The sequence below is a fragment of the Desulfosoma caldarium genome, from assembly GCF_003751385.1.
GTDB lineage: Bacteria > Desulfobacterota > Syntrophobacteria > Syntrophobacterales > DSM-9756 > Desulfosoma > Desulfosoma caldarium.
Genome location: NZ_RJVA01000016.1, coordinates 112,885 through 170,555, shown reverse-complemented (window position 1 = coordinate 170,555; position 57,671 = coordinate 112,885). Strand labels below are relative to the sequence as shown.

Annotated in this window: 37 protein-coding genes, 2 tRNA genes, 1 pseudogene and 1 CRISPR repeat array (1 of these 41 running past the window's edge); of the genes and pseudogenes, 17 read left to right on the top strand and 23 right to left on the bottom strand. The window is 56.4% G+C overall.

Translation table 11 applies throughout. The features are described 5' to 3' along the window. Positions 1-97: 97 nt before the first annotated feature. Both EDC27_RS15180 and EDC27_RS15175 read right to left on the bottom strand, forming a co-directional pair. Positions 98-541, bottom strand: coding sequence for a PaaI family thioesterase (locus EDC27_RS15180; protein ID WP_123291476.1), 444 nt, complete (start codon positions 539-541; stop codon positions 98-100). Positions 542-812: 271 nt separating this feature from the next. Then, a complete protein-coding gene (locus EDC27_RS15175; protein ID WP_456318753.1) occupies positions 813-1,571 on the bottom strand; it encodes an IS1634 family transposase in 759 nt (252 codons plus the stop codon). 910 nt (positions 1,572-2,481) lie between these two features. Here EDC27_RS15175 and EDC27_RS15165 point away from each other — a divergent pair. Beyond that, positions 2,482-2,775, top strand: a complete 294-nt coding sequence (locus EDC27_RS15165; protein WP_123291473.1) for a hypothetical protein — start codon at positions 2,482-2,484, stop codon at positions 2,773-2,775. A 662-nt stretch (positions 2,776-3,437) separates the two neighbouring features. On the opposite strand, the gene EDC27_RS15155 is transcribed toward EDC27_RS15165, so the two are convergent. The 7 genes from EDC27_RS15155 to EDC27_RS15125 form a co-directional block, all read right to left on the bottom strand. Further along, positions 3,438-3,782, bottom strand: a complete 345-nt coding sequence (locus tag EDC27_RS15155) for a DUF4405 domain-containing protein (protein ID WP_123291471.1) — start codon at positions 3,780-3,782, stop codon at positions 3,438-3,440. 79 nt (positions 3,783-3,861) lie between these two features. Beyond that, positions 3,862-4,980 carry a metallophosphoesterase gene (locus tag EDC27_RS15150; RefSeq protein WP_123291470.1) on the bottom strand — a complete coding sequence of 373 codons (1,119 nt, stop codon included), beginning with the start codon at positions 4,978-4,980 and terminating at the stop codon, positions 3,862-3,864. Positions 4,981-4,984: 4 nt separating this feature from the next. Continuing rightward, positions 4,985-5,485 (bottom strand): hypothetical protein, encoded by a 501-nt coding sequence (locus EDC27_RS15145; RefSeq protein ID WP_170161861.1) that lies wholly within the window; start codon positions 5,483-5,485, stop codon positions 4,985-4,987. A gap of 8 nt (positions 5,486-5,493) precedes the next feature. Further along, on the bottom strand, positions 5,494-7,341 hold the full coding sequence (locus EDC27_RS15140) for an ABC transporter ATP-binding protein (RefSeq protein ID WP_123291468.1): 1,848 nt from the start codon (positions 7,339-7,341) through the stop codon (positions 5,494-5,496). 6 nt (positions 7,342-7,347) lie between these two features. After that, positions 7,348-9,123, bottom strand: coding sequence for an ABC transporter ATP-binding protein (locus tag EDC27_RS15135; RefSeq protein ID WP_123291467.1), 1,776 nt, complete (start codon positions 9,121-9,123; stop codon positions 7,348-7,350). Between the two features lie 10 nt (positions 9,124-9,133). Continuing rightward, positions 9,134-9,790 carry a queuosine precursor transporter gene (locus tag EDC27_RS15130; protein WP_123291466.1) on the bottom strand — a complete coding sequence of 219 codons (657 nt, stop codon included), beginning with the start codon at positions 9,788-9,790 and terminating at the stop codon, positions 9,134-9,136. 148 nt (positions 9,791-9,938) lie between these two features. Beyond that, positions 9,939-10,535: a flavodoxin family protein gene (locus tag EDC27_RS15125; RefSeq protein WP_123291465.1), complete on the bottom strand. Its 597-nt coding sequence runs from the start codon at positions 10,533-10,535 to the stop codon at positions 9,939-9,941. A 92-nt stretch (positions 10,536-10,627) separates the two neighbouring features. Between EDC27_RS15125 and EDC27_RS15120 the strand changes: the two genes are divergently transcribed. The 10 genes from EDC27_RS15120 (at position 10,628) to EDC27_RS15075 (ending at position 30,469) form a co-directional block, all read left to right on the top strand. After that, entirely contained in the window at positions 10,628-11,404 is a 777-nt protein-coding gene (locus EDC27_RS15120; protein ID WP_123291464.1) for an ATP-grasp domain-containing protein, read from the top strand. Further along, positions 11,401-12,159: an SIR2 family NAD-dependent protein deacylase gene (locus EDC27_RS15115; protein WP_245994633.1), complete on the top strand. Its 759-nt coding sequence runs from the start codon at positions 11,401-11,403 to the stop codon at positions 12,157-12,159. The genes EDC27_RS15120 and EDC27_RS15115 overlap by 4 nt, the downstream gene beginning before the upstream one ends. A gap of 209 nt (positions 12,160-12,368) precedes the next feature. Beyond that, positions 12,369-13,313, top strand: a complete 945-nt coding sequence (locus EDC27_RS15110; protein ID WP_123291463.1) for a helix-turn-helix transcriptional regulator — start codon at positions 12,369-12,371, stop codon at positions 13,311-13,313. 180 nt (positions 13,314-13,493) lie between these two features. Beyond that, entirely contained in the window at positions 13,494-15,884 is a 2,391-nt protein-coding gene (cas3g, locus tag EDC27_RS15105; protein WP_123291462.1) for a type I-G CRISPR-associated helicase/endonuclease Cas3g, read from the top strand. Then, on the top strand, positions 15,877-18,021 hold the full coding sequence (gene cas8g1 / locus EDC27_RS15100; protein ID WP_123291461.1) for a type I-G CRISPR-associated protein Cas8g1/Csx17: 2,145 nt from the start codon (positions 15,877-15,879) through the stop codon (positions 18,019-18,021). Before cas3g ends, cas8g1 begins: the two co-directional genes overlap by 8 nt. A 29-nt stretch (positions 18,022-18,050) precedes the next feature. After that, the gene (cas7g, locus tag EDC27_RS15095) at positions 18,051-18,992 is read left to right on the top strand and encodes a type I-G CRISPR-associated RAMP protein Csb1/Cas7g (protein WP_123291460.1); all 942 of its coding nucleotides are present in this window, start codon (positions 18,051-18,053) and stop codon (positions 18,990-18,992) included. 3 nt (positions 18,993-18,995) lie between these two features. Further along, complete coding sequence (gene csb2 / locus EDC27_RS15090) at positions 18,996-20,480, top strand: type I-G CRISPR-associated protein Csb2 (protein ID WP_123291459.1); 1,485 nt, start codon at positions 18,996-18,998, stop codon at positions 20,478-20,480. A gap of 106 nt (positions 20,481-20,586) precedes the next feature. Then, positions 20,587-22,308, top strand: a complete 1,722-nt coding sequence (gene cas4g/cas1g, locus EDC27_RS15085) for a CRISPR-associated endonuclease Cas4g/Cas1g (protein ID WP_123291458.1) — start codon at positions 20,587-20,589, stop codon at positions 22,306-22,308. A gap of 42 nt (positions 22,309-22,350) precedes the next feature. Further along, positions 22,351-22,638, top strand: a complete 288-nt coding sequence (cas2, locus tag EDC27_RS15080) for a CRISPR-associated endonuclease Cas2 (RefSeq protein ID WP_123291457.1) — start codon at positions 22,351-22,353, stop codon at positions 22,636-22,638. Positions 22,639-22,847: 209 nt separating this feature from the next. Next, positions 22,848-29,101: direct repeats of the CRISPR family, unit length 37 nt; unit sequence GATTTCCGAGGCTTTACCGCCTCGGCCCCATTGAAGC. A 465-nt stretch (positions 29,102-29,566) separates the two neighbouring features. After that, on the top strand, positions 29,567-30,469 hold the full coding sequence (locus tag EDC27_RS15075; protein WP_123291456.1) for a hypothetical protein: 903 nt from the start codon (positions 29,567-29,569) through the stop codon (positions 30,467-30,469). Positions 30,470-31,711: 1,242 nt separating this feature from the next. On the opposite strand, the gene EDC27_RS16130 is transcribed toward EDC27_RS15075, so the two are convergent. The 7 genes from EDC27_RS16130 to recN all read right to left on the bottom strand — a co-directional run bounded on the left by EDC27_RS16130 (position 31,712) and on the right by recN (position 42,870). Further along, a complete protein-coding gene (locus EDC27_RS16130; protein ID WP_170161860.1) occupies positions 31,712-31,861 on the bottom strand; it encodes a hypothetical protein in 150 nt (49 codons plus the stop codon). 297 nt (positions 31,862-32,158) lie between these two features. Then, the gene (locus EDC27_RS15070; RefSeq protein ID WP_123291455.1) at positions 32,159-34,726 is read right to left on the bottom strand and encodes a cellulose synthase subunit BcsC-related outer membrane protein; all 2,568 of its coding nucleotides are present in this window, start codon (positions 34,724-34,726) and stop codon (positions 32,159-32,161) included. 25 nt (positions 34,727-34,751) lie between these two features. Continuing rightward, on the bottom strand, positions 34,752-35,372 hold the full coding sequence (locus tag EDC27_RS15065; RefSeq protein ID WP_170161859.1) for a tetratricopeptide repeat protein: 621 nt from the start codon (positions 35,370-35,372) through the stop codon (positions 34,752-34,754). Positions 35,373-35,397: 25 nt separating this feature from the next. Continuing rightward, on the bottom strand, positions 35,398-36,447 hold the full coding sequence (locus EDC27_RS15060) for a glycosyl hydrolase family 8 (protein ID WP_148045791.1): 1,050 nt from the start codon (positions 36,445-36,447) through the stop codon (positions 35,398-35,400). After that, the gene (locus tag EDC27_RS15055; protein ID WP_123291452.1) at positions 36,437-38,725 is read right to left on the bottom strand and encodes a cellulose biosynthesis cyclic di-GMP-binding regulatory protein BcsB; all 2,289 of its coding nucleotides are present in this window, start codon (positions 38,723-38,725) and stop codon (positions 36,437-36,439) included. The genes EDC27_RS15060 and EDC27_RS15055 overlap by 11 nt, the downstream gene beginning before the upstream one ends. Next, positions 38,686-41,031 (bottom strand): glycosyltransferase family 2 protein, encoded by a 2,346-nt coding sequence (locus tag EDC27_RS15050; RefSeq protein WP_123291451.1) that lies wholly within the window; start codon positions 41,029-41,031, stop codon positions 38,686-38,688. The genes EDC27_RS15055 and EDC27_RS15050 overlap by 40 nt, the downstream gene beginning before the upstream one ends. A 138-nt stretch (positions 41,032-41,169) precedes the next feature. Next, on the bottom strand, positions 41,170-42,870 hold the full coding sequence (gene recN, locus EDC27_RS15045; RefSeq protein WP_123291496.1) for a DNA repair protein RecN: 1,701 nt from the start codon (positions 42,868-42,870) through the stop codon (positions 41,170-41,172). Positions 42,871-42,987: 117 nt separating this feature from the next. Between recN and EDC27_RS15040 the strand changes: the two genes are divergently transcribed. Beyond that, positions 42,988-45,681, top strand: coding sequence for a 1-acyl-sn-glycerol-3-phosphate acyltransferase (locus EDC27_RS15040; RefSeq protein ID WP_170161858.1), 2,694 nt, complete (start codon positions 42,988-42,990; stop codon positions 45,679-45,681). Between the two features lie 17 nt (positions 45,682-45,698). Here the strand turns inward: EDC27_RS15040 and EDC27_RS15035 are convergent, their stop codons facing one another. Further along, complete coding sequence (locus tag EDC27_RS15035) at positions 45,699-46,895, bottom strand: M24 family metallopeptidase (protein ID WP_170161857.1); 1,197 nt, start codon at positions 46,893-46,895, stop codon at positions 45,699-45,701. Positions 46,896-46,931: 36 nt separating this feature from the next. Further along, complete coding sequence (locus EDC27_RS15030) at positions 46,932-47,678, bottom strand: HAD family hydrolase (protein WP_170161856.1); 747 nt, start codon at positions 47,676-47,678, stop codon at positions 46,932-46,934. A gap of 304 nt (positions 47,679-47,982) precedes the next feature. Between EDC27_RS15030 and EDC27_RS15025 the strand changes: the two genes are divergently transcribed. After that, entirely contained in the window at positions 47,983-48,360 is a 378-nt protein-coding gene (locus tag EDC27_RS15025; protein WP_123291447.1) for a hypothetical protein, read from the top strand. A gap of 309 nt (positions 48,361-48,669) precedes the next feature. Here the strand turns inward: EDC27_RS15025 and EDC27_RS15020 are convergent. Beyond that, positions 48,670-48,746 (bottom strand) — tRNA-Arg (locus tag EDC27_RS15020). Between the two features lie 50 nt (positions 48,747-48,796). Between EDC27_RS15020 and EDC27_RS15015 the strand changes: the two genes are divergently transcribed. Next, positions 48,797-49,330: a DUF721 domain-containing protein gene (locus EDC27_RS15015; protein ID WP_123291446.1), complete on the top strand. Its 534-nt coding sequence runs from the start codon at positions 48,797-48,799 to the stop codon at positions 49,328-49,330. A 696-nt stretch (positions 49,331-50,026) separates the two neighbouring features. Here EDC27_RS15015 and uvrC read toward each other — a convergent pair. After that, positions 50,027-52,051, bottom strand: a complete 2,025-nt coding sequence (gene uvrC, locus EDC27_RS15005; RefSeq protein ID WP_123291444.1) for an excinuclease ABC subunit UvrC — start codon at positions 52,049-52,051, stop codon at positions 50,027-50,029. 297 nt (positions 52,052-52,348) lie between these two features. On the opposite strand from uvrC, the gene EDC27_RS15000 reads away from it, so the two are divergent. Then, positions 52,349-52,425, top strand: a tRNA-Pro gene (locus EDC27_RS15000). A gap of 15 nt (positions 52,426-52,440) precedes the next feature. On the opposite strand, the gene EDC27_RS17135 is transcribed toward EDC27_RS15000, so the two are convergent. After that, entirely contained in the window at positions 52,441-55,137 is a 2,697-nt protein-coding gene (locus EDC27_RS17135) for a PAS domain S-box protein (RefSeq protein ID WP_148045790.1), read from the bottom strand. Positions 55,138-55,511: 374 nt separating this feature from the next. Between EDC27_RS17135 and EDC27_RS14990 the strand changes: the two genes are divergently transcribed. After that, positions 55,512-56,144 carry an Ntn hydrolase family protein gene (locus EDC27_RS14990; RefSeq protein WP_123291442.1) on the top strand — a complete coding sequence of 211 codons (633 nt, stop codon included), beginning with the start codon at positions 55,512-55,514 and terminating at the stop codon, positions 56,142-56,144. Between the two features lie 79 nt (positions 56,145-56,223). Here the strand turns inward: EDC27_RS14990 and cutA are convergent, their stop codons facing one another. After that, a complete protein-coding gene (gene cutA / locus EDC27_RS14985; RefSeq protein WP_123291441.1) occupies positions 56,224-56,556 on the bottom strand; it encodes a divalent-cation tolerance protein CutA in 333 nt (110 codons plus the stop codon). A 72-nt stretch (positions 56,557-56,628) separates the two neighbouring features. On the opposite strand from cutA, the gene EDC27_RS14980 reads away from it, so the two are divergent. Beyond that, entirely contained in the window at positions 56,629-57,270 is a 642-nt protein-coding gene (locus tag EDC27_RS14980; protein ID WP_148045789.1) for a hypothetical protein, read from the top strand. Between the two features lie 224 nt (positions 57,271-57,494). Here the strand turns inward: EDC27_RS14980 and EDC27_RS16820 are convergent. After that, a pseudogene (locus EDC27_RS16820) lies at positions 57,495-57,671 on the bottom strand (sugar transferase); its annotated part runs 502 nt beyond the window's last position; the annotation flags it as partial.

Genomic DNA, 57,671 nt, shown 5'->3' with positions numbered 1-57,671 from the left:
CTTTTCATTTTGCCCGTTTCCAAGCGAACCTTTTATGACTATGCCCCTTCAAGGCCCCTCGTGCCCCTCTTCTGCCAGCTTCTGGTCCACTGGGAATTTACAAGGTCACAGCCCGGATTTGATAAAGGCCGGAAATAGAGGCAACGGCATCGCCCTCGGCATCCCGAACATCCGCGTGCACCGTAAAGTCGGCCTTGCCGTGGGTGTCCAGATCCCGCTGAATACGCTGAATCTCATTCTGAGAAAGCCCCACTTCAATGAACGCGTCGGTTCGGACAGGTTTTCGATACCGAATGGTCATTTCCTTGGCCAAGGGAAAATATTTTTGAGGATCGAAGGTGCCGTAGCACAAGGCTCCGCCGGGAATTTCCGCCAGGGTAAAGAGCGCTCCCGCATACATGGTGCCCACATGGTTTTGGTTGCCGTCAAAGGGCATGCGCAGCTTCACGTAGCCGGGAGACAGTTCCAGAACCTTCAAACCGGATCGCTCCACAAAAGGAATCGCCGTTTCAATCATTCGCCGAATGTCATCCATGACCATGGTCAAACCTCCTCAAGCGTGAATCAAGAGTTAGGCGTCGTGTAGACGGTCAAAGGAGAAAGGGCTGGGAGTGCCCGGGGATGTGGTGTCCTTGGGTTCCATCTTGCTCTCCTGTGGTGATGTCCTGAACGCCGATAGCCATGTTCTTCGTCAACTCCTTTGCGTACTTTAGCCTGAAGTTTCAGAATGTGGAAATTGCAAGTCCTTATTGTTGCGGATACTTTCTAAAAGTCCCAGAGCCCTTACTGGACACATCAGATTTTCAACCCGATCAGTTTAAAAGCCTTCTGCTGCAGGACGGTGGCAATGTTGTTTTCTCGAAACTTGGAGCGTTTTTCAACCTTGGCTTGACCAGGTTTTTAGAAATCGTTGCCAGGTCCTTGAGCAAAGTTCTGAAACTGTGGGCCGGCAGATGCTCCTTTGTGCGCTTCGACAGGGCTTTTTGTTGCGCAGAGGGAGACCCTTGAGCTAGCTCGACCACGGAGTCCCGTTGCGCCTCTGCGGCAACAGGGTCATCGTCATCAAAGAGAATCGGGCTCAACGCCCGGCACGTATGCCACTCCAGGTCATAGGCCAGCATACACAGGAAGACATGAGCCCGATCCCTGTGCTCCAGGCGATGATGGATCGGACGGACCTTTAAATCGACCGCCTTGGAGCATCGAAACGCACGCTCCACCGCAGAAAGCCCTTTGTAGGACTTCACCGCCCCCTCAGCATCAAGTTTTTCTGGAGGCAAGCTGGTCCGAATGACATAGATGCCATCCAATGCCGCCTCCTTGGCAATATGGTCTTTTTTGAGTTGGTAAGAAAAGCCGGTTTCGCCGATGCTAAGATGAAAATGTTTCGCCATTTTGAATTTGTTCATGACTTTTCCCACCTTGAGAGCAATTCTGGCCTTGCCTTTAAGGGCGCGTTTCTCTCTTTGGGTGGCCGGTAGAATCTTGTCGAGTTCCTTCTGCGTCGCTACGAGCAGCTCTTGGCGTTTGCGGAAACGTTCAGCTGCCAAAAGCGGGTTTCTGCATACAATCAGCCTTTCGCTCGGGAAAGCAGGGTCCGTAATCTCCGCGAGATTGCGCTCACTAAAGAGAGAGGGCTGAAGCGAGCCACAGTCAACCAGTTTTCGGATTTAACTCGCGGGCAACGCTGTAATTCGATCAAGACCCTCAACAGGTTTAATGTCCTTGCGTAGACGAGCCTTGGTTAGAAGTCCTCGCTCCCCCAAAAAAACGACCGGCTCCGGTCCAAACCGGCCTCTGATTTTTGTCCTTTGGGATTGGAGCGTGGAAGGATATCTCCCGTATTGCCTGCAAACACCTCTACTGCCATAGGACAACCACTAGATGCGGTCTTTCGTCGCGGAGATGCCCATAACAACAACGGCAATACGGTGGAGCGAATGCTACGCCATGTGGTGGCCAGAATCCGCACGCCCAATCGAGCCGACGTGGCTATCATTGTTCGCATGGACAGCGAACTTTTTGACCAAAAGCTTTTCGAGGCTTTTAAAAATTTGCTCATTGGCGACATCTGTGGCGGCAAGCTGTATAAGAAGGAATTTTGGCCCAAAGCCAGAGGAACCAGGCCGCCTGGGGCCGCTACAAGCAAGGGAGCCAGGTCTGGCAATACCTGGAGCTTGGCACAAGGTGCGGTCGGTGGAAGTCGTTTCGTCGAGCCCTGCTTTGCCGTCCGCTGTATCAAGATGCCCATATGGTGCTGCCTTTTGCCCGGCCTGACACGGTGGTGGTCACCAACCTGGGTATGGGACAGGCCATCCATACGGCGCTCACCAAGGCTGGACATGGTCATTGGCTTCAAGGGCAAGGGATCCTCGCCGGTTACCACGGCCGAGGCACTGAGGAGCTGGTGCATCGAGCGCTGAAGGATTTCGGCCTCTGCCTTTCAAGCGCTTTGCCCCCAATGCCGCCTTCTACGACACGATGCTGGTGGCCTTTCTTCTCGACGCGAGCTTCAAGCAAGACGTCTGCGCGCCGGTGGTCGAGCCCGTTAGCTATGCCACCACGCTGCGCCGTAGGGTGATGGACATGGCCGCCAAGATCGTGCATCACGGCCGCCCTGTGGTGCTGAAAGTGACGACGGCAACCTTTGAGGCCCTCCATTTCGACAGGCTTTGGTACAAAAGCGGGGCGCCGCCCAGATATTGCTGGGGGGAAGGGAAGTCCAGCACCGAAGAAATTACTTACAAGTGGAGAGGTGTCCCCAAAATCGCGTAAATTTGACGACATACTAAACATCAGGGCTCATTCACAAAAAAAATTGCCCAGTCAGTAGCTCAAAGATGGCCATCGGAGTGCCAAAATCGACACTTCGATGGTCAGGGAAACGATCGTGGCCTCTATCTTGCTCCAAAATCGCTCAAATTAGGTATGAGAAAAAATCTTTTGCACAATACCCTATACGTCCTGCATTGAATGGTCAAGGAACGTATTCCGGGGATGCTCCCTGGGGGGACGAAACAGAGCGAGGTCTGTGCGGCGAGACCGTTACGACCTTGTCACTTCACGATGAAAGCCGCTGAAGGCTTTTTTGAATCAGCGGGCATGCCTTCTTGAGGGGGCGGTTCTCCGGCCTGCGAACGCAGCCGACACACGTGCGCTGTCGCAAAAGTGTCCAGTCCTGTCAAACGATAAACCGATGGAACAAAAGTTGTCGTCTTTTTTGCTGCCGGTTTTTCAGACCTGCACGGGGTTTTATGGGCGATATTTTTCTGGGGGATCTTGATTGTCAAAAAGAAAAGAGTCCGGCCAATCATGCGGCGCCCTGGTTGGCCCGTGCCACAATCACCGAGGCCACATCCTGTCCTTGTTGTTTCGAGCCTGCTGTCTGAATGACAACGTCACCGTGTCGCAGCGAGTGGCATGCCGGACTTCATAACTTAGCGGGAAACAATCCAACCCACAAAAATTATCGGTACCCACACGGCACTCAGCACCAACAAGGCTTTGACCCATTTGTCCTGAAAGTAACGTTTGGAAGACTGGACCACCCAATTCCAGTTCAGGAGAAGATGCGCCACGGTCAGCACGATGAAAAGGATGCCCAGTGTGCCGTGAAGGTCGGCCCAACCGTGGCGAGAAAGTCCTAGAAAACTGGGAGGGGATCCTATGGCTCGAGCTCCGGTGGGAATGACAAATTTAAGCAGCAAGCCGAGGATGACCAGAGCCGTCAGGTTCACATAAAGCAAGGCGCCCACAAAATACATGTATCGGTTCTTGTCCACGGTCTCATCCTCCTTTTTTTCAGGCTTTGCAGTGAGGGGGCGGCCGCTTTCTCATTCAAGCAGGGCCTTGCAGCCCCCATCATTCCCTTCGAACGAACTCCAGCACGGTGATTTCCGGTGGCGCCAGTAACCGCATGGGAGGACCCCAGGTCCCCGTGCCTCGACTGGTGTGCAGCGCGGATCCCTTTTCCAGTTCGTAAGTCCCGTTGAAGAAAGGATACATCAGGGCCACGAACAGAGTGAACGGAAAAATTTGGCCCCGATGCGTGTGCCCGGACAATTGTAGGTCAAAGAGGCCGAGGGTCTCTGGGCAGATTTGAGGCCTGTGCTTGAGGTAGAGGGTCAAAAGGCCGTTGGCGGCGGATTGAAGGAGGCGGGATTCGGTTTCGGGGCGGTCTTTCCAAGAGTCGTCCACGCCCACCACATTGACGAGGCCCGCCAGAGTGGTGGCCTCGTCCCTGAGCAGCACAAAGCCGGCACGCCGTGTCCAGTCCATGGCATCTTGCAAGCCCACGTAGTATTCATGGTTTCCCACGATGGCCACTTTTCCCAGGGGCGGCTGAAGGTCTTGCCACAAGGGAAGCAGTGGTTCCAGGGCATGGGTTCGGCCATCCACCAAATCCCCTGTGGACACCACGAGATCCGGCGCAATGTGACGCAACGTTCGAACAATCCGTTCCGAGAGGGCCTGACGACCGTTGAGGCCCAAGTGCACGTCGGAAATCTGCGCCACCACCAGCCGAGGCACATGGGGTGGAAGCTTGTCCGTGTGCAGCCGCACGCGTTCGATGCGCACGTCATGGGCTTCCCACGCGGCGTACAAGCTGACCACGGCTGCGACCAGAATCACGCCCAGAGCCGTTGGTTTGCCTGAAAGCCCGGCCGTTCCCAGTCCCGAAAAGCGGTGAAGTAGCCACAAAAGACCATTGACGGCGCCCACAAGAAGTGAGAGCCAAAAAGCCAGGAACAGAAAGCCCATCCAGGGATAGCCCACATAGGCCACAAGGCGCGCAGGAACTTCCCACCCCGTCCGCTCCAGGACGCGGCACAGGATGGGGGCAAGCACCATGAAAGCGCAAAAAACCAGAAAGGCCGCCCACCAGCCTTGGCGGCCCTCAAAAAGGCCATGCACGCGGTAAAGAAACACCGCATGCATGGTGCTGTAGACGGTGAGAAAGACGAGTAGAAAGGTCTTCATGACATCAGTCGCCCGCTCGCTTCTTGGCCAATTCTTCCGGGCTCATGGTCCAAAACGGCGTGCCGTCCTTCGTGAGCCGCACCTTGAATTCAAAGTGGTCCCCTTTTTTGACCTTGGAGGCGATGAAGACTTCCTGATCGTTGATGTCGGCCCAGCAGCCCGTCACCTTGACCTTGTCGCCAACTCGAATGCCCATGGTCTGGGGATCGATGAACCAGCGCGGCCCCAGATGCACCAAAACATTATCGCCGTCCTTCTCCTTGACCATCAGGGCCACACCGGGACTCATGCCCTTCAAAGGGGTCACTTCCTGAATCTTCGTCACCGTGCCCTTGAACTTGTCCAGTTCCTGAGCATTGTAGAAACGATCATATGTCCCCCCTTTTTCCCAGCCTCCCATCGGCCCCGCAGCGGGTTGAGCTGAAGAAAGACAGGCCGTGGCGAAGATCATGCCCGACATAACGCCAATCCAGGTCAAGATATGCGGCTTTTTAGCAGCCATCATACGCTCCTTTACTCTGAGGGTGAAAACTCGTGAAAAGGCCCAGAGGCATCGTCTTTCATGGGCCTTGCGCAGGCCGAATCGCCTTGAATCAGCCTGGCGTAATGCCCATGACGTTGAAGCAGATCCTCGGGCTGCCCCCATTCCACCACGCGGCCTTCTTCCAGCACAAGGATTCGCGTAGCTTTTTGCACCGTGGACAGCCGGTGGGCAATCACAATGGCGGTCCTGCCCGCCAGCACGGTTTCCATGGCCGCTTCCATGTCCCGTTCTGTGGAGGAATCCACATTGGATGTGGCTTCGTCAAGGATAAGAATCTTGGGGTCTCGTGCCAAGACGCGGGCAAAGGCGAGCAGCTGCTTCTGGCCTGCGGAAAGATCCATGCCCCCGGGGCCGATGCGCGTGTTCAACCCTTCGGGAAGACGGCTAATCAAGGCCGCCAACTGAGCATGGTGCACGATGCGATCCAGCGTCTCGGAGTCCAGCGAAAGATCCAGGCAGATGTTTTCTCGAAGTGTTCCCGGCACAAGGAACACGTCCTGCAACACCAGTCCGATCTGACGGCGCAGCCACGTAAGGTCCAAGACCTTGAGATCGTGGCCGTCCAAGAGAATTCGACCGGCCGTCGGTTCATAGAATCGTTCCAGCAAATGGATCAGCGTGGTCTTGCCGGCACCCGTGGGGCCGAGGACGGCTAAGGTTTCGCCGGCATTGACATGAAAGGAGACGTCCTTGAGCACGAGGCGGTCGGGATCATAGCCGAAGGAGATGCGATCAAAAGTGAGGGCGCCGCTCACGCGGGGCAGGGTTTTGGCGCCGGTAGGATTCGGGATGGACCGTGGCGTGTCCAGCAGTTCAAAGATTCTTTCGGCGGAAGCCAAAGCGGACTGCACAATGGAATATTTTTGCGACAGTTCTCTAAGCGGCTGAAAGCACAGGCGCACATAGGACAAAAAGGCAATTAGAGTTCCCAAAGACATGGAACCTTCCACGATGCCTCGACCGCCGAACCAGATCATGAGCGCCACCGCGCTGGAATGGACCACTTCTATGAAGGGCATGAAGAGGCCGAAAAGATGAATTTGGCGAAAGGCGGCCCATCGATGCGCTTCATTGAGGCTTTCAAAACGGGCGGCCGTGTCCTGTTCCCTTTGAAATACCTGAATGATGTACAGGCCGCTCAGAACTTCCTGCAAGAAGGCGTTGAGGCTGGCCAGGCGCGTTCGCAGATTCCGAAAGGATTCACGGGCCAGCCGGCTGAACCACAGGGTGACCACCAGGACGACGGGAATTATCGTGCATAGCCATGTTGTCAAGCGCCAGTCCATCCAAAACAGAATGGCCAGGATACCGAAGAGTTGAAGGAAGTCGTTGAACACCGTCACCACGACCGATGTCATGGCCTCATGCATGTTTTGTATATCGTTCGTCAGGCGCGTCACCAGTTTGCCCACGGGGTTTCGGTTGAAAAAAGCCACATCCAGATGGACCACATGGTGAAAGAGGCGTTGTCGGAGTCCGTGCATGACCTGTTGGCCGGTCCATTCCAGGAGGACCACTTGGAAAAAGTTGCCCACGAACCCTGCGGCCATAAGACCCACAAAAATCCAGGCAAGATGACGCAATCCTTCCACGCGCGACGCCAAGGGCAAAGCGTCCTGCGTGATGAAGCGGTCCACTCCCACGCGCACCACATAGGGAATGGCCAAACCTGCAGCGGAAATGCTCATGGAAAGCAGGGCCGCTCCGAAAATGGGTTTCCAAAAGGGCCGAAGAATTCCCCAAAGGCGTTTCCAGAGTTTCAGATCCCGAACACGTCCCAGTTGAGCTTCTTCAAAGTATCCGTAACCGTAATGCATGGCGCTTCACCGCGCACACGACATGCGGGTCTGGTGTTGGTGAATCGTTCGATAAAATGGGTTGCGTTGCAGCAGGTCGTGATGGGAGCCGGAATCCACGATACGGCCGTTGTCCATAACCAGGAGTCTGTGGGCGTCCGCAAGCTGGGCGATTCGGTGGGAGATGATCAAGCAGGTCTTACCCTGGCAGCGCTTTGCCAATTCCTTGAGGATTCTTTGTTCCGTTTCGGTGTCCACCGCGGAAAGGGCATCGTCGATGATCAGGATGGGCCGATCCAGCAAAAGGGCTCGGGCCAACGCAATCCGCTGGCGCTGGCCTCCGGATAGGCGCACACCCTTTTCTCCCAAGCGTGTTTCATAGCCCGAGGCCATCGCGACAATTTCATCGTGAATGACCGCCGCTCGCGCCACCGCCTGAATCTCTTCCAGGGTCGCGTCGGGCTTCCCAAAGGCGATATTAGCAGCCACCGTATCGGAAAAAAGCACCCCTTCCTGCGGCACGTAGGCCATGAGCGACCTTAGGTCGGCGATGCCCAGGTCGTTCACGTCGCAGCCGTTCACGGTGTAAGCGCCTCGAGGCACGGGGTAAAGACGCGTCAGAATGGCGCACAGAGTGGACTTGCCCGCGCCCGTCGGTCCCACAAGGCCCGTGATGCCAGGGGTAAGGGTAACGGAACAATCCTGAAGCGCCGGAGTTTCCATGGCGGGGTACGCAAAGGTGCAGCCGTGAAGCTGAAGGGTAAAAGGCGCTGTCGGAAGGCGAACGGGGCGCGGCGGATCTTCCAAAGCCGCCCGGTCCGCAAGAAGCTCCTGAATGCGTTGCAGGCTCGTCAGACCCCGTTGGAACAGATTGGCCACCCATCCGAAAGCCATCATGGGCCATGTAAGCAGGTGCAGGTAAGCCATGAACGCCACGAAATCACCCGCAGTCAGGGCCTGGTGCATGGTCAGAAGGCCGCCGAAATAGAGGACGAGGAGCACGCTGGCGTTGCTGACCAGGCCGGCGAAGGGGAAAAGGGTCCCTTCCACTATGGCCGCCCGCAGGTTGTGGTGCACATAGGCACGACCCAGCGCATCAAATCGCGCCGTTTGCGACTCTTCTTGATTATACGCCTTGAACAAGCGAATGGATGTGAGCGTGGTGCGCGCGCATTCGGTGAGTTCGGAAAACTTTTCCTGAACCTTCACAAAGCGCGCATGCAGCCGGCCCGATAAGGATCGCGTGGCCAGGGCCAGAAAGGGGAGGGGAGCAACGGCGACGGCCGTCAATGTTCCATGGAGGGCGGCCATAAAGGCCAATGCGGCCAGGCTCATAAAGATCGCATCCACGAAAGCCACCAGCCCCATGCCCGCGGCAAGCTGCACCGAAGCGAGGTCGTTTCCGGAAAGGGCCAAAATATCGCCGGGGCTTCGCCCGTGCAGGGCCGTGCGGTCCAGGGTGAGCACATGGGCCAGCATGGTTCGGCGAATATCCTTTTCCAGAAGCCGCGAAAAACCCAAAAGGAAATACCGCCAGAAATACCTCAGGACGGCAATGATCAGGGCCAAGACGACGATCTGAGCCACCCGCACGGCCAGCCAGCCGGAATCTTCGCCGGTGGAAACCCCGTCCACGGCGTGTTTCATGACGCGAGGAATCCACAGTTGCAACAGGTCCACCACAGCCAGGCACAAAAAGCCGAATACCAAGCGCCACGCATAGCGGCCCACCAAGGGTTTGAGGAATACCCAGGCCCTCTTGAGCTGGTGTTCCCCAGGCTTTTGGGGCCCCTGGCCCATCATGGAAAAAGCCTCATCGGGTGGAGGGTGTGGGAAGAACCGAGCCCGCCGGAGCCCATCGGCGCGTCTTGAGCACCCAGACGACGGCGTAGATGACCGGCGTGTCCAGAAACGCGATGCCGAGCTTGATAATCCATTGGCCAAGAATCAAGGGAGCGATGGGCATGACCCCATAAAAGGCGATGGTAATGAAGACCACGGTGTCAATGAGCTGGGAGACGGCTGTGGAGGCATTGTTTCGCAGCCACAGATGTTTTCCTCCCGAGAGCCGACGCAGCAGGTGAAAGACCCACACGTCGTGGTATTGGCTGAGAAGATAGGCGCCGAAGGAGGCCACGATGATGCGGGACGTACTGTCCAAAACAGTTCGAAAGGCCGGCTCATGTGGCCAAAACGGCGCTGAAGGCCACATCAAGGCGAGGCGCACCAAAAGCAGGGAAAAGACAAGTGCGACAAACCCTCCCAAAACCACCGTTTTTGCCTTTTCCCGGCCCCAAAGTTCACCGATCACGTCGGTGACCACAAAGGTCACGCAGTAGGCCAGCACGCCCGCGGGCACCACTAACCCAAAAACCGTGATGATCTTGCTTGCCAAAACCGAGGCGATGACCAGACTGCCCACAAAGAGGCTGTTCAGTATGAGAAAGGCCTTTTGGCTTTTATCCTCCACCGTCTTCCTCCCCGTGTTCCAAAGGGCCGGGCATCCTGCCCGCCCTTTCTCTCTGCAACCTATGTAAATACAGCGAAAGCCGCGACACCTTATCGCGCCGTGCGGCGCCACACCCGTGTCACGCTCTCAGAGCATTTTCGCTCAAGCTTCAACAGGGGCCTTCCATGAGAACCCGGGCGAAGTCTTTACCCTTTTCCCGTGCGGCGATCAAGTCCTGGGGCCGTTGAAGAATGTCGCCTTCCGCATCGACGCCGCGCACCAACAAACTGTCCCAGAGGTCGGCACCCAGGGCGTCAAAGAAGTAGCGGACAGTCAGCAACACGCCGTCAAAAAGTTTTTTGCCCTGCGTGGCCCCGGCGGCGATAAAAAAACCGCGACGATCGTAGTTTTTCGATCCGAACGGGACGCCATCAATCCAATAGCGTTTGACCCACAGTGACTGGCATCGATCCATGAAGATCTTCGTGTGCGCCGATACCGTGTAAAAGAAAACGGGTGAAGCCAGCATGATGCCGCGGGATTGCTGAATGGCCTCGGCGATTTTTTGAAAGTCGTCTTCGATGATGCATCGCCCCGAGGTTTTGCACCCGTAGAGTTCCAAACACGGAGAAATCTTAAAGTCGCGCAGATGAAAACAGTCCACGACCGCACCGACGTCGCGGGCCCCCTCAACGGCGTGAGAAAGCAGGGTGGAGGTGTTTCCGGATCTTCTCGGACTTCCAAACAGGGCAACAATCCGCACCATGACCTCGCTCCTATGTTTGAATGGGACCATCATGAAAATTTTGACATGCTCCCTTTTGCTGTGTCACATAAAAACGGTGAGAGGGGAAGACGATGGTGAATAAACGTGTGTCTTTGGGAAAGCGCCTGCGACACTGCCCTTCCGTGGACTGTGTGGGCGTACAGCCCAACTGGATGGATTATCCCAAAGAGGTCCGCGAACGAATCGCAGAAAGCTCCATCGTCTATTACCCCAGTCGGCTCTACGAAGACCTCTTTCGCTCCTTGGGCAAGAGAGTTTTTCCTCAGAACTATTACGGCTTTATGGGCCATAAGATTCGCCAGACCGCCCTGTTTCAGCTCCTGGATGTACCGCACCCTCGAACCAAGCTCTATTACGGCTCCAACCGCGCCAAACGCATAGAACGGGATTTTCCCTATCCCTTTGTCGCCAAGAAGCCCGTGGGATCCTCACAGGGTGAAGGGGTTTGGCTGGTGCGCACGCCAAAGGATCTGGAATCCTACCTGTCGGCGCATCATCCGGCCTACATTCAAGAATACCTTCCCATCGACAGGGATCTTCGCGTGGTGCTCATTGCCCAGCAGGTGGTGCATGCCTACTGGCGAAAGGCTCCGGCCGGAGAGTTCCGGAACAATGTATCCCGAGGTGGTTCCATCGATTTCGAAAACATTCCGCAAGAAGCTCTGGATTTTGCCCGATGGACGGCCACCGTGTGCCGTTTTGATGAAGTGGGTCTGGACATCTGTTTTGCCCACGGTCGCTGGTGGGTTTTGGAAGCCAATATGGTCTACGGGCTGGAAGGATTTCGACGCCGAGGGCTTGATATTTACGCCATTTTTCGATCCTTGGACGAAGGAGGGGCCCTGTGAGTCGGCCGGAGCAGGTGGCGAAAAACATGGAGATGGTTCGAGATAAATTGCGGCAGGCCCGCCGCATCGTGGTGCTCACGGGGGCAGGCATCTCGGCGGAATCCGGCGTGCCCACCTTTCGAGGCGCTGGCGGTTTATGGCGCACCTATCGGGCCACGGACCTGGCTACCCCGGAAGCCTTTGCCAAAGATCCTCAGCTGGTGTGGGAATTCTACAATTATCGCCGAGAAGTGTTGCACCCCCTGAAGCCCAACGACGCGCACAAAGCTTTGGTGACCTTGGAACAGCGCTGCGAACATTTCGTCCTTTTGACGCAAAACATTGATGGGCTGCATCAGGCCGCCGGATCTCGTTCCGTCCTTGAACTGCATGGCAACATCTGGTGGGTCCGTTGCACACGATGCGGCCTCAAAACCGAAGACCGGCGCGTGCCTATTCCGTTTCCACCCCACTGCGAGGCCTGCGGCGGCATGCTTCGCCCGGACGTGGTCTGGTTCGGCGAGTCTTTGGATGCCGACGTTCTGCAGCGCGCCTACACCAGTCTGGAACACTGCGATCTCATGCTGGTTATCGGAACCTCGGGCGTTGTGCAGCCCGCCGCCTCCATGGGCGTCTATGCCCAGCAGCACGGTGCCTTCGTCGTGGAAATCAACCTAGAACCCACGCCTTATAGCCGCGCCTTTGCCGTAAGCTTGCGAGGTAAAGCCGGCGAGCTGGTGCCCCGTCTGGTCCAGGATTCCGGCGAACTCGCCTGAAGGCCCAAACTTTTCCCCCCGCTGGTCCGCCGAAAGCTTTTCAGGCTTCGTAGGCGATGGTTGTTTTCCTTGACCCATCGCATGGCAACTGATAATCCCCAAGATACTTATGGTTTTCTTTCCATGCCCGTGGCTTGTGTGGCTTAACTTCCGTTTCAAGGTTTCGTTATTCAAATGTGGCGCCACGATCTTGGACCGGTGTTCTTGGCATGCTGGACCGAATCTTCTGGTTTTTTACGCAGCTGAAACAGCACGCTTTCCCCACGGCGGCGAGCTACCAAGAACGCTTTGAAGTGTCTTCCAGCACTTTCAAGCGCGATGTGGCCTTCCTTCGCGACCGTCTGGGGGCTCCCGTGGCCTACGACCGGCAACGTCGGGGATATTTTTTAACCGACGCCTCGTTTGAACTTCCCCCCTACTGGTTCGACGCTCATCAATTGCTGCTCATGCATGGCCTTTGCCGCCAAATGACCCAAAACCTCAACTCACTTCCCCAGGAGATTCGAAGCTTTCACGAAAGAGTCAAGGAGCTCCTGACCATGCACTTCGGTCCGCGTATTCTTGAGGCCGTCTCTTTTGAAAACGTGGAATGGGCCGACTGTGACATGCGACTACTGAAAACGGTGGCGGACGCCATCCTTCAAAGGCGGATTCTTCGAATCGTGTATCATACGGGCTATTCAGGTCAAACCGCGCGGCGTGTCGTGGAACCCTATCGACTCCACAACTACCGCGGAACGTGGCATCTCGTCGCCTATTGCCACTACCGCGATGAACCGCGCATTTTCATGCTCAGCCGCATGGGGGAGGTGGAGGTCCTTTCGCGTCGCTATGAAGGGCAACAATTCGACGTGAGCCGGTTTCTCGACACGGCCTTTGGCATCTATCGCGGAGGGGTGGTGCAAAAGGCGGTGCTTCGTTTTTCTCCAAACATTGCCCGCATCATTCGGGACCAAATTTGGCACAAGGATCAGAAAATGCGCATGGAGGAGGACGGATCCCTCACGCTTTCGGTACCCATTGCGGATTTGACGGAGATTCGGCGGCATGTGTTGAAGTACGGCGCCGAGGTGGAAGTGATTGAGCCACAGGCCCTGCGTCACCAAGTTCGCGAAGAAGCCAAGCGCATTTTGTTTCTCTACGATAAAGCCTAAAAAATTTTTTTACAGGCTCATCATATGAGCTCGTCAGCTTTGTAAAATTCCATCACAGCGTACCGTTGGACATGGTCGAAGAGGGCACGACCCGAAACGCTTTACATTTTCGGCGCGACGGTCGGCGCGTCCTGAACAGCGAAAGGCCCACGGAGCAGGCAAAAAAGGAGACGCACAGGTATGGACTATCGATCCTTTTTTCAACGAGCGACCGGCTTTGAGAAGCCTTACCCCTATCAAGAGCGGCTGGCCGTGGATGCCTGGCCTCACGTGCTTCATGTGCCCACCGGGATGGGAAAGACCGCGGCGGTCACGCTTGCTTGGCTCTACAAGCGAGGTTGGCGACCAGGAGGGGACAAAGGCGTCCCGGAAGGTGGAACCCCCCGTCGGCTGATTTGGTGCCTGCCCATGCGGGTCCTTGTGGAGCAAACCGTGAACAGCATTCGCAAGTGGCTGGAGCATCTCGGCGTCTTTGATCAGGCGGGAAGAGGCAAAGTTTCCGTCCATCAACTGATGGGTGGCGAGTCCGATCTAAAAAGCTGGGCGGAATATCCTGAAGAGGACATGATCCTTGTCGGAACGCAGGATATGCTCCTGTCCCGGGCGCTCATGCGGGGTTACGGCATGAGCCGCTATCTGTGGCCTGTCCATTTTGCTTTGCTTCATAACGATGGCCTTTGGGCTTTTGACGAAGTGCAATTGATGGGGGCCGCCCTCGCCACGTCCGCTCAACTGGAGGCCTTTCACCGCAGCTTTCCGTTGGCAAAAGGCAGCCGATCTTTGTGGATTTCTGCCACCATGAACATGGCCTGGCTGGACACGGTTGATATGCACCCTCATCTGAGCGATTTGCGGTCCCTGACTCTTGACGACGAAGACCGGAAAAAGGCGCAAAACAGGTTGTGCGCCCCCAAGCGTCTTGCCCAGGCACAGGTTTCTCTAAGCGCAGCAGCCAAAAATCGCCAAGGCCTCAATGCGTATCTTCACGATTTGCTTGATTTCGTTTTGGAAGAACATGACGCGAAAAGTCAAACTCTCGTGATTGTCAATCGCGTGGAACGGGCTCAAGGTCTCTATCGTCTACTCCGCGAGCGACGGCCCGAAAGCCAAGACCTTTTGATTCACGCCCGATTCCGTGCTGCTGAGCGAGAGGAGCAGGCGCGACGCTTGCGGGATGAAGACGAACGGGATCGCATCATTGTGGCCACCCAGGCCATCGAAGCGGGCGTGGATATTTCATCCGCGTGCTTGATCACCGAGTTGGCCCCTTGGGCCTCGATGGTCCAGCGCTTTGGACGATGTAACCGTTACGGCGAACACTCGGGCGACGGGGCACGGGTTTTTTGGGTGAACATCGAAGACGATGCGGACCCGCTTCCCTACACGCAAGAAACCCTGCAGTCTGCGCGGGCAAAGCTCACCGGGCTTGAAAGCGCCAGTCCCAGAGATCTCCCTTCAATTGATGAACCTCGCCCATTGTCCGCCGTGCTTCGGCGCAAAGACCTGCTCGACCTTTTCAACACCGACCCCGATCTCTCCGGCTTCGATGTGGATATCTCCGATTACATTCGGGACACGGGCCCCCCAGGGGTTCAGGTCTTCTGGCGAGACTTCAAGGAGGACCCCAATGATCCCATACCCCAAGCAAGGCCGGTGCGCGCCGAATTGTGCCCCGTATCCATGGGGCAGATCCGCGATTTTTTCAGACGCAAGGACACGCGAATCTGGTTCTGGGACAGCCTGGACAGTCAGTGGAGACCATGCGATCGTGACCCCCGGCCGGGCATGACCCTGCTTGTGCGTGCCGCGGATGGAGGCTACCTAAAGGACATGGGGTTCGATGCCCAAGAAAAATCCTCGGTCCCCGTGATTTCGCCGACCTTGCAGACGGCTGAAAACGCTTACGTCAACGACCCAAGATCACTCCAGAAAAAATCCGTTGGACTGCCCGAACATCTGGGCCATGTTGCGGCTCAGGCTAAAATGCTCTGCGATGCCGTGGATGAAACGGACTTTAAAGAGATTGTCGTCAGAGCGGCACGCTGGCACGATGTGGGCAAAACGCACCCCGTTTTCGATGCGACCATGCATGCCTGCGAGGCGGCACCCCCTGGTTTTTTAGCCAAATCCCCATGCCAAGCCAGACATAGTCGCCCCTATTTTCGCCATGAATTGGCCAGCATGCTCGCTTGGTTGGCCAACCACGACGGTGAACCCAACGCCGAGCTCATCGCCTACTTGATTGCCGCCCATCACGGCAAGGTCCGCATGAGTCTTCGCGCCATGCCCGGGGAAGAAGCCTTGCCGGAAATTAGGCGTTTCGCCCGAGGCGTTTGGGAAGGCGATCGTTTGCCCGCGCTGGATTTCGATGGAGAGCACAGCCCGGAGATGACTTTGCAACTGGCCATCATGGAAATAGGCGAGGGTGAACAAGGCGCATCGTGGATCGAGCGCACCGTGAGGCTACTGGAGCAGCATGGCCCTTTTCGCCTGGCCTGGCTCGAGGCCCTCGTGCGCATCGCGGATTGGCGCGCTTCGGCCATAGAACAGGAGGTGAACGGCCATGAATGATGTGGTTTTGCAGGGTTGCACATCCACGCCTCTTGCCAGTTACTTAAAGGCGGTGGGTGTCCTACGGCTTTTGTCTCGAAAAGATTCCACGATTCGTGGCTACTGGGATGCCGATCGGTTTGTGTTGCGCACCACTTTTCAACGTGATGATGTGGTGAAATTTTTTCTTGAGGAATACGCACCAACACCCGTTCTGGCACCTTGGAACGGTGGCAGCGGCTTTTACGAGAAGGATAACAAAAAGGCTCTGGAAACAATTCGCGGCAGCACCGACCCACGTTTTCACTTGTACCAGCAGTGCCTGAACATCGCCGAAGGGGCGATGCAGGGAATGGACCGCTCAGCCAGCCCTAAGGGACAGGAAAAGACAAACCTCCAAATGCTCCTGCGATCCCAAATGCCGGAGGAGGTCCTGCATTGGTTCGACGCGGTTGTGTTGTTAACCGCCGGCACGGCAAAGTACCCACCCCTTTTGGGGACCGGCGGCAACGACGGTCATCTGGACTTCTCCAATAATTACATGCAACGCCTGCTCGACGTACTCGTTGACAACCCCTACGCCCCTAAATCGAAGACAAAACAATGGCTGGTCATGGCGCTGTTTGCCGAACCGGCACCGGGAATGAAAAAGTCGGCCATAGGCCAGTTTTCTCCTGGGCATGTGGGAGGGCCCAATGCCACCACCGGCTTTAAGTCCCATTCCCTGATGAACCCGTGGGACTTCGTTCTAATGATCGAAGGAGCTATGGCGTTCGCCGCCGCTGCTGTGCGTCGCCATGCCAATGAGCCCTCCGGAGTGCTGAGTTACCCTTTTACGGTGGAAGCCGTCGGTGCAGGCTCCGGGGCTGTGGGCCCGGAGGATAGTAAAAATGCGCGCGGTGAGCTGTGGATGCCCCTGTGGTCTCAACCGGCCATCTACGCGGAGGTTCAAGCACTGATGGCGGAGGGCCGTGTTGTGCTGGGTCGCCAACCGGCGCGCGATGCTCTGGATTTCGTGCGGGCGGTTCACCGCTTGGGGGCCTATCGAGGCGTTCACACTTTTCAGCGCTTCGGACTCCTTAAGCGCTCGGGCGATAACTGCCTAGCCGTCCCTTTAGGGCGTGTGGAGGTGAACGAAAAACCTCAAGAACCCTTGCTGGACGAATTGGACCGCGAACTGTGGTTGGTCGAGTTTCGGCGTTTTGCTTCTAAAAACAACGTTCCCATTCGCATTCAAAGCCTTCGAAAACGCCTTGAAGACCGTTTGTTCGAATTTTCGGGAAAGCAACTGCGACCTTTGGAAGCTCAGGAGATGCTGATCTTGCTGCGGGAAATCCAAGCCACGCTCGCCCTGAGTTCTAAAGGCCGAAAGGACGTGCCTCCGGTGCCGAAGCTGTCCCATCGCTGGGTGGCGGCGGCCGATGATGGCACGCCGGCCTTTCGCATCGCGAAGGCCCTTGCCGGGCTTCGGGGCCTGGAAGGCGAACCCATGCCCTTGCGCGCCCACCTGTATCCCGTATCTCCTCGGTCGAACGAATGGTTGACGTCGGATGCACAGCAGCAGGGGCGATGGTACTGCGGTCAGAAAAAACGTCTGCAAGACCAGTTGGTCGACATTCTACAAAGACGTCTGCGTCTAACCAAGGATCTAAACCTATCCGACAAGCCTCTTATCAGCTCCGCCGGTGCCGGTTTGGACGATGTAGGGGCCTTTTTGCGCTCGAGCCACATGGACGAGCGCATTCAAGCCTTGATGGGTGGTCTCAGCCTGTGTGACATCCCGCGCGAGGAAAGCCCGTCGACCGATGGCGGTGCCTTACCGGCCGCCTTTGTTCTGCTCAAATTCGCCGTCACGCCGGACCGCATTTTGCGGCGTTTGGGCTGGCTTCATGACCACGAGCATGTGGCGTTGCCGACCGGCATGATTGAACAGCTTCTCGGAGGAAACCACGGGAACCGGGCCGTTCTAACAGCATGGCGACGTTTGCATGCTTCAGGCTTAACCCCGGTCGTCCCCTTAAGGGATCTTCCGCTCTTGGCCGGCATTGATCCACGCCGCGCGGCCGCTGCGCTAATCATTCCATTGCGCTACGATGCCCTGGCGCGGTGTGCTTGGCAGACTTTTCAACCACGGGAACCCCATGGCCCGGTATCGTGATCCGTACCAACATAAAGAGGAGGATTCCCATGCATCTAGATTTTTCGAAACTTGACGACACGCCTCGGTTACTGCTGAAAGCCCGATTAAAGCCATTGCAGGGCACTCGATTCCAGCCAACCGGTTTTCCCGAAATCGGACCCGCGCTTTACGAGGGGCCCAACGGCACGCTCATGCTTTTGGTGGAATCGGCGCAGAGCATGGCCAATCGCTTAGAAGCCGTCTGCTGGGACACCGTTCAGGACGACTGGGTGGCTCCGTTGAGAGGCTTATCCGTTGTGCGCGTCAAGGACGCAAACGGCAAAGTGCTGACAAATTCGGTGTTGGAAGCGCATCGCATCAACTCGTCCTACATCTTGGAAGGCCAGGACAAGAGCATTCATGATCGTCTGAAAGCGGAACTGGCCGACATGGAAAAGGGTGTGGTGGATTTGCGAAAACTCGCCGCATTGCTCCTGACTTTGGACGTCAATGCTTTGCTTCATGGCGTGTTTTTGCCGAAGATTTTGGCGGGAGGACGTCTGCGGCTGCCGCGTGCTCTTTCGGCATTCATTGAGGCAAAGGATGTCAAAATCGCGGCCAGCGGCGGTGTAAAAAACGACATCGTCAATCCCTCCGGTGACACGTCCAAAGGTTTCGGCATGGTTCCCTTTGCCCGCGATGAATTCGTCGCGTCTGAAATCAACGCTTACTTCAATCTAGACTTGGCCCAATTACGCGGTTACGGCTTTTCTCCTCCCGTTGAGCATCTTCTGATCGCCATTGCTTTGTACAAGATAAGGGCCTTTTTGGACCAGGGCTTGCGCCTTCGTACCGCCTGCGACCTTGAGTGTGAAAGCGTGGAAGTGCAGAGGCCGCAGGGGTTTGAGCTTCCGAATCTCAAAGAATTGTCCGAGGCACTGCCTCAGCTCATCGAAGCCGCCAAGCCCCACGCCAAGTTTGAGCAAAACACCGTGACGTATAGGAAATAAGCCATGGTTGCTGTTGAATTCAGATTTTTGGCCGGACGCTATCATGCCACGCCGTGGGACCGGCATGTCAATGAAGGCGCCGTAGCTTGGCCTCCGGAACCCTGGCGTATTCTTCGCGCGCTCATTAGCACCTGGCACCACAAGGTTAAATGGAGTGAAAAGCACTCCAAAGCCACCATGCAGGGACTCACCGAGTCTTTGGCGCAAGAGCTCCCCGAGTATCGTTTACCGCCGGCCAGCCACAGCCATGCCCGTCACTACATGCCGCCGGCGTCGCCAAAAGAGAGCAAGCCCTTGGTGCTGGATGCTTTTGCCGCCGTGGATTGCCGTGAGCCTTTGGTGGTGGTCTGGCCCACGGTGGAACTGTCAGCTCAGCAACGGACACTTTTGGGTGATTTACTCCAAGTGATGGGTTATCTGGGCCGCGCCGAATCGTGGATTGACGCGCGGCCGTTGGACCATGCTCCCGAAACCAACTGTCGGCCAATGGATTTCGAAGGGCGAGGAAAACGTTCGGCCTTGGGCGGTGAGCCGGTGACTTTGCTTGCCGCCTTGCCCCCCGAGGAATATGCTCGGCGCCGCTCGCAATTCCTGCAGGACAAAGGGTCTGCCAAAAGGCTTGCCCCAACGCTTCCAGAAGATTTTCTCGACGCGCTGTGCGTGGACACCGGAACACTTCGCCAACTCGGGTGGAGTCAACCGCCTGCGGCTCGCAAGGTACAGTACCTGCGTCCCGTCGATGCCCTGACGCCTCGACGCCATGTCAAGAGGCATCCGGTTCGTCGGAACACAACCGCCGTGTTCGTGCTCACCGGCAAGCCTTTGCCTCGGGTGGAAGAGACGGTGCGCATCGGCGAGTTGCTTCGAATCGCCGTGTTGAGTCGAGCAAAACACCGATACGGAGAGCACAACATTCCGGCGGTTTTCTCGGGCCATGGCTTGGTGCAAAACAGACCTCACCGCCATGCTTTTTACGTGCCATGGGACAGTAACGGGGACGGCTACATCGATCGCCTTCTTGTGCACGTACCCGATGGTATGGATGCCGAGCAGCAAAGGGTCCTTGAAGCCTTGAATCGCCTATGGAGCCGAGACGGCTACGAGTGGCGGGTGCTTCTGGAGGGCATCAGCGATTCGGAGCTGGCGCCCGAGCTGACCGGACCGAGTGCGGTTTGGGTGTCCTGTACGCCTTACCTGCATCCGTGGCATGTCAAGAAGCGCTTTACGGTTCAAGATCAGATCCGCCGAGAGTGTCGCGCACGGGGCCTGCCGGAGCCCTCTGCGTTGGAGTCTTTGGCGGAAGTAAATGTGGGCAAGGGCCGGATGCGACGGCCCATTCACTTTCGCCGTTTTCGATCGCGAAGAGGTTTAAACCAACCAGATCGCCTTGGCAGCTTCTGGCGCCTTCGATTCCCGGAACCCATTCGAGGGCCTCTGGCCCTGGGTTTTAGTTGCCACTTTGGACTGGGCCTCTTCAAACCCTTGTGACGCTCGGCGCACATACATGGTTAGAGCCCTCGGGAAGCTGTTTTTGGGGCGCCCCACCGGCCGAACGACCTGTTATGGGGCCCGCAGGAAAGGAGGTTTTGCACGGATGCCAGAACCAAAGCCCGCGGATCACCCAAGACCCTTGTTTGAGCGCTCAGGTGGGGCACCCCTGGTGCCGGCCCGCATGGTCAACGAATACGTCTATTGTCCACGGTTGGCGTATTTGGAGTGGGTTCAGGGGGAGTTTGCCCATAATGAATATACGGTGGATGGGCAGATGAAACACCGAAACGTGGACCAAAAGAAAGGTCGGCTTCCAGAACCTGAAGAGCAGCCAGAGCACATACACGCGCGTTCGGTGGACTTGGCGTCGGCACAGTTGGGGGTCATCGCGCGCATCGATTTGGTGGAAGGCGCCGAAGACCACGTGCACCCGGTGGACTACAAGCGAGGCAAGCGGCCGCATGTGGCCCAAGGCGCTTATCTTCCCGAACGGGTACAACTATGTGTGCAAGGGCTGCTTCTTCGGGAACACGGTTACCGTTGCGACTCGGGAGTCCTTTACTTTATGGCTTCTAGAGAGCGCGTTCGGGTGCCCTTTGACCAAGACCTGGTGGAGACCACGCTCCAAGCCATTCAAGGACTTCGGGAAACAGCCGAAAGTGGAAAGATACCGCCCCCTTTGGAAAGCAGTCCCAAGTGCACCAAATGTTCTTTGGTCGGCATCTGTCTTCCCGATGAATTACGCTTTCTGCGCGGAAATCAACCGGACTTTGAGCCCCGCCCCATCTATCCCGCCATGGATTCGGCCTTGCCCTTGTATGTGCAGTCTCAGGCGTCCTACATTCGCAAAAAGGGAGAGCGGCTGGTTGTTCAGGAAAACAATGAAACAGTAGCCGAGGTCCGTTTGGGCGACATCTCGCAGGTGGTGCTATATGGGGCCGTGGGCATAAGCACACCGGCTTTGCACGAATGCTTTCGTCGAGAAATCCCCGTGACCTATTTGAGCTATGGCGGTTGGTTCCTGGGTCATAGCGTCGGGACCGGACACCGCAATGTGGAAACGCGCACCTATCAGTATCGCACCAGTTTTGACCCCGCTAAGTGTCTCCAGCTGGCTCGAGGCTGGGTTGCCGCCAAGATTGCCAACTGTCGCACGTTGCTTCGCCGCAATTGGCGAGGGGATCAGAACGACGACAAGTCGCTTAAAAGACTGATGGCCCTTATGAAAGCCGACATCCGCGCTGCGGCACGTGCAACATCGCTGGACAGCCTGCTTGGCGTCGAAGGTGCGGCAGCAAACCGCTATTTTCAACATTTTGCGCGGATGCTCAGAACCGATGAAGACGGCTGCATGGCGTTTGATTTCGAAAAGCGCAACCGACGACCTCCTCGGGATCCCGTCAATGCGATGCTTTCGTTTGCCTATGCCATGCTGGTACGCGAGTGGCATGTGGTGCTTTCCGCCGTGGGGCTTGACCCCTACCGTGGATTTTATCACCAGCCTAGGTATGGCCGGCCAGCTCTGGCTCTGGATATGATGGAGCCGTTTCGTCCATTGCTTGCAGATTCCGCGGTGATTACGGCCATCAACAACGGCGAGTTGCATTCGAAGGATTTTGTCTATGCGGCCGGTTCTTGCGCGCTGGCTCCGGCTGGACGCAAGAAGTTCATCGCAGCTTTTGAAAGACGACTCGGGCAAGAGATCACGCATCCCATCTTCAAGTACAAGGTGAACTATCGACGGATTCTTGAGGTGCAAGCTCGTTTGCTGGTGCGCTATCTTGCGGGGGAAATTTCCCACTATCCCAATTTCATCACGCGCTGAGTGCTTTCCTGAAAAGGGACGTGCCCTATGTAAGGAAAAGCCATGGAACATCTCTATCTTGTCTGTTACGATATTCGCGATGACAAAAGATGGCGGCGTCTCTACACAGCCATGAAGGCTTATGGCGAATGGGTGCAACTTTCCGTGTTTCAATGCCGGTTGAATCGAATGCGGCGGCTACGCATGGAAGAAACCGTTCGCAAGATTATTCATCATCAAGATGACCATGTGCTGATCTTGGATCTGGGACCAGCAGACGCCGTGCAGCCCAAGGTCTTAAGCTTGGGAAAGCCGTACCGGCCCATTCCTAAGGAGCCGATCATAGTATGAGGTGGAGCTGCCCATGGGCCGCGAGCGCTCCAGTGCGCTGGCGAAGCCCGGCAGCGCTCGCAAAGCCGACGGTCTTTGAAAACTGAAAATGGTAAGGGGGGGAGGTCCTGGTCATGGAATACGGTGTTGTGGATACATTGTGGGCGACGATCATCACCGCTCGAATCCAAACCCGCAAAACCGTGCGAACACGCCAACGACAAAGGCGGGATTTCCGAGGCTTTACCGCCTCGGCCCCATTGAAGCAAATTTCACTGTCCCGACAAGGGCCTTGCCCAATCATTTCCGAGGCTTTACCGCCTCGGCCCCATTGAAGCCGAGGCATTGTTGGGACGACGATGCCGGCATTCATGATTTCCGAGGCTTTACCGCCTCGGCCCCATTGAAGCTTGCCATTGCCCATATCGCGCATCACATGGATGCGACATTTCCGAGGCTTTACCGCCTCGGCCCCATTGAAGCCAGTAACTTCATGGGTTGACCGACTCGGTCACCCTCATTTCCGAGGCTTTACCGCCTCGGCCCCATTGAAGCATGTGTCGGAAAGAGGCAAGGTCGAGAGCAGGCTTATTTCCGAGGCTTTACCGCCTCGGCCCCATTGAAGCGAGGGGATTGTGTGAACGCCCTAGGCTCAAGCCAAGATTTCCGAGGCTTTACCGCCTCGGCCCCATTGAAGCGTATTCTGGGGTGGAATGATACCACCCCAGTTGCTGGATTTCCGAGGCTTTACCGCCTCGGCCCCATTGAAGCCGAAGTATCAGCCACCGGAAAGAGTGGATTACAAAGATTTCCGAGGCTTTACCGCCTCGGCCCCATTGAAGCATTGGTCAGCTCAACGGCCATGCAAGCGGTAGCCGCGATTTCCGAGGCTTTACCGCCTCGGCCCCATTGAAGCTTTTGGGCTTCGTCAAGCCAAAGCGTGAACATATCATGATTTCCGAGGCTTTACCGCCTCGGCCCCATTGAAGCCACCTGGTGCTGCTAGGGCCTCGCGTTCTCTGGCGGATTTCCGAGGCTTTACCGCCTCGGCCCCATTGAAGCGCAATATATGCTGCTTGACGTCAAGGACAAAACAAGATTTCCGAGGCTTTACCGCCTCGGCCCCATTGAAGCATGGCCGGCCTGCTCGTGGATGCGCCGGATGGGACGGCGATTTCCGAGGCTTTACCGCCTCGGCCCCATTGAAGCGGAGGTGTCATATTCCATCCGGGGTGCGCGTTGTACGATTTCCGAGGCTTTACCGCCTCGGCCCCATTGAAGCAGGTCCATAACAAACTCCATTGTTATTGAATAAGCGATTTCCGAGGCTTTACCGCCTCGGCCCCATTGAAGCGTGAAAAAGGTCTGAATGCGATTCAATCTCCTTGCCAAGATTTCCGAGGCTTTACCGCCTCGGCCCCATTGAAGCGGTAAAGAAAATCCCAGATACTGCCGAACAAACAAGGATTTCCGAGGCTTTACCGCCTCGGCCCCATTGAAGCCGGATAAAGAGAGCTTCCAGGAGATTGTGCGAAGGGATTTCCGAGGCTTTACCGCCTCGGCCCCATTGAAGCTTCGTCAGCCATTACGTTTGGTATAGGGGCGGATAAGGGATTTCCGAGGCTTTACCGCCTCGGCCCCATTGAAGCTAGCCAGGGGCAACCCTGCTAACGAATACGACATCGATTTCCGAGGCTTTACCGCCTCGGCCCCATTGAAGCTCGGGAGAATGGAGTCGTTGCACCACCCAATCGGCAGATTTCCGAGGCTTTACCGCCTCGGCCCCATTGAAGCATGATGATTAATTTCGTGGTCATGACTTACTCCATGATTTCCGAGGCTTTACCGCCTCGGCCCCATTGAAGCTCCACCATTGGCCAATATCCTCTCAGCACGCGTCTTGATTTCCGAGGCTTTACCGCCTCGGCCCCATTGAAGCTATAGGGGCGGATAAGTGAATTTTATCAGGGTGTTGATTTCCGAGGCTTTACCGCCTCGGCCCCATTGAAGCCCGCTGATGATGCATCGGTGCCCATGGGCTTGGATGATTTCCGAGGCTTTACCGCCTCGGCCCCATTGAAGCATCGGGATAAGACAGGAGCCAGCGCCCCACAGAACGATTTCCGAGGCTTTACCGCCTCGGCCCCATTGAAGCATCCAATCCTCTGCTGCAATAGGCTCAGCAACAAAGGATTTCCGAGGCTTTACCGCCTCGGCCCCATTGAAGCTGGTTCATTGCGTGCGCAGCCGCCCGCACCTCGTCGGGATTTCCGAGGCTTTACCGCCTCGGCCCCATTGAAGCCCAGTGCGTTGCTCCATGAGCAGTGCGAAATTGCGAGATTTCCGAGGCTTTACCGCCTCGGCCCCATTGAAGCCCCACCCTTCTTTCTTTCGTGCGCTTCTTTGGCCAGATTTCCGAGGCTTTACCGCCTCGGCCCCATTGAAGCGCTGTAGATGCCGACTTGGTGGGGCCTTCCTCACAACGATTTCCGAGGCTTTACCGCCTCGGCCCCATTGAAGCCTTAGTCGCGCAACATCGGTTCGCATACCTATGACGATTTCCGAGGCTTTACCGCCTCGGCCCCATTGAAGCAGTGAACAATTCCAGCAACTTGACCATAATTTCTGGATTTCCGAGGCTTTACCGCCTCGGCCCCATTGAAGCTATACAGAGAAGGATGGGGAATATGTTTTTTTAAAGGACGATTTCCGAGGCTTTACCGCCTCGGCCCCATTGAAGCTTTGTGGTTCGCCCGGTAAACTAGGACACACGAAGGGATTTCCGAGGCTTTACCGCCTCGGCCCCATTGAAGCCTCCACAAGCTTTAGCCCATACATTAGTCGCGTGTTGAGATTTCCGAGGCTTTACCGCCTCGGCCCCATTGAAGCTGTATTGCGGCGATACCAGCAGCCAAGAGTTCATTGATTTCCGAGGCTTTACCGCCTCGGCCCCATTGAAGCCCCCTCAGCAATGCTCAAGGTCGTCCCTGCAGAAGGATTTCCGAGGCTTTACCGCCTCGGCCCCATTGAAGCTTGCAGTACAACATTAGCGACCGCCAGTTTCTCCAGGATTTCCGAGGCTTTACCGCCTCGGCCCCATTGAAGCTGCGCAATGCCCATGGCCATAACAAGTGCCACGGCGCCGGATTTCCGAGGCTTTACCGCCTCGGCCCCATTGAAGCGGGATCGTAGCCGCATTTACCAACGGCTTCGTATACTGGATTTCCGAGGCTTTACCGCCTCGGCCCCATTGAAGCCTGTAGGTAACTTATAATCCGAGGGTAGAACTGAAAGGATTTCCGAGGCTTTACCGCCTCGGCCCCATTGAAGCAGCCAGGTACTTCGCAGCCGAAAGAATCTGGAAAGCAAGATTTCCGAGGCTTTACCGCCTCGGCCCCATTGAAGCGTTTTTCCACTGAGACGTGTCTTTCGGTGTAACAATGATTTCCGAGGCTTTACCGCCTCGGCCCCATTGAAGCCATAATCGCGGCGATACCCAGAATATCGTTTGCGGCGAGGATTTCCGAGGCTTTACCGCCTCGGCCCCATTGAAGCGTTTTGAGGGCGAGGGTATGATTGTAGCCGGCGGCGATTTCCGAGGCTTTACCGCCTCGGCCCCATTGAAGCCACCGCATGCACCGCGTCGTCCAGGACGAACGGTAGCGATTTCCGAGGCTTTACCGCCTCGGCCCCATTGAAGCATCAGAGTGTTGTGGGGTTGGTTTAAGTCTGTCTTAGGGATTTCCGAGGCTTTACCGCCTCGGCCCCATTGAAGCTCGCACTGAATTCCACTGCACTTTCTTCGCAGCCACAGATTTCCGAGGCTTTACCGCCTCGGCCCCATTGAAGCTTTCCATTTATCGATTTACCCGAGAAAGATACCTGGATTTCCGAGGCTTTACCGCCTCGGCCCCATTGAAGCGTATAAGTAAGTGCGCGAGTTGAATCTTATAGGAGGGATTTCCGAGGCTTTACCGCCTCGGCCCCATTGAAGCCCTGCTCTGTTTCTCCAACGCTTCTATCTGTGCCTCGATTTCCGAGGCTTTACCGCCTCGGCCCCATTGAAGCCTTTGTGTGCGCCAGCAACATTATCCGCGCAAGGTGATTTCCGAGGCTTTACCGCCTCGGCCCCATTGAAGCATTGAATTTTCGGTTCCCAGCAGCGTCTTTCTCAACGATTTCCGAGGCTTTACCGCCTCGGCCCCATTGAAGCATCGCCGAGCAGGTGAATAGAGTGATCTCGGATTGGGGATTTCCGAGGCTTTACCGCCTCGGCCCCATTGAAGCGATTTGCGACACATTGCCATCATCGTCATAGGTGGAGATTTCCGAGGCTTTACCGCCTCGGCCCCATTGAAGCTGGAACGGAATTTTTTGGGGAGAAATTTAAAATGTCGATTTCCGAGGCTTTACCGCCTCGGCCCCATTGAAGCCAGTTAACACAAGGCCGGCTCACGTTGTACTGCAAAGATTTCCGAGGCTTTACCGCCTCGGCCCCATTGAAGCCTTTTAGGGCGATCAGTTTCTTTACCGTCTCCTGAAGATTTCCGAGGCTTTACCGCCTCGGCCCCATTGAAGCCATGTACCTCTATTTGGCCGGTTTGGGGATTTCGAACGATTTCCGAGGCTTTACCGCCTCGGCCCCATTGAAGCCATTCCTCACCTACTCCAGCATCGTCTCCCTGTTCACGATTTCCGAGGCTTTACCGCCTCGGCCCCATTGAAGCCAGCCTGTTGTGCCCGAAATCGCCTAACTTGATCGAGGATTTCCGAGGCTTTACCGCCTCGGCCCCATTGAAGCTCGCCTGGCGCCTGCGTGCTGATGGCAATAAGCAAGATTTCCGAGGCTTTACCGCCTCGGCCCCATTGAAGCCTCGCGCTGCCGTCGCCAGCGCAGGAGGCCTGTGATCGATTTCCGAGGCTTTACCGCCTCGGCCCCATTGAAGCATCTGCTGCTTCAATGGCCTTTTCTTGCTGCTCGATGATTTCCGAGGCTTTACCGCCTCGGCCCCATTGAAGCAAAACGTTGTATCCACCCACGTGGTCCACAACATACCGAGATTTCCGAGGCTTTACCGCCTCGGCCCCATTGAAGCAGGAAATGACCGGTGCCAAACCTTTCATTGACGTTGGATTTCCGAGGCTTTACCGCCTCGGCCCCATTGAAGCACTTACTTTGATGAACAGGCATTGTTAGACCTTTACACGATTTCCGAGGCTTTACCGCCTCGGCCCCATTGAAGCAGCAGATTGAACCTATCGTTCGTGTTCACGAGTCTAGATTTCCGAGGCTTTACCGCCTCGGCCCCATTGAAGCTATCGTGCCGTGCAGGCCATTCATGACGGTTTTGATGATTTCCGAGGCTTTACCGCCTCGGCCCCATTGAAGCTTCGTACGGCACTTCAGGCTCGGCCGCTTGCTGAGCCTGATTTCCGAGGCTTTACCGCCTCGGCCCCATTGAAGCTGTCCTTAAGCAACATCGGGCTGAACTGGTCGGGAAATTTCCGAGGCTTTACCGCCTCGGCCCCATTGAAGCATCAAGCGACTGACCGGAGGCGATACCATATCGGCGATTTCCGAGGCTTTACCGCCTCGGCCCCATTGAAGCTCAAAACAGAGCCAAATCCAAATCCAAATTCAAATCGATTTCCGAGGCTTTACCGCCTCGGCCCCATTGAAGCATCAAGAAATCTTGCGTGACGGCGGATTCAAGTATGGATTTCCGAGGCTTTACCGCCTCGGCCCCATTGAAGCCGACTCCTCGGCGACACAGAGACAATCTTGCTGCAGCGATTTCCGAGGCTTTACCGCCTCGGCCCCATTGAAGCTCATCAATTGTGACTACCGATTCCACTTCCGTGGTGATTTCCGAGGCTTTACCGCCTCGGCCCCATTGAAGCTCCCTAGCTTTTCGCTATTTCTACCCCCAAAAAGCGATTTCCGAGGCTTTACCGCCTCGGCCCCATTGAAGCCTTTTCTTCTGGAAGGAGACGGCAAGGATGAGCTAAGATTTCCGAGGCTTTACCGCCTCGGCCCCATTGAAGCGCCAAAGGTATACTTGAGTAAAACTCCTCTCTTAAAGATTTCCGAGGCTTTACCGCCTCGGCCCCATTGAAGCGCCTGCAGCAACCGCATGACACTAGCCCGCAAGAAGATTTCCGAGGCTTTACCGCCTCGGCCCCATTGAAGGTTGGTCAAACCGATAGACTCAACGCGGCGAACAAAAGATTTCCGAGGCTTTACCGCCTCGGCCCCATTGAAGCTCGCCATGGTTGCACCTCCGTCGTTTGTGTTGTCGCATTTCCGAGGCTTTACCGCCTCGGCCCCATTGAAGCAGCACTGAGCCGAGGAACCCGCAAACAATAGCAAAGAGGATTTCCGAGGCTTTACCGCCTCGGCCCCATTGAAGCCGTAACTCTTCTCCAACAATGCGATTTTTCTCCTCCGATTTCCGAGGCTTTAACGCCTCGGCCCCATTGAAGCATCATAGTCCCAATGGGCCGAATGAATTTGGCGACAGGATGATTAAAGCCATTTTGATCGGGAATTCACGCTGATTCTGGCGACGATTTCTGAGACTGCTCGCCTATCTACTCCGTGGGATGGATGGCATCCTCACTTGTCCTCAAAAGATGCTCTCCAGCGCTGGTACTACAACGCCCCTATGCGCAACGCTGCACCATATTGAAACACGCACGGCGCCTCTTCCTGGCCTCCATCGCGTTGGTCATCAACGACAGGGATCTATCCACTGTCGCGCCGGAAGGCTTGCGCGTCTTGTCAAACCATATTAGACTCGAAAACTGCGTTGGTATGCGCACGATCCCGGTGGTGGGCGCTCAACGTGGACCATCGGTCATGCGTGCGCCGGGAGGCTCCTCGCTTTAACGGAATGTCGTCACGTCGATGGTATTTATCGGAACACACCTCAACGAAAGGAAGCAGACCATGGAACGTTACAAGATCTCACGACTAATTATTGCCTCTGTTTTTGCCATCTCAGTCGTGCTCGGCGGAATGACATTCTGTCCGTTTTCTCATGCAGCCCAAGATGGCTATTTGAGCGATGAGGAAGTGCGCTTTGGGGCAGCCATGCTATTGCTTTGGGCGAAACCTAAGGTTGCTGAGGCGACCTGGGCCATCTCGAATGCTTACCAGACGGAGATTAACGTACAGCCATTACTCGATTATTTGGCCATGCCGGGGGCAGCATTTATTCCAGGTCTACAATCGATCTATGAGGCGAATCAAGGTCTTGTTGTCCAGGCTGCGGCTGTGGAAACCGTCTTTGGCGACGATGCATCAGAAGGCATGTTAGACTCACTTTTCGCCGAAACACTTGACCCCATTGTCTCCTACATCGACTCTATGAGAAAAGACCCACTCACTATCAATACTTTCGACTGGGATGAGTGTAAAGATGATGATGATGAATGTTTTGAGTACGGAATCAAAGAGGAGCTGGCCGATGTATGCATGACAACCCTTGCCTTGTTCCCGGCTTTTGAATCCTTCCAAATAGCTCCCGAATCGGGTGGCGTTCTTTACGGAACCTCGGGAACTGATGTGCTGGTGTCGCGCGGCGATACCTCACTTCATGGAGGTCCGGGCGTTGACGCCTTTGTCGTCGGATGGAGCGGTCACATGACGATTGATGATTTTTCCCCCGAAGACAAACTCATTTTTCCGGCGGAGTTTTTTGGGGACACGCTGGAAGAGATTGTCTCTAAATTGACGGTCGCTGTAGATACTCCAGAGGGGCTGTATTTTGAATTTTTCAGCGACGGTCTTGTGAAAATTACACTCAGAAACGTCCACGACATCGATGCCTTTCAGGTCATTGCCTACTGATAGAGTAAGGAAAAAGGCGATGAAATGAATCCGTCACAATGCTTAATCGAAAGTGCCTCTATTCCCTTTCCATTTCCTTGAGGCTCTAAGCCATGGGTGGGTCGCGCACCAATCGAGATAGGGGACCATGCTCGGGGGAGGGTAGGGCCGCGAGCCGCCCGTCAGAGGGCGTTTTGGTCGTGGATGTGTTCACTCGTCCGTGCCGGTAGGATCTGAACCCTTCGGGCGCGAGCCAAGACAGCTCGGCGTTCTGCTTCATAAGCGGGCCGCCGCGCATGTCATCATTCCATAAACGCCCCGCCACGAAGCGGCCTTAAGCCGGCCGTTGACGCGGCGGGGCGCGCCTCGGCGCGCCGCGCAGAGTGGACGCAGCCCTGGTCGCAAACTCATTGACACATTGAACAATTGTTCTGCCCGCCCTAAGGGGGCGGCTCGAACGTGGGTTTTATCCACCGGGTGCCACGGGCACCCCGTGACGAGGGAAAAGCACCTCAGAATACCGCACGGCTTCCGCACGATAGCGCATCACGTGGCCTGCGCCGGTTCAGGCGTCTTCGGTTCCTTGAACATTGGCCAGAGACCGCAGATGTTGGCCTTCTGGATGCCCTGATTCGTCACGGAGGCACCTCGCACGAAAAAGGAAAAAGCCGGCTCGGCTCACTTCGTGCATCCCCATGAAAACCGGGAGGCTGCGCGGAGAGTCGTTTGTTTGCTGTGAAGGGCTCTCACGCCACGGCGCTTTCATTCATGGTGAATGTTCCCCTGTGGCGCACCGGAACGGCCACCACCATCGGCCGGTTCTGCTTCAAGACCGCACGAAAATGGCGCTACACCGGCGACGCCAGCCTTGAGTTTTGGCCGCGTCGCACGCTACTTCCGGCATGCGCAAGCCGCTGCTTCCATGGCAGCACTCCGTGCGCTCGTTTCTCTTTGCCGGCCAAAAGATCCTTAAAGCATCGCCCACAACCCGGCGCCGACCCCCATGGCGGTACCGGCAATCCCCGGTTTCCAACTCATGGCTGCGCCACGGCCTCAACCCAACACCGAGCTTTGCCTCCACCAAGGGTAAACACAGCACGGCCTTCCATGGGGCTGCCAATTCCAGGACAATGCGTCCCGTTCCCGTCGATCCTCAAAGAGATGTGGCCTTAGGCAACAGCTGCCCACGCCGCCTTGCAATGACCATTAGATGTGGAATCGATCCTTTTGCCCGGGGCCGTAACCGGCCTCGAAAACCGGCACTCAATGGGTCTTGAGCGCTTCCTTGACCTTTTTCGCCAGGACCGTCCGCACAAAGTTCAAGGCGGCCTCCGAGTCGGCATCCATGTCCATGCGGATCACTTCCTGAGCTTCATCCGGGCTCAACGTTAAAACAATGGGTTTCAGTCTCATGGATTCCTCCTCGCAGCACACGGCGCATCGTTCCGCGCCCAGGCGCGGGTCGCGCCCCAAAAACGTCGTCGGCGCCGCCTTCCCAACGAAAACCTCCCCTTCACCAATCCTTCGTTTCCCCTTGTGTCTGGAGCGCCACAGAAAACGTCACGCTGGATTGTGAAATGCTCCCCTCCATACCCCAGCCGGCGAAAGAAAGCCAACACCTTGCAGGGCCCCGCATAAACGGACAGCTGCAGAAGTTCCCCGACTTCGTGCGCGAGAGCTTCGGTCCCCACAAGCCCCTTGGATTATCGCCTAACGATCGGCGGCGTGAAAGAAGGCGTCATAGCGATGGGTCGTGCGGCCCAAAGTGGTGTGCGCTTTAAAGAACCATGTGAGGGCGGCTCCGGCAGACCAGCGCGTGTAGCCGGAAGACTTGTCCACGTCCATGTGCACGCCCACGGCCCACCGTGGCGCCACAAGCCGTGCGACCTTAAAGGATCCCGAATACCCCAGCCCGGAAAATCGGTCTTCGGCATAGCGTTCCGGCCGATCTTTTCGAGGATAGACGGGGCTTTTTTCGGTTTTGTAGTAAAGATAACCGGCCGATGCCTGAACATTTAGCCACCACGGTTGGTCCTCATGGGTTTGAAAGCGAGCGGTCGGACCCGCCATAACGAAAACGGACGGGCTGAAATAGCCACCATGGCCCAAGGTGTAAAAGTCGCTGTTGCGATCATAGCGGGCCGCCGAAACAAACCCGCCCAGGGAAACGACCCCGGCCTTTTTCGAAAAATTTCGCCCCATGCTCGCATCACCCGTGACGGCAAAGTTCTGCCACACGCCCTTGCCCCCGTAATGGTCGGCCCCGAGCCGCACGGTGGACCAGACGTCTTGAGGCCATGACCGGCTGTAGGCCACGGAACCACCCGTTCGAAGCACTCGGCCCCAGGTTTTCTGCGAATAGGGATCGCGCTGGCCGATCCATGAAAGAAGCGAATCTTCTACGGATATTCGGTGCGCTTCCAGTCGCCATCGAGGCTGCGACACTTCCAGAGCCACGGTGGGCTTCGAATTCACCGGCCCATTCAGCGGGGTCAATCCCGCTTCCACTCGAACATTCCAGGCGCCCTCTTTCACGTAAACCACAGAAGGCGACACCACCCACCGGGATGTGACCCACCGCAACGGCTGAAAAGCCCTCCCATTGGAAAGCCCGAAAGAACCCACAAAGGGCTTTTGCCCGGGATCGTCGGTGTCCAGATGAATCCCTTCCACCTGGAAGGTCCACAGGGACGCCGAGTCCGTCGGAAGTGCCACGCGCCAGGGCAGTCGAAAGGTTTTTAGTCGAGATGTGCCGTCATCCCCCGACCGACTCATGAAGGAAGCTTCCAGCGTGCTCCACCCAGAAGCGTCCTGTGCTCCGTGCGGAGCGGCCAAAGCCGCCTGCATCTCCTTTCCGGTTCTCTGAAAATGCTCCACGGCCACCTGCCGAAGAAAGGCATCCTCCTTTCGGCTGAGATCTTTGGTCACATCATGGGCCTCGACAAATCGGCCGGAACGCTCAAGAGAAAGGAGCAGCCCTTGGGCAGCGTTCGGTTCCACAGCCACATTCAAAGCTTTTCGAAAAGCGTTCGCCGCGTCGCTGAAACGCCCCTGTTCCAGAAGCACCCAACCCAACGCCCGCCACGGGGCACCGTCTTCCGCTTGAAGCTCCGCCGCCCGCCGATAGGACGCCTCCGCCCCCTCAAGGTCCATGGCCCTCTGACGCTGAGCGCCTTCTTCCATGTGCAAGCGAAACAGGGCGCTTTGCCCCTCTTTCGTCAAGGGTGGGGCCAAAGCCTCCAGCACTCGGTGCGCCTCATGGAAATTTTTCTGGGCCATGTACGCATGGGCAAGGCCCAGCACGGCGTCTTCCCGGTCGGGGTGAAGGCGGTGAAGTCGCGAAAAAAGCGATTCCGCTTCCGAAAATCGGCCCGCATGGTAGGCATGCCAGCCCAGTTTGAGCAGCGCGTCGGGATCGTCGGGGTCTCGTTGCAGAATTTCTCGCGCCACGGATTCCGTCTCCTCGGCCCCATCGGTAAGGGCAAAGAGCTTACGCCGCAAGGCTTCCGTTTCCAATGCCGCAAGACCTTCCCGGTATGAAGCAGGAACCTTTGGACGCTCTTTTTCCCAACGCAGCCTCGCCAGCACGTCGTCCGTCGGCATGAGTTCCAGCAGCTCGGCGTACACGCCCAGACGAAGGGCATACCGGTAGGTCGTGCAATCCAATAGCTTTTCCTGAATCCGCCGCGCCTGACCCACCTCTCCCTTTCGCCGCAGGGCCTGAGCCACCTCAAAGAAAGCCTCAGGAGCAATACAGCGGCGCAGCGCCTTCGTGTTTTTTTCCACAAACCGGGCCACAGCTTCTACGCTTTCGGCGTCACGGGCCGCTGCCGCTTCCCTTCGAATTCGCTCTTGAAAAAGGTTTCTTTGAACGCGCGCAACGTCTCGACGGTATTGCGCGATCCATTTTTCCGTATCCTTCGTGTGGTACCCTTGGTCATGAAGGTCTTTCACAAGGGCTGCCGCTTCGGTGCGCCTTTTCAGGCGATCCAGGCAAAGAGCCATGCCCCATTGGGCTTCCTGGCGAAGCGACAGAGTCTCACTGCTATGTCTGACGTCTTCAAACAAAGCCAGCGCCTTTTCGTAACGCCCCTCACGAAAATGCCACCAGGCAATTTGCAGCGACGCTCGATCACGCACGCCGGCCACTTCCTGTTCCTGAGCAGCCGCCAGGACCGTTCCAATCGTATCGTGGGACGACACCATGACGTCGAAAGCGCAAAGGCACCCGGTCCAGCTCAACCACACCGCCACAGCACGGAGCAACGTTCGCCTCATGAGTTTTCCCCGCAGGCACAGGATTTCAGGGAAGGAGCGGAAGATACTTTTCGGCTTCTTCGTAGCGTTTCAGCGCCAAAAGGGTTTCCACCAGAGCCGGTACGGTCTCTTGAAGCCGAACGCCTTGAGTGACCATGTCTTCCAAAAGGTGCGCCGCTTCGCTCGGGCGATCCAATCGAATCATGCAATAGGCCAATCCCAACCGGGATTCCTCGACCACACTCGGCACTTTTTCTTCTCGCGCCAGAGCCTTAAACAGCGCGGCGGCTTCCTGATACCGGCCTTGATTGTAGTGGCCCCACGCAATGGTCAACTTGAGGCGGGCAACGTCCAAAGGAGATCCAAAAAGTCCCGTTTCTGAAGGCGTCTGCTCAACCCTCGCCGCCGAGCGCGACGACTCAGCCGACGTCGCGTTCGCTGCCGTTGGGACGGCCAGGGGTTTCGGCATCAAGAGGTGCGCCTGATTGCTCTTTTCCACGTGAATCAGGGCCGCTTGGTTTGATTCCTGCGCCGAAGCCTCTAATGTTCCTGAAAGCCCCAACGCGAGGATCAGCGCCGGCACAAAGACCCGTCGAACCCACGTGCGGCATCGAGCGCCCGGGCATGAGCCCACCCCATCCTTTCCACGCCAAAGGATAAAAACCATGCGGTTTCTCATGGATCTTTTCACTTCATGGGCCCTCCAAAGCCCGGTGGCTCAGAAGATACAAGGTCGCCGAGTAGTAGTCGTCCTTTTCCCGTTCCACTTTTTCACGGGCTTGGTTCCAGAGCTTTTCGGCCGTTTGGAAACGGTTTAACCTCTGAGCCGCGGCGGCCCACACGGCATAAAACCCTGCAGGCGCTGGCGAAAGGGACACGGCAGGTTCTAACACATTCACCCACAGGGGCAGAAACCCCGTCTTGTCAAACCAATCCAGGACCATGGACCATGGCTGCAGGGCGTTCGGTCGATCCGCCCACGCCAAGTACAGGGGCACTCGAATGGCTTCGTAGCCGAAGCGAGAACTCCGTTTTTGAAATACATCGAGCCCGTCCGGATTCATCAAAATCCAGTCGGGCGGCAGGTTCCAGGGACCGCGGCGCGCTCGATGCGTTAGGTCCATGCCGCCTTCGAGAAGACGGTTCCAGATGGGGTCGTTGTCGTATCGAGCCAGGGCTTGCAGGGCGGGGTAGACATAGTAGGAGGGGTTCAGCACCAAGCCGTCCGGCTCCGCAAACCCATAGTAGCCTGGGAGAAGCACGGGAACATTCTGCACGTTTGCCACCAGGTGCTTCTTGATGTCGCGCGCCAACTCCAAAGCCTGCGATCGGTACGGCTCGTCGTGCCAGCGTTCAAAAGCCTTGAGAAGTCCGTAGAGGACCAGCAGGTCGCCGTCCGTGGCGTTGTTCAAATCCACCACAGCCCATTGTCCGTTGGGCCGCTGTCCCCAAGCCCAGGCCAGAAGGCGGTCCGATCCTCGCACCTGCAGGTTGTCTCGAGTCCACTGCCAAATGCGTTCAAAACCCGGCCGGTCATCGGCGGAAACGGCGAGAATCAAGCCGTATCCTTGCCCTTCGGAATGGCTCATCTGCCCATTGCCTCGGTCTATGATTCGGCCGTCCGGGCTGATAAAGCGATCCTTATAGGCATTCCACAGTTTGCGGTCCAAAGCCCACCCTTCTTGGACCGATCCCGTCCAGAGAGTGGCCAGCATAAGGAGCCAAGCCATTCTACGATGCACTCAGTCGCCTCCGGCGAATCCGTTTAAGCATGAGGTACACGAGGTAACTCACAAGAGCCAGCGCCACAAGGACCGACAAGGCGAAGGCCCACGGGTACCTGTAAACAAAAAAGTCTAATCGGGTCAACGGCGTCAGGGTTCCCACCCGGTATGGAGTACTGACCCGAAGACTATCCACACGGGTCTTTGAGCCGTCCCAGCTCAGCAGAGCCAGATCCCCTCGACAGGCTCCCTGGGTTTCAAACTCCCACAGAGACCGGGCCGCCCGTGCCATGACCGATGCATCTTGGGCCGTGAGCACCAGAAGCGTTCGGTCGGATGTGCCGGGCAAACGGTATTCCATCAAGGCGGCTCGATGAGGTGAAAGACCTCCGGTTTGCTTCGTGAGCGCCAAGCGCCCCTGCGACGTTTCTTGAATCGGCGTGGTGCGACCCAGCAGACGCCGTAACCGCTCATTGATCCATCCATCCTGCTGGGATGCGATGCTTGCCGGCGGAGATGGCACCGGATAAGCGGCGCCAACGGGCGACACCAATTGATACGGTGCCGACTCGAGCAGTTTCCCGGGAAGAGCGTTCAATGGAGCGACGGCCAAAACGTTCACCGCAGGGTTTTGTGGCAGGCGATCCCAAACCTGCAAGCCCAGGGGAGGGTAACCCACTTTCTGGCTCATGAGCGCCACCAGGTTGATGGCCGCTTCCACGGAAGCGAAATCCCCACGAGGTATCCACAGGGCGGCTTCCCGCCCGTCCGGATGCCGTGCAAAGGGAAAACCGTCCTTGAAAAAGAGTTCCAGATCGGGAAGTTCCGCCCAGTGGGAAATCCCGGGCACATGAAATGTGGAGTCATCAAAGACGGTGAGCAACAGATGATTCGTCTGAATGAGGGTGCACTCGCCGGTGATGAGTGGGGTAAGGACGGGATGAAAAGCCAACTCGTTTTCGCCGGGCCTTAAAAGGTAGGTGGGAAAAGAGATACGATAGCCCTGGTAATGCGCCCCCGCCTTTTCATTCAAGGGAATGGAGGAAAAGAACTTGCCGTTGAGAAAGAGCGCCAGCACGGAATCTTTCCGCATACCGGCACTATAGGCTATGTGCAAGGACAACGCGGCGTATTTATGGGGCTTGATGAGAATATCCGACGGCAAGCGGAACCGCAGGATGGACGGAGCCGGCCGGTACCCCTGAAAGGTCACGCTGGAAAAACCCAGGTCCTGAAAAGTGTAGGTGCGGTCCAATTGCAGCATGCCTCTGGCCTCATATGGGCTCACCGACGGTGGCACCACGTCGTGCACCACGGTCATGGGCGTATCCGGAAAGGGAAAAGAAACAAAGGCAAGAGCCTGAAGTGCCTTGGTCAGCGCCGCCTCGTCCGGGCCGCTCACAAGAATCAAAGCATGCGTGGAATCCACCGTCGGTTCCACATCCCCTGTCTCGGCGGGGGACGTCGGCATGGAACGCACTTCCAGGTAGGCCCCTTCGGGGTTTGGTGCCGAGGCCCCCAAGAGTTGAAAAAGAAAATCAGGACTCCCCACCACCAGGTTGTCGCACCCGGGTTTCAAAGTATCGGAAACCGAAAATTCAACGGGCCGATAGGCAAAGCGCAGAGCGACCCCCGACGCGGCCAACATGGCTCTTCGGGCGTCGTCCAGGGACGTAGAGGCCACAACAATGTGAACTCTTTCCGGCCTGGGATTGACCGGATCAAACACCACGGTGGGCAGTGCACTCAACTGTAGCGGCACGGGTTTCAGGGATACAGTCCAGTCCAAGTAGGCTTCGTCCAGTTTGAGGGTGGTCCAGAGTTCCGGAGCGGTTGCGTCTTCGCAGTTCAGCACATAATGCTGGGTGACTTTGAACGAAAGATTGTTGTAGCCGGGGGTCAGCAAATCGGGAGGCAAACGCACGGAAACTTTTCCTTCGGGAGCCTGCGGTTCCAAAACAACCTGGGCCAGAGGATGCCCGTTGAGTTCCACGATGAGCCGTGAATTTTGCCGAAGCAGGGCCGTGGAATTGACGTAGGAAAAGGTCAGCACGGCGTCGTGAACGCGCCACCTTTCGGGAACGGGCAAGCTCACATCAAACCCGCTGTAAGCCCCCTGCAGCTTGTGCACGGATACGGGAACCAGTTGCGGCAGCGGAACACGAAACCGCATGGGCTCGGGTTCTGCGACGGCCCACGCCGTTTGTGTCATAAACGGGCAAAATAGGGCCAGGGCCAAAACCCAGGTGGCCCGCCTCAGGAAGCCTTTGGCTGTCTCTTGAATCCTCGCGTCCATATGAACTCCGCCATCCTCCGACTAAAGAACCCCAACAGTATGCATGTCCCCGCAATTCTTTGAAACGCCTGCCCTATCCCCGCTCTTAATAAAAGGACGTACCCACGCCCCAAGGGCACACGACGGCGCGAAGTGGATTCCCAAAAACGCTGCCATCGTTCGCTGTCCCCGTAAATGAAACCCACGCGGTCTGCAAAAGCCTGAAGGCCGTCGCCTACCCATTGACAACCTACCGTGCATTCTTCTTGGTTCATCATGTGACACGGATCAAGGCGCACAATGCGCAGGGCCAGGCGGTATTCCTTTTGGGAACTGTCCCGTGCACGCAAGGTGAGCGTCTCCCCGAGTCTTAAGGTAGATGCGCTACCGCCGGCCACGCCCAGGCGGACCCCTCCCAACGACAAATCCCTTATGCGCACGGGAACGCTTCGGCCGGTTTCGGATATGAGCTCGGCCGGTTCATCGGTGACCACTCGATGATGACGCCGCCACTGATGCAGTTCCCAAGCAGCACCCAGGCACAGCACAATGATGCCGAGATTATACAAATTCCAAAAAAGACAAATGATGACCACGTCCCGTTCCAGCGGAAGAGTCATCCAGCGGTTAACACCCGCCACCAGGCCCAGAAGAATCAGCAGCAGCATGACGCAGAACGGATAGCCTAGGGGATTGGGGGCATCGGCCCTCAGGTGCCCTCCCTTGGGCGTGACCTTAAATCGAGGCGAGCGCGGATTCTTAAAAGTGGCAAGAATCGCCGGTAAAAGATAGATGCTCTGAACGGTTTCAAAGAATTCGGAAAACAGCGTGTGGCGCACATCGCCGTAAAGGTAATGAGCCGTGAGGGTGGATGCGAAAAGATGTGGCAGGGCATAGGCCATCACCTGAATCACCGACGCGTTGTAGACTCGAAGCCCGAAAAACAGATACGCCAAAGGCGCCAGGAAAAAGACAATGCGAGCCAGGCCGAAAAACCAAAAGAAACAGGAATTGAGGTAGCAAAGTTTCTGCGTGAGGCTTAAGCCTCTGGCCAACAGTGGGTTCTTGAGCAAAAAGATCTGAACCATGCCCTGAGCCCATCGAGAGCGCTGCAAGATGAAGGCGTCAAAGGTTTCTGGGGACAACCCGCAGACCATGGGCCGACGCACATAAACACTGTGATACCCTCGCCGGTGCAGTTCCAAGGCCGTTTCCGCGTCTTCCGTAATGGTTTCCCCTTGAATGCCGCCCACTTCGGCCAGGCATGAACGGCGCATGAGCGCCGCGGAACCGCAAAAAAACGACGCATTCCAGAAATCCAGGCCCAGGTGAACGCGCCGGTAAAACATTTCGTTTTCACCGGGCAAGATGCCGTGAATGCCCAGGTTCTTTTCCACGGGGGTGGGGTTGATGAAAAAATGGGGCGTCTGAACCAGAAAAAGCTTTTCATCGCGCAAGAAGTAGGGGACTGTTCTCGTGAGAAAATCGCGTGTGGGCACGTGGTCGCAGTCCAGAATGAGAATGAGGTCGCTGCAGGTTTGCTGAATGCCCACATTGACGCATGTATAGTTTTGAATGTCCATCTTTTCGGCATCGGCAGAACACAAGCATTGCAGCGCATAATTGATGTTGCCGGCCTTGGCGTGCTCGTTTTCTTCCCGGGTCATGTAGTGCACGCCGATTTCCTGAGCCAGCCTCTGAAGGCGCTCGTGGCGGATTTGTGCGGCCCGGGCTTTTTCCGGGTCCGGGTGGTTTCTTTGAGCCACCGTGCCACCATCGTCCAAAATGTAGATGTTCAATTTGTCTTGAGGGTAATCCAAAAGCGTGCAGGCCACCGCCGTCGTCCGCACGATTTCTTCCGGCTCATTGTAGGTGGGGATGAGAATGTCCACGCTGGGATAACGGGTCGGATCGTCGGGAAGGGTCGGTTCATCCTTTCTTTCCAGTGGCCAAATGTTCACGAAAAGCCCCAAGAAATGGATGCCGATACCATAGGATTCGGCGCCGTAGAGGAGCAGCATTCCCACGCAGTCCCAAGGCCCCGTGTAGCTTAGCGTCTCAAAGGTTCGAAACATCCAGTATCGTAGAGAAAGAAAAGCTCCCAAAAGCAGAATAAACACCCGCAGCGGAACATGGCGTGTTCCTCGGCGAACACAACCCCACAAGACAGCAAAAAAGCCCCAGCCCACTAAAATCTGATCTCGAAGTTCCAGGTAAATGGTCGCCGCGTAGGTGATATAGATCCACAGGACCGCCAAAGCCGTCCACAAAATCCAGCGCTGCCCCCCCTTTGTGTCCATGTTTTCTGACTCAGCGTTCAAGGCCATACCCGGTCGCCTCACAATCTCGTTTCATCAATTAAACCGCAGAGATCAAGATGTGACCCCAACGCCTGTCGACAGTATCGGCCGGTGGAATTGGGAACTTTAAAAAAAAAGGCAGGGTGTGTCAAAGGGATTGCCTTTTCAAAGGCTTGAGTGGTGCGCTCGTTCCAGCCATTCGCGGGCGTGGGCCAGGGTTTTCTCGGTGATGCTCACCCCACCCAGCATGCGGGCCAGTTCCTTGACGCGTTCCTGAGGGCTAAGGCGGGCCATAGCGGTCTGGGTGGTTTGGCCCGTGGTTTGTTTAAGCACGCGGTAATGATGGGTGCCGAAACAGGCGATCTGGGGAAGATGGGTGATGCATAGCACCTGAAAGCGTTCCGAGAGGCGCTGGAGCTGGCGGCCGACAAGTTCCGCCGTGCGTCCTCCGATGCCCGTGTCCACTTCGTCAAAGATCAAGGTTTCTGCTTCGCTCTGACGACTGAGAAGGGTTTTGAGCGCAAGCAGGATGCGGGACAGTTCCCCTCCGGAAGCCACTTTGGCCAAGGCTTTGAGGTCTTCGCCAGGGTTGGCGGACAGCAGGAACTCGACGCGATCGATTCCCTTAGCGGTCACCCGGCCAGCAAAGTCGTTCGCGTCGTCTTTGCTCGGCGCGCAAAAGGCCACATCAAATCGCGCCTCGGGAAGATCGAGGCGGGCCAAAACGTCCTGAACGTCGCCTCGAAGTTTTTCGGCCACCGCCTGTCGTTTTCGGGAAAGGTCTTCGGCCAGTGCGCGCAGCCGCCCCTCGGCCTCAGCCGCTTCTTTGCGCAGCGCCGATTCCTCCCAAGCCACATCGGCATCTTGTCCCAAGGCCTTACGTAGCTCGTCCCGTTTTTGAATCATGTCCGCCACGGTGGGCCCGTACTTTTTGGCCAAACGCCCCAAGACCGCTAAACGATCTTCCACTTCCGCAAGCCGCGCCGGATCGAAGCGAATGCTTCCCGCGTACTGTTGCACCAGAAAACTTAGTTCTTCCGCGTGAATTCGCGCTTGTTCCACGTGCTCCAGCGCCGGCTTTTGCGCCGGATCGATGTGGGCGATGGTTTCCAGATGTTTGGCGATTTCCCCGAGCTTTTCCAAAACCGAACCGTGATCTCGATAAAGAAGCCGGTGCGCGGTTTCGGCTGCGTCATGGAGCGTGGCCGCGTGCTGCAGCCGCTTGCGCTCTGCTTGCAGTTCTTCATCTTCGTGAGGAACAAGCCGAGCGGCTTCCAATTCCTGAAGCTGAAAGCGAAGGAAATCCATCTGCTCTTGCCGTTGCGCCTTCATGCGCTGTAGCCGCTTGAGCGCATCCAGGCGCTGAGTCCATTCGGCGTAGGCCTTGCCCACTTCCGCCACGGTGGCACCCAGGTTTCCGTATTGATCAAGTAGATCCAGATGAATTTCCGGATTCAAAAGAATCTGGTGCTCATGCTGGCCTGAAATGGATATAAGCCCCGTCGCCAGCGCCTGCAGCTGGGCAAGAGTGGCCAGACGCCCGTTGATGAAGACCCGGTTTCTTCCAGAGCGACTCACCGTGCGCTTGATGATCAGTTCTGTGGAAGGTTCCGCATCCAGCCCCCTGAGGCGTGACGCCAAAACGTCCGGGCTTTCAAAGGTAAAGAGGGCTTCCACGGTGGCTTCGTCGGCACCCGTGCGAATCATTTCCTGGGACGCGCGACCGCCCAAAAGTAGGTTCACGGCACCCACCAGAATGGACTTGCCGGCCCCCGTTTCGCCGGTGATCACGGTGAAGCCGGGCTCAAAGGCCACATGAAGGCGAGAAATGATAGCAAAGTTGTGCACCAAGAGTTCACTGAGCACGGAAGACTCTCCCTTGCATGGCTCGGGAAAAACCTTTTTCTAAAACGAGCGGTTTTTGGTAACTTACTGCGCCCTCAACACACAGATCGCCACATTTTTTCCGCAAGGAAGGATTGCATGATGAGCTCCTGGTTTCAGTCCGTCAAGAACCGTTTGTTTGGCAACAAAGGACAAGAAACACCGCGCCTCGCGGATGACCCCTTTGGCTTTTCGGTGCCGGGCAAGCCTCGGTTCCTCTTAAGCCCCATCTTTGAAAAACTCATCGCCAAGACCTCCATTCCCGAAGACCAACAAAAACTTCTGGAAAGCCTCGCCCCAAAAGGCGTCATCATCTACGCTCTGCGGCATCGATCCCAACTGGATTTTGTCTACGTGAGCCTTCGGTTGCACCAGTTGGGCCTGCCGACGCCTCAATTTCTTTTCGATCTAAGGCCCCATTTTTGGCAACCCAGAACCTATGCCGCCACCGTCGTCCTTCGCAACCTTCTGAGACATCTGAGCCGAGACGGCATGCCGAATCCCTACGAACACGGCTATTACCGCACCATGGTGCAAGAGGGCCGATCCGGACTACTCTTTCTTCTGGGGAAAAAAGGTTACTACCAACGCACCGTCATGGTACAGCACGACCCGCTGGATCACTTGCTGACCCTACAGCAAGAAATGTCCCGCCCCATTTACGTGGTGCCTCTGGTGCTGCTCTACAGCCGAGCTCCTCGCAAGGAGCGGAGCGGGTTCTGGGACATCGTCTTTGGCAATCTGGAAAACCCTGGCCTTGTGAGAAAGCTCGTCTCCTTTATTCGCAACTATTCCTACGCGACCATGGAAGTGGGCGAACCCCTGGATCTGTTCCATGTGCAAGCCGAACTGTCCAAGGATCCCTGGGAACGGCGCAAGCAAGTGTTTGAACTGCGGCGAACGCTCATCGAGTCTGGCAACGAGATTCGACGGGCCGTGGTGGGTCCGCAAATCAAGAGCAAGCTGGAAATCAAAGACATCATCTTGCACCACCCCCGGCTGGAATCCTTCATGAAACGCCGCGCCAAGGCCTCGGGCCAACCCCTTTGGAAGATTCGCAAAGAAGCTGACGCATACTTAGAAGAAATCGCCGCCGATTACAGCTACACCTTGATTCAGCTGGGCGAAAAGATCCTCACCTGGATGTGGAACAACCTCTTTGACGGCATTGACGTGGACATGGAGAGCCTGCACCGAGTGCGCAAGGCCGCCCGGCACAACACGCTGGTGTACGTGCCCTGTCACAAAAGCCACATCGACTACCTCATTCTCTCGTACGTCCTCTTTCGCAACAACCTTTATTCACCCTTCATCGCCGCGGGCAAGAACCTGTCCTTTTGGCCCTTGGGTCCCATCTTTCGTCGAGGGGGCGCCTTCTTCATTCGAAGAACCTTCAAAGGCGCTCGGTTCTATTCCGAGGTTTTTTCGCTCTACGTCAAGACGATGGTAAGGTTCGGGCACAACATCGAATTCTTCATCGAAGGCGGGCGCAGTCGCACCGGCAAGATGGTCCTACCTAAAATGGGTCTTTTGGCCATCCTCATTCAGGCCGTGGAAGAAGGCTTTTGTGACGACCTGGTCTTTGTGCCCACGTCCATTTGTTACGACCGCATTCCGGAAGAAGAAGTGTATGTCAACGAGATCACCGGAGGGGTCAAAAAGGATGAGAGTCTGGGGCAGCTCGTGCGGGCTAGGCGGTTTCTCAAAAAACGCTACGGCCGTGTCTACGTGCGATTCGCCGAACCCATGTCCCTGCAGCGCTACTTAGAACGCCACCGCTACGACCTCAAAAGCCTTTCATCCAAGGTGCGCCATGCCATGTACCGGGATTTTGCCTATCGCATCATTTCCAGCATCAACCAAGCTTCCCTGGTCACGCCCCATGCCCTGGTTTCTTCCGCACTGCTTTCCGGAGCCCGCAAAGGCACGGCCCGATCCCAGCTCACCCAGACCATACAGCTTTTCTCTGAGTACCTGGAAGAAAACGGCGTACGCTTTTCTCGAAGCTTTCAACATCACAATCTGGTCATCGAAGATACGCTCAAGGACCTGGTCAAGAGCAAACTTCTGGACCGGCTTAAAGACGAAGACGACGAACTGGAGGACGAAGTCTATATCTTGGACGACGACAAGCGCCTGACCTTGGAGTACTACAAAAACAATATCATTCACTTTTTCCTGCCTGCCGCTTTTGTGTCCACGTCGATTTTGAGGCAGGAAACCTTTCGGTTCAGTCTCGGGGATATTCTGGAAGATCTGGCTTTCATGAAGGACTTTTTCAAATACGAATTCGTCTACGATACCGACCTGCGGGACCACCAAATGGCTAAGCACGTTCTCAACGTCTTTGAGAAACTGGGATGGCTGCGAAGCCTTGAACCCGCTGAAAACCAGCCCTACATGCTCACCCATCGCGGCCTCATGGCCGTTCAGGCCTTTCACGGCCTCATTCGCAACTTCTTTGAAACCTATTGGCTCGTCCTGCGCTCCCTGCGTTATGTGCAAAAGAAACCCTACATGGAAAAAGACCTCATCAAGAAGGTTCTTTCCGCAGGAGAAAAACACTTCAAGATGGGTCTCATCGAACGGCCCGAATCCATCTCCAAGATCGTGTGCAGCAATGCCCTGAGCTTTTACGTGGAAAAGGGGCTTTTGGAACGGCGCCTGGATGATTCCAAGGGTGAGGACAAGGCAGTGGAACGTTTCGAATACACTGCAGAACGCCAGCAGGTACAATATTACGGGCGCCAGATCAGCCGGTTGCTTCGAGCACCCCATCTGGCCTTGCAGTGAAGCGCCAGAACTTGCGGTCAGGGAAGGATGACCAGATCCTCCGGGGTGACATTTAAGGTTTCGGCTCCATGCTCCGTCACCACGTAGGTGTTCTCAAAGCCCGCCACACCGATGCCCGGAACCACCCACTTGGGTTCAAAGGCAAAGGTCATGCCTTCGCGCAGCACCGTCTTTTGGCCCTTGGCGATAAAAGGAAACTCGTCCACTTCCAATCCCAGCCCGTGCCCAAGAAAAGAAACACCGCTGTCATTGGGGCCCATGAAGTGTTCCAACCGGTCGGCTTTTCGAACCACGTCCAGCAGCTGATCATACAGCTCGCCCGTGACGGCTCCGGGCACGGCATGTTCCCGAAGCCACAAGTGCAGTTCCCGGCATAGGGCATAACGATCCTGCAGGACCGCATGGGGAGGCCCAAGGCTGAAGTTGCGCGTCTGATCGTTCAAGTAGCCGTTATGGTTCAACATGGTGTCCACACTAACCAAGTCTCCTCGGCGTAGGGTCCGAAACCCGGACCCTTGACTGAAAGCCGGGCTGATTCCTGGCCCTCCCGTGGGGTGATCGGCGTAAGGCGCTTCGGCAGCTTCCGGCCCGGAAAGGACATGCCCAAAAAAGATTTCCAGATTGAATCCGCGCACTCTGGAAAATCCCAAATGGCCCGCCAAGCGGGCCGTTCTTTCCAGTTCTGCTAAAAGGTCCCATTCTCGCACGCCTTCACGAAGAAACTGTGGGACGGCGCGAGCGACAGTGTCGGAAATTCGCGCCGCGCCGCGCATCATGTCCAGTTCCCAGGATGACTTTAGGCTCCGCGTGTGCCGAATAAGGCCGCTCACGTCCACTAAGCGGTCCTTGGGAAAGAGTTTTTCGTCAAAGAAAAAAAACGTGTTGGTGGGCAACACGTCCAGTTCCATGCCTAGCGTGCGAGGGGATGAACGCCCGGTGGCTTCGTCGACCAGAGAAGGCAGCTGTTTAAGACTTTCCAGAGGAATCACGGGCCTCAGAGGAGTTTGTTGTTCGGCTCTTTGCACATCGCGGCGCACAGCAAAGACGGGTGGGCCCGAAGCCGGAATAATCAGGAAAGCGTCTTGCACGGTTCCTGAAAAATAGTAAAGATCCGTGTTTTGCCGAATGAGCGCGGCATCCACCTGCTGGGAACCCAGCAGGCGCTGAAAGGCGACGATCCGTGCAGCGATTTCCGAAGAAGGCACGAGAAGCATGGCTTTTCCTCTCATCTAAAAGCGTCATGCGTCGGTTCATGAAAGGGGCGACGGTGCGTGGGTCTTCAGAACATGGCGAAGGCGGTCCAGGGAAAGGTCCGAAAGGCGAGGCACCGTCCACTGGGCCTGATGAAGCTCGCCCGCAGGATAGGTGTGGGCCACGGCCACCACGAAAAGGCCGGCGGCTCGAGCCGCCTGAATCCCTGCGGGCGTGTCCTCCACCACCACAACACCTCGAGGGGAGGCTCCGTTGGATGTGGCGTCGTGGCCAAGGGCAGGGTGGGCCGCATAAAGCGCCTCAACGGCCCGTTGGTACGTTTCTGGATGCGGTTTTCCCGCCTGGACATCATCGGCCGACACAATGACGGAAAAGGCCTCCAGCAGGTTCAGGGTGCGGAGAATAAGGCAAATCTCTGTGGTTTTGGCTCCCGAAGCAATGGCCAAGGGCAGGCGAGCTTCGTAAAGCTCTTTGACGAGTTCCCTGGCTCCGGCAAAGGGCACCACACCATGCGAGACGATTCTTTGAAAGGCGGCTTCTTTCGCTTGCAGCAGGTGTTCAAAAAGTTCGGGAGTTAGAGGCCGACCGGCATCCTGAAAGATGGCGCGCAGGGCATCCCGATCATCAAATCCAATGTAACGCTCGAGGTAGACGTCGTAGGAGTGCGCCAAACCCATGGGAGTCAAAACGTCGCAAAAGGCTTGGTAATGAAGGGGTTCCGAATCAACAAGTACGCCGTCGAAATCGAAAATAACCGCTTTGAGGTCCACCGTGCCCTGGGGCATCTTCGTCTCCTTTGGCCGCGCCGTAAAAATGTTTCCCCGCATTGTGTTGGCGAATCATAACAGAACGGCGCTATTGTTCAAGAGACCCAATGCTGAAGCCAGTAACCTCTCGCGTTCAACGCAAGGCCATGCCCGTTTCCGAACGATTCTTTTGCCTAAAAAAGGCCGCTCATGGGGTTATTCTTTTAAAGAGCGTCCGCCTTGGCCTTCACGCGCATGGGGACCCATCAAGCCTCCGTGGTCCACGATCTGTCTGTGGGGTCCTGGAAAATCCTTATGCTGATGCCCGCAACAAGGAGAAATCATGCTTTTTGCGAGGTTGAGCGTTTTGGGAATGAGTGCGGCCATTGGGCTGGGATATTTTTTGGAACGGAAGCTGAAGGGGCCATCACCGTGTCACCCCGAGCGGCCCTATCCATGCACCGCGAAGGCACCCATGGGCTCGGCGCGGAGCGCCGCGTCAAGGATACCGGGTGCGGCGTGCCTTCAGAAAACCTCGAAAAATCTTTTAGCCTTTCTTCTCGACCAAAGACGTGGGGAAGGGCACAGGTATGGGGGCCTGGCTGTGGTCTACAGCATGGTGACCCGCCACGGCGGCATGATTGGTGGGCAAAGTCAAATGGGCCAGGACACGGAATTCACCATCTGGCTGCCTCTTGAAGAACCGCAGCCTTTTGGGTGAAATGGATTGGTTTCATCGCTGAATGGCTCTCTGAAATGGAAAGGGACTCTGAACGGCTCGCGAAAAGAAGGCTTGCGGAATCCAGCTCAAGCGATGCCGCCCAGGACTCAACCATGCGAGCCTTGCAGACCACTGACGGGGAGAGGTCTTCTGAAGGAGCAGCGCACGCCGCGAGCTCAGACACCGCCCTTTGCGCCGGTTCCACAAAGGATGATGATGACCATGCACGGCTTGACAAAACGCGGACCCTCGAGAGGCGTGTGCAAGGGGACTTTCCTGACTGGAGTGTCGTTCGCCCAAAGGGCTCGGTGGTGCCCCCGGCAGGATTCGAACCTGCGGCACCAGGATTAGGAATCCTGTGCTCTATCCTCCTGAGCTACGGGGGCCCTCAGAAAAAGCTGCTCGCTCATAGCATAGGAAGGGGAGCATTGCAAGTATGCCGAAAGACCTACAGAAAAGAACGTCAAACCCTCAAGCCGTTCCTCTGGGGCAGTTCATCAAAGAGGTGCTGGCTCAGCAGCCGTCCTTTGCATCCAAGCCCCTTGGAGAATGGAAAGACCTGGTGGGGGAGAGCGTGGCGCGCCACTGTGCGCCTCGATCCCTGAAAAACGGACGCCTCGTCGTCGTGGCACGGGACAGTGTTTGGAAACACCACTTGGAACTGAACAAGGAAGCCCTTGTGCGACGCATCAACGAACGGTGGGGGCGTCGCGTCGTCGCAGAGATTCGCGTTCGCGTCGGCGAAATCGAAGAGGTTTCCGCGATCCTGGACGCCAATTACAAAAGGCTGCAAAAAATAAAACCCAAAAAGGCTCCGAAAAGAAAGAAAAAACCACTCTTGAGGAAACTCACAGACGCCGAAAAGGAATTCATTGCCTCACTTAAAGACAAGGACTTGCAGAAAATGGCGACAAAGCTTTTGCGGCTCACACATGAAGAGCCAACGGAATTTTTAAAAAGCAGCCCCTAGAGACGGTCGCCGTGGCGGGGAGAAGCTCTACAATAGCCTCAAATTAATCCTTTCCAAATCCGGTTCGCAAGGCAGAAACAAAGGGAGCCTTTTGATCGGCATGGCGCTGCTTTCTGCTTCGGTTGGTCAGGACCTTCCCCTTCAGCTTTGCATCAGAGGGAAACACATCATGATCGAATCCGCAGCCTAAGCATTTATCAACAGAGAAGGCCTCGACGAAGGTCTCCAGTAGGGCATGCAAAAGGGGCTTCGTCAAGGGCCTGGTCAAGGCAGCCGGTGGCTGCTTGTTGGGGCTCGGAAAGCCCGGTTCGAGACTGGACCTGGATCGATTCGTCACACGGTTCGGGACATCGAATATCCGGACACGTTGAAAAATCTCCCCAACGCAGCGCTGCTGGCAACGTCCATTAATGAGTTCGTGAAAAAAGCTCAGGCCGTAGCGGAACCATGAAGGCCGGCTTGAACCCGATGGATCGAAAACCGCCTCGCCATTGATTCCCGGTGTGCCATCCACCCGATCCTGAGTCAGCCGACTCGGACGGCCGAAGGTTGTCCCTTCGACGGGCTGGGAAGTGCAGCGCCGGATTTGAGACGTTCTTCAAAAGGCTCACCGCTCCTGCCGGCACTCTTTTTTCCATTAGCCGGGTTTCGTTCATGACCCAAACACGCTCTAAAGAGGCGGGTCGAAGACGGGAATCAGGCCCCTTTGGGGTCAGAGTGTTTCCTGAAATGTTCGACGATGTTTCGAGCGACGGGCTCAGGAAGGCCGGGAACATGCTTAAGGTCTTCCAAAGTGGCTCGGCGCAGGCTCTCCACGTCACCAAAATGGGCTAAAAGCGCCTGTTTGCGCTTTCGTCCCAAACCCTTGACATCGTCCAGCGCGGAGGCCAGTAGTTCCTTGCGATGCCGATGCTTGTAGCCGCCGATGGCGAACCGATGCGCTTCATCGCGCAGGCGCTGAAAAAAGTGAAGCACTTCGGGATGGCGAGACAAAAACACGGGATTTTTTCGCCCCGGAACATACACCTTTTCATAAAACCCACGGCCTTCGGGCCCCACGTCCTTATCCTTTTCCTTGGCCAGGGCCAGAATCGGCAACGTTTCGCGAAGCCCCATGTTTTCCAGAAGCTGAGCAATGCGATGAAGCTGGCTCTTCCCGCCGTCCAGAACCAGAAGATCTATGGTGGCCGCCCCACGACGGCGTGAAGCCAGGAGCCGTTCCACGGTTTCCGCCATCATGCCCGGGTCATCGGGTTGGGAAAAGCTCCGTATGGCAAAACGGCGATAAAGAGAAGGTCGAGGCCGTCCATCCACGAACGTGACCGCCGATCCCACCGCATGGCGGCCCGTCATGTTGGAAATGTCCACACACACAATGACGCGGGGGAGGCGAGGCAACTGAAAAATTTCCATGATCTTTTGCAGAATCGCGTCGAGCGGCTCACCCCCTTCTGCGTGGCTTCGATGCTGTTCCAGCGCGTTTTTGTGGGCCATATCCAGCAAGGCTCGGCGTAAACCCCGCTGCGCAGCCCACAGCCGCACGCGTTTTCCCCGAACCTCCGAGAGCCATTCCTCAAGGGCTTCCTGACCGTCCAGCTCCATGGGAACGATAATTTCATCGGGAATCCAGCGGCCTGGGCCGTAGAACTGTTGCACGAAAGAAGCGAGAACCTCGGGTAAATCCCCGGAAATCTCCTGCAGACGATACGTCCTCTGGCCCACCATGGCGCCACGGCGCACAAACAGCACCACCACGGTCCATCGGTCGTCTTCGTGAACGCATCCCAGCACGTCCTGATCCACCAGGCGGCTGGAAACAATATGCTGTGATTCCTGAAGTTCTTCGATGGACTGCAGGCGGTCTCGATAAAAGGCCGCTCTTTCAAAATCCAGCGCTTCGGCGGCCTGGTGCATTCGTTCCTTGAGCAGCCTTTGCAGTTTGTGCGTTTTGCCTTGAAGAAATAAAATGACTTCATCCACCATGCGCCGGTACTCTTCCTGAGACACTTTACCGGCACAGGCGCCCAGGCATCGCCCCAGGGAGTGGTTGAGGCAGGGGCGATCTCGAGGGATGAGCTTGGAAGACTTGCACAAGCGCAAAGGAAAAACTTTGTGCAGCACCTTGAGGGTCTCCCGCAAGGCGTGCGCGGCATGGTAGGGGCCGAAATAGAGTGCGCCGTCCTTTTCAAAACGGCGCACCACGGACAAGCGCGGATAGGGTTCTCGGGGATCCAACCTCAAGGCCGGGTAGTTCTTGTCATCCCGCAGGACCACGTTGTATCGAGGCCGGTACCGCTTGATTAGACTGGATTCCAAAAGGAGCGCTTCTTTTTCGTTTCCGGTGACAACGAATTCCACATGGGACGCGTTTTTCAACAAGGCCCGCGTTTTCACGGGGAGGGTGTCGGTGCTGCGCAGATAGCTCGCCACGCGCTTTCGCAAATCGCGTGCCTTGCCCACGTAAAGAACGTGTCCCTGGTCGTCCTTAAACAGGTAGACACCGGGCTCATGGGGCAGCCGTGGGACCTCCACGTGCAATGCTTGGGCAGCGTTCACCAGAGCATCGGCTTTAGCAACGGCTTCATGGCCCAGGCCGGCGGCACTCTCGGCTTCGATGAAAGATCCTTCCTCCATGCTCCCTTCTTGGAAATCCTGCGTCGGCCTGTGCACACCCAGGCTTTCTTTTCTCTGTTCCGGTTCTTCGTTCGTTTCAATCAGCACCGACGCCCCCCTTGAAGGACACGCGACGTTCCCTGGACTCGTTGCTTCCTGCCTCAGATCCTGGGGCACGCGGGCAAAACCTTCCTTGGAAACCGCAGCACACACGTTTTGAGCTTCCCCAAAAACGTTTCTCTTTTCCTATAGCACCACCGCGGTCTCGGGACTAGAGGTGAACCCCGCGAGCCCATGCAATCGTGTGGGCGGTCAAACCTTGGCCAACGGCCCACGGTGCGGACGGTGTCCCATGACCGGAAAAGGCTAGACAGAGCAGCTCTGTTCTGCTAGAAGAATCGCCGGCGGGACGTGGCTCAGTTTGGGAGAGCGCTGCGTTCGGGACGCAGAGGTCGCTGGTTCAAATCCAGTCGTCCCGACCACCTCAAAGGGTCCGATCAGGCCGCTCCTTCATGGGGGCGGCCTTGATCATTGGCCTCATGAGAAGATAAGCGGGATTTTCGGTGGAGCACGCGGCCCACCGTCTGAAGGAGTTTTTGGGGGCTAAAGGGTTTCGCCAGAAGGTGCACATCGGGCAGCAGGATGCCTCGGTATGCCAGCTGATCGTCCGTGTACCCGGAAATGAAGAGAATCGGCACCCCGGGAGCTTTCTTCGCAAGGTGGCGGGCCAGAGCGACGCCGTTCATTTCGGGCATAACCACATCCGTCAACACCAGATCCACTTTGGATGCTTGTTCCAAGACTTCCAGGGCTTCCGCACCGTGACTCGCCGTGAGCACATGATACCCGTTTTCCGTTAATACCTCCTGAACCATTGCCCGCAAAGCCTCTTCATCCTCCACAACCAAGATGGTTCCTAAACCTTGGGGAAGGTCGAAAACCTGAGCTGAAGAGCTCGAGGTGGTCTGTTGCTGGGCCTTGCTTCGAGGAAGAAAGATCTGAAATGCTGCCCCTTGTCCCACGGCGCTGTCCACCACAATATAGCCTCCGAGCTGTTTCACGATGCCGTAGACGGTAGCGAGTCCAAGGCCGGTGCCTCGGCCTTCGGATTTCGTCGTAAAAAAGGGTTCAAAAATCCTCTGTTGGATTTCCGGGGGGATTCCATGGCCCGTGTCGCGCACACGAAGGCAGACATATTCTCCCGGTTGAATGACAAAAAGACCCGCATCGCGAGCTTCGACGACCGGCTCGTTCCACGTTTCAATGGTGATGCGCCCTCCAGAAGCCATGGCATCCCTGGCGTTGATGACAAGGTTTAACATCGTTTGTTCCAAAAAAACCGGATCCGCCATCACGGGCCACAAATCTTTTCCCAAGCTTTGCCTGATTTCAATATCTTCACCCACGGCCCGGCGAAGAATAGGGCAGAGGTCCTCGATGAGCTTGTTGAAGTCAAGGGGCACCGGCTGCATGACCTGTTTTCGACTGAAAACCAAAAGCTGCCTGGTCAGGTTCGAGGCCCGTTCGGCCGCCTTTTCGATTTCGTCGACACGCTTTTTGGCCGTCGAGTCCAAGTCCGATTTTGTGAGCAAGAGGTCACAGCATCCCAAGATGATCGTCAAAATGTTATTGAAGTCATGGGCGATACCGGCGGACAACTTCCCCACCGCTTCCATCTTTTGGGAATGCAGCATCTGCTTCTGTATCTGGACTTCCTGAGTGATATCCCTTGCACATTGCACAATGCCCAACAACTCCCCGCGCCGATCTCTCAGTCTCGCGGCCCCAATGTCCACGTAACGCTCTTGACCTTGCACGACGATTTCTCCGGTCAGTTGTATACCATCGGAATGAAAAGGCATAGGCTGGGCCTTCCAATGGGGATATCTTTGAAGAAACTCCTCCGGCGTCATTTCTAAAAGAAGCAAAGCGGGCACAGGTAGATCTCTTCCTTTAAAAAGGGGCTTGAGGTTCAAAGGTCGGTTGAGAACTTGCTCCTGCGGAAGACCGGTAAGTGTCTCGCACAATTTGTTCCAGAAAATGACACGCCCTTGTAAATCGATGACGAAAAGGGCGCCGGGGATTCCGTCCAGCAACGTTCGAAGGAAATCGCGCTGCTTTTCCCGCTCCATTTCGAGAGCCGCCTTATGAGAAACATCGCGCACACAGGCCAAAACGCGCGCCTGGCCTGCTTGAAACGTGAGGTTCATCTGTACTTCCGCTTTGATGACTTGGCCATCAAAGGTTTCGTGATCCCATTCAAAGTGTTGAGGACACCCCGCCAGAGTGGAATCAAGAAAAACCGCACCCTTTTCATGGGACAAACTGCCGTCCGGTTGGACTTCCGGCGAAAGATCCATGGGGGTTTTGCCCAGAATCTGCTCTTCCGAGGCTTTGAACAAACGGCATGCGGCAGGATTGCATTCCAAAATGATTCCTCTTTCATCAAGAATCATCAAAGCATCACCCGCTGTTTCGAAAATAGCACGATACCAGTGTTCGACTTCGGCGAGGGCAGCTTCCGCGGCGCGCCGTGGTGTGGTCACGGCATGAAGCTGATCACGAAGATCTTGAATGGGCTGAATCTTTTGGCGAAGTTGGGACCGAAGCAAAAAGATGATGGTCGTAAGAATCACGACGCCCGCGAGGATTGCATAGAAAAAGGGTGGTAGGATTCCGTGTCGAGGGGATTTTTTCGTTATAAACAACCAACGAACCATGGCCTGGTGAAAAGGGGAGTTCTCGTCGGCTTTCCAAGCTCTAAGATGCTCGTCAATGGTCTCGGCAAGCTCAGGCGGCGCCTTGAGCGATGTGGCAAATTTGAGCTCGACCGGGTGCACCACGATGGGCGTGGCCGTCACCGGGCGGTGGTTTTGGGCATACGTGGCGTAGATTCTGTCAGTAAGCCCCATGTCCGCATCGCCGCGTTCCACCATGGAGCGCACCGCATCGTAAGAGGAGGCCTTTAGGAATTCCACCTGAAGCTGAAACCGGTTCAGCATTTTCTCCAACGCGGAAGCATAGATGTCGTCGCTCCGCACAGCGATCCGCTTCCCGTTCAGTTCCACGATGTTTTGGATGGCATGCCCATTGGCGGCAAGGAGGACGCCCCAATTCACCAAGACGGTTTCTCGAGCGAATCGGTACAAGTGGGCGTCTTCTGAATCGTCCGCAATGGCCGGAACCACCTCCACGTCACCGTCCTCTAAGGCACGTAGACACTGTGCCCGGCTTTCGTGACGGAAACGCAGGGCCCAGTTTTCCTTGAGGGCCATTTCTCGAAGAAGATCATGAAATAGGCCTGAGACACGGCCTGTTTCATCGCGAAAGTGAGAGGGAAATTATCGTCCGTGCAGACGCGGATTGTTCGAGCTGCTATAGCCGCCGGGCGGAGCACCATGATCAAGGCCGTCACGAGTAACCACGCGGACCACCTCTTGCCCATTTCACGCCTCCTGCTTAAAGTGAAAGCGGATGGTGCGTCAGGCCCAGGTTAATGTTTTGATGTCTAAAAAATTTTCTCCTGAGTGTAAACGGTCTTTTCCTCAAGGCAAAAAGGAAATCGGTCATGTCTCAGATCATAGCCTGCCAGACCAAGGAAGGGATTGTTCTCGCCGTGGATGCCAAAGCCGTGGACGTGGACACTCAAGGAAACGTGATCCATAGCACGGTGGAATGGCTTCATCCTTTGGGCCCTCGGGCGGCTGTGGCCGCCGGCGGGGCTCCAGAAGGCGCGGAAATGGCTCGATTACTGAGCCGCTTTGTGGCCGACGAAAAACTTGAGGACATTGCCGACATCTACCCTGCGGCTCTTTCTTTTCTTGCCTCACAATTCAATGAATTCCGGCGCAAGATGTGCCGCGTGGTTCCCCTGGATCCCATACATCAGGTCTACTTCCTCTTGGCCGGTGTTTCAGCCCAGGACCCGGAAAACCCTCAAAAACTGTATCTCGTCTGGACTAAGAAAAAACAGCCTCAGTTGGACGGCGAAGAAATTCGCCATGCCTTTACGGTGCCTCGGCGCATGGCCTTGGAATACCGCCTCAGCCAAATGGCACAACGAGGCGCCACGGTGCAGGACGTGCTCACCGAAGTGCGTGCGGCCATGGAATCGCTCACCTGGTACAAGGAAGAAGTGGGCCCGCCGTACCGATTCGCTGTGCTCTCCAAGGAAGGCTTTCGGGAGGTGCCGCCGTCCTGACCGGCGCGGCGGCAGGCCGTCACCTCCAACCCCGCAACATGGCAAAGAAAGGACCTCCAGGTTCTTTCGATCCGCCGTGTTACCGAGAAGGTGGTTGCGTCTCCTTCTTCACCCATTCCAGGTACGGCTCATGGCCGTCCTGGACGGGCACCGCGATGATTTCCGGAACTTCATAGCTGTGTAAGGCCTTGACACGGGCTTTTAACAAGGGGAAAACATCCGGCGTGGTTTTGGCCATAAGAAGGCATTCCGCATCGTCGCACAGTTCCCCTTTCCACCGGTAGATGGAACGAACGGCGGGAAGAATGTTCACGCAGGCGGCCAAGTTTTCTTCCACCACCGTCTTGGCAATGTTGTACGCCTGATCGGCGTTGCCCACGGTGATGAAGGTGATCCAGACGTCGCTTGCCATAACCTCTCCTCCTTTTCCCTATGGCATGTCGGCCGACGTGACAACTCGTGCCGTGACACGCTAACGTGACCCATGAGCGAATACAATCGGGACCAGTGGGCAAGTTTCACCGCGATTCGAGAAGCCATGGAAACCCTTTCAAGGGATCAGCTCGCCCTGCTGGCTACGGCGGTCAGGCCGTATCTCGCCTTTCGCCAAAAACTCGCGGCGTTCCACGAAAAGTTTTTCGCGCCCCATTGCATGCCGCTTTGTTTCACAACACATCAAAGCGCCTGTTGCGGTTTTGAAAGCATCTTCACTTTTTTCGCCGATCAGGTGATCACATACCTCGTTTCGAAGACGGATGAAAGAGAAAGACTTTTTCAGGCCTTGCTTCGGCCCTTGCGATCCGATCGGTGTGTGTACCTTGGGCCTCAGGGCTGTGTGTGGACTCTCCCCCCCATTTCTTGTGCCATGTTCTATTGCGAAAAAGTCAAGGAGCGGGTCTTTGCCGAGCACCCCGAGGCTCACCACACCTGGCAGGCTTTGCGAAACGAGGAAAAGGCTTTCACGTACCCGGACCGGCCCGTGCTCTTTGATGTCATCGAAAACCTTTTTCTAGACGTCGGCGTGGATTCTCCGCACATGTACTTTCACAGAAGCCCCGGGCTGCTGCGCATCAAAAGGAAAGCCGGCCTACAGGCTTCTGCCGTCGATCAGAAGGGCAGCGCTTAGGGCTCGACGCCGTGGTCCCACGTCCCTGGCCAAAGCTGGCTTGCGCTGATCCCAAAACGGCTTTTTCGCCGGAAGCGCGGGCCCCGCGCCCGCTTATTGTGCGGGCCCGAAGACCCTGATTTCGATAGGAAAAGTGCTCTCAAACCCATTGCCGGCCGGCCTTGCGGCGCTTCTTTCACGTTACCCGCATCGGGAGTTTAAAGGGAGCGTCCAAGAGCCGCAGCTCAGTAGGCGTTTTCGCTCTTCCAGACCTGAAAAACGGTCAAAAACAGGATTTTGATGCCGAGCCACAGGGACCAGGAGCGCAGGTATTCCAGGTCGAATTCCACCCTCTTTTGCATCTTTTCCAACGTGTCTGTTTCGCCACGCCATCCCTTGCTCTGCGCCAACCCCGTGATCCC

Bases quoted from the DNA above. Each gene is read 5' to 3' on its own strand.
- EDC27_RS15150 (WP_123291470.1), bottom strand. From the start codon at position 4,980: ATGAAGACCTTTCTACTCGTCTTTCTCACCGTCTACAGCACCATGCAT.
- csb2 (WP_123291459.1), top strand. From the start codon at position 18,996: ATGGTTGCTGTTGAATTCAGATTTTTGGCCGGACGCTATCATGCCACG.
- EDC27_RS15075 (WP_123291456.1), top strand. From the start codon at position 29,567: ATGGAACGTTACAAGATCTCACGACTAATTATTGCCTCTGTTTTTGCC.
- cas3g (WP_123291462.1), top strand. From the start codon at position 13,494: ATGGACTATCGATCCTTTTTTCAACGAGCGACCGGCTTTGAGAAGCCT.
- EDC27_RS14980 (WP_148045789.1), top strand. From the start codon at position 56,629: ATGAGCGAATACAATCGGGACCAGTGGGCAAGTTTCACCGCGATTCGA.
- EDC27_RS15145 (WP_170161861.1), bottom strand. From the start codon at position 5,485: ATGATGGCTGCTAAAAAGCCGCATATCTTGACCTGGATTGGCGTTATG.
- EDC27_RS15165 (WP_123291473.1), top strand. From the start codon at position 2,482: ATGCTGGTGGCCTTTCTTCTCGACGCGAGCTTCAAGCAAGACGTCTGC.
- cas4g/cas1g (WP_123291458.1), top strand. From the start codon at position 20,587: ATGCCAGAACCAAAGCCCGCGGATCACCCAAGACCCTTGTTTGAGCGC.
- cas2 (WP_123291457.1), top strand. From the start codon at position 22,351: ATGGAACATCTCTATCTTGTCTGTTACGATATTCGCGATGACAAAAGA.
- cutA (WP_123291441.1), bottom strand. From the start codon at position 56,556: ATGGCAAGCGACGTCTGGATCACCTTCATCACCGTGGGCAACGCCGAT.
- EDC27_RS15035 (WP_170161857.1), bottom strand. From the start codon at position 46,895: ATGCTTCTCGTGCCTTCTTCGGAAATCGCTGCACGGATCGTCGCCTTT.
- EDC27_RS15125 (WP_123291465.1), bottom strand. From the start codon at position 10,535: ATGGTGCGGATTGTTGCCCTGTTTGGAAGTCCGAGAAGATCCGGAAAC.
- cas8g1 (WP_123291461.1), top strand. From the start codon at position 15,877: ATGAATGATGTGGTTTTGCAGGGTTGCACATCCACGCCTCTTGCCAGT.
- EDC27_RS15050 (WP_123291451.1), bottom strand. From the start codon at position 41,031: ATGGCCTTGAACGCTGAGTCAGAAAACATGGACACAAAGGGGGGGCAG.
- EDC27_RS16130 (WP_170161860.1), bottom strand. From the start codon at position 31,861: ATGAGACTGAAACCCATTGTTTTAACGTTGAGCCCGGATGAAGCTCAG.
- EDC27_RS15120 (WP_123291464.1), top strand. From the start codon at position 10,628: ATGGTGAATAAACGTGTGTCTTTGGGAAAGCGCCTGCGACACTGCCCT.
- EDC27_RS15110 (WP_123291463.1), top strand. From the start codon at position 12,369: ATGCTGGACCGAATCTTCTGGTTTTTTACGCAGCTGAAACAGCACGCT.
- EDC27_RS15030 (WP_170161856.1), bottom strand. From the start codon at position 47,678: ATGCCCCAGGGCACGGTGGACCTCAAAGCGGTTATTTTCGATTTCGAC.
- EDC27_RS15140 (WP_123291468.1), bottom strand. From the start codon at position 7,341: ATGCATTACGGTTACGGATACTTTGAAGAAGCTCAACTGGGACGTGTT.
- EDC27_RS15025 (WP_123291447.1), top strand. From the start codon at position 47,983: ATGCTTTTTGCGAGGTTGAGCGTTTTGGGAATGAGTGCGGCCATTGGG.
- EDC27_RS15040 (WP_170161858.1), top strand. From the start codon at position 42,988: ATGATGAGCTCCTGGTTTCAGTCCGTCAAGAACCGTTTGTTTGGCAAC.
- EDC27_RS15070 (WP_123291455.1), bottom strand. From the start codon at position 34,726: ATGAGGCGAACGTTGCTCCGTGCTGTGGCGGTGTGGTTGAGCTGGACC.
- EDC27_RS15065 (WP_170161859.1), bottom strand. From the start codon at position 35,372: ATGGTTTTTATCCTTTGGCGTGGAAAGGATGGGGTGGGCTCATGCCCG.
- EDC27_RS15180 (WP_123291476.1), bottom strand. From the start codon at position 541: ATGGTCATGGATGACATTCGGCGAATGATTGAAACGGCGATTCCTTTT.
- EDC27_RS14990 (WP_123291442.1), top strand. From the start codon at position 55,512: ATGTCTCAGATCATAGCCTGCCAGACCAAGGAAGGGATTGTTCTCGCC.
- EDC27_RS15055 (WP_123291452.1), bottom strand. From the start codon at position 38,725: ATGGACGCGAGGATTCAAGAGACAGCCAAAGGCTTCCTGAGGCGGGCC.
- cas7g (WP_123291460.1), top strand. From the start codon at position 18,051: ATGCATCTAGATTTTTCGAAACTTGACGACACGCCTCGGTTACTGCTG.
- EDC27_RS15015 (WP_123291446.1), top strand. From the start codon at position 48,797: ATGCCGAAAGACCTACAGAAAAGAACGTCAAACCCTCAAGCCGTTCCT.
- EDC27_RS15135 (WP_123291467.1), bottom strand. From the start codon at position 9,123: ATGATGGGCCAGGGGCCCCAAAAGCCTGGGGAACACCAGCTCAAGAGG.